General features: G+C 39.8%; 39 protein-coding genes and 1 pseudogene (1 of these 40 running past the window's edge). 6 read left to right on the top strand and 34 right to left on the bottom strand.

Annotated features, from left to right (window positions below; translation table 11 throughout):
* The 13 genes from BN1206_RS00520 to BN1206_RS00460 form a co-directional block, all read right to left on the bottom strand.
* Positions 1-565, bottom strand: a 565-nt coding sequence (locus tag BN1206_RS00520) for a helix-turn-helix domain-containing protein (RefSeq protein WP_156172722.1), incomplete at its 3' end; no start/stop codon positions are given.
* A 557-nt stretch (positions 566-1,122) separates the two neighbouring features.
* Positions 1,123-3,075 (bottom strand): M13 family metallopeptidase, encoded by a 1,953-nt coding sequence (locus BN1206_RS00515; protein ID WP_052542718.1) that lies wholly within the window; start codon positions 3,073-3,075, stop codon positions 1,123-1,125.
* Positions 3,076-3,159: 84 nt separating this feature from the next.
* The gene (locus BN1206_RS00510) at positions 3,160-4,377 is read right to left on the bottom strand and encodes an MDR family MFS transporter (protein ID WP_013641399.1); all 1,218 of its coding nucleotides are present in this window, start codon (positions 4,375-4,377) and stop codon (positions 3,160-3,162) included.
* Positions 4,378-4,475: 98 nt separating this feature from the next.
* On the bottom strand, positions 4,476-5,684 hold the full coding sequence (locus BN1206_RS00505) for a DUF438 domain-containing protein (RefSeq protein WP_022087594.1): 1,209 nt from the start codon (positions 5,682-5,684) through the stop codon (positions 4,476-4,478).
* On the bottom strand, positions 5,684-6,265 hold the full coding sequence (locus BN1206_RS00500; protein WP_052542716.1) for an iron-sulfur cluster assembly protein: 582 nt from the start codon (positions 6,263-6,265) through the stop codon (positions 5,684-5,686). Before BN1206_RS00500 ends, BN1206_RS00505 begins: the two co-directional genes overlap by 1 nt.
* Positions 6,266-6,335: 70 nt before the next feature.
* Positions 6,336-7,049 (bottom strand): anaerobic ribonucleoside-triphosphate reductase activating protein, encoded by a 714-nt coding sequence (nrdG, locus tag BN1206_RS00495; protein WP_013641398.1) that lies wholly within the window; start codon positions 7,047-7,049, stop codon positions 6,336-6,338.
* Positions 7,033-9,228 (bottom strand): anaerobic ribonucleoside-triphosphate reductase, encoded by a 2,196-nt coding sequence (gene nrdD / locus BN1206_RS00490; RefSeq protein WP_013641397.1) that lies wholly within the window; start codon positions 9,226-9,228, stop codon positions 7,033-7,035. Before nrdD ends, nrdG begins: the two co-directional genes overlap by 17 nt.
* A gap of 119 nt (positions 9,229-9,347) precedes the next feature.
* Complete coding sequence (locus BN1206_RS00485) at positions 9,348-9,671, bottom strand: hypothetical protein (protein ID WP_013641396.1); 324 nt, start codon at positions 9,669-9,671, stop codon at positions 9,348-9,350.
* Positions 9,619-10,176 carry a BspA family leucine-rich repeat surface protein gene (locus tag BN1206_RS00480; protein WP_081456844.1) on the bottom strand — a complete coding sequence of 186 codons (558 nt, stop codon included), beginning with the start codon at positions 10,174-10,176 and terminating at the stop codon, positions 9,619-9,621. Before BN1206_RS00480 ends, BN1206_RS00485 begins: the two co-directional genes overlap by 53 nt.
* A 351-nt stretch (positions 10,177-10,527) precedes the next feature.
* Positions 10,528-11,796, bottom strand: coding sequence for a carboxylate--amine ligase (locus tag BN1206_RS00475; RefSeq protein ID WP_013437001.1), 1,269 nt, complete (start codon positions 11,794-11,796; stop codon positions 10,528-10,530).
* 21 nt (positions 11,797-11,817) lie between these two features.
* Positions 11,818-13,767: an asparagine synthase (glutamine-hydrolyzing) gene (asnB, locus tag BN1206_RS00470; RefSeq protein ID WP_013437000.1), complete on the bottom strand. Its 1,950-nt coding sequence runs from the start codon at positions 13,765-13,767 to the stop codon at positions 11,818-11,820.
* A gap of 117 nt (positions 13,768-13,884) precedes the next feature.
* Positions 13,885-15,282 (bottom strand): metallophosphoesterase family protein, encoded by a 1,398-nt coding sequence (locus tag BN1206_RS00465; protein ID WP_013436999.1) that lies wholly within the window; start codon positions 15,280-15,282, stop codon positions 13,885-13,887.
* A 55-nt stretch (positions 15,283-15,337) separates the two neighbouring features.
* Entirely contained in the window at positions 15,338-15,823 is a 486-nt protein-coding gene (locus tag BN1206_RS00460; RefSeq protein WP_013436998.1) for a hypothetical protein, read from the bottom strand.
* 150 nt (positions 15,824-15,973) lie between these two features.
* Between BN1206_RS00460 and BN1206_RS00455 the strand changes: the two genes are divergently transcribed.
* Entirely contained in the window at positions 15,974-16,546 is a 573-nt protein-coding gene (locus BN1206_RS00455) for a DNA-3-methyladenine glycosylase I (protein ID WP_013436997.1), read from the top strand.
* A 47-nt stretch (positions 16,547-16,593) separates the two neighbouring features.
* Here the strand turns inward: BN1206_RS00455 and phnE (BN1206_RS00450) are convergent, their stop codons facing one another.
* The 5 genes from phnE (BN1206_RS00450) to BN1206_RS00430 form a co-directional block, all read right to left on the bottom strand.
* The gene (gene phnE, locus BN1206_RS00450) at positions 16,594-17,406 is read right to left on the bottom strand and encodes a phosphonate ABC transporter, permease protein PhnE (protein WP_013436996.1); all 813 of its coding nucleotides are present in this window, start codon (positions 17,404-17,406) and stop codon (positions 16,594-16,596) included.
* Positions 17,406-18,197 carry a phosphonate ABC transporter, permease protein PhnE gene (phnE, locus tag BN1206_RS00445; protein ID WP_013436995.1) on the bottom strand — a complete coding sequence of 264 codons (792 nt, stop codon included), beginning with the start codon at positions 18,195-18,197 and terminating at the stop codon, positions 17,406-17,408. The genes phnE (BN1206_RS00450) and phnE (BN1206_RS00445) overlap by 1 nt, the downstream gene beginning before the upstream one ends.
* Positions 18,197-18,970, bottom strand: coding sequence for a phosphonate ABC transporter ATP-binding protein (gene phnC / locus BN1206_RS00440; protein WP_013436994.1), 774 nt, complete (start codon positions 18,968-18,970; stop codon positions 18,197-18,199). The genes phnE (BN1206_RS00445) and phnC overlap by 1 nt, the downstream gene beginning before the upstream one ends.
* 29 nt (positions 18,971-18,999) lie before the next feature.
* Positions 19,000-19,929: a phosphate/phosphite/phosphonate ABC transporter substrate-binding protein gene (locus BN1206_RS00435; protein WP_013436993.1), complete on the bottom strand. Its 930-nt coding sequence runs from the start codon at positions 19,927-19,929 to the stop codon at positions 19,000-19,002.
* 353 nt (positions 19,930-20,282) lie between these two features.
* The gene (locus tag BN1206_RS00430; protein ID WP_013436992.1) at positions 20,283-20,768 is read right to left on the bottom strand and encodes a universal stress protein; all 486 of its coding nucleotides are present in this window, start codon (positions 20,766-20,768) and stop codon (positions 20,283-20,285) included.
* A 144-nt stretch (positions 20,769-20,912) separates the two neighbouring features.
* Between BN1206_RS00430 and BN1206_RS00425 the strand changes: the two genes are divergently transcribed.
* A complete protein-coding gene (locus tag BN1206_RS00425) occupies positions 20,913-21,716 on the top strand; it encodes a tyrosine-protein phosphatase (protein ID WP_013436991.1) in 804 nt (267 codons plus the stop codon).
* Between the two features lie 3 nt (positions 21,717-21,719).
* On the opposite strand, the gene BN1206_RS00420 is transcribed toward BN1206_RS00425, so the two are convergent.
* A complete protein-coding gene (locus tag BN1206_RS00420) occupies positions 21,720-22,223 on the bottom strand; it encodes a PTS sugar transporter subunit IIA (RefSeq protein ID WP_013436990.1) in 504 nt (167 codons plus the stop codon).
* Between the two features lie 119 nt (positions 22,224-22,342).
* Between BN1206_RS00420 and BN1206_RS00415 the strand changes: the two genes are divergently transcribed.
* Positions 22,343-22,819, top strand: a complete 477-nt coding sequence (locus BN1206_RS00415; RefSeq protein WP_013436989.1) for a nucleoside 2-deoxyribosyltransferase — start codon at positions 22,343-22,345, stop codon at positions 22,817-22,819.
* 387 nt (positions 22,820-23,206) lie between these two features.
* Here BN1206_RS00415 and nagA read toward each other — a convergent pair whose 3' ends face one another.
* A complete protein-coding gene (gene nagA / locus BN1206_RS00410; protein WP_013436988.1) occupies positions 23,207-24,361 on the bottom strand; it encodes an N-acetylglucosamine-6-phosphate deacetylase in 1,155 nt (384 codons plus the stop codon).
* Between the two features lie 156 nt (positions 24,362-24,517).
* On the opposite strand from nagA, the gene BN1206_RS00405 reads away from it, so the two are divergent.
* Positions 24,518-27,529 carry a TIM-barrel domain-containing protein gene (locus BN1206_RS00405; RefSeq protein ID WP_013436987.1) on the top strand — a complete coding sequence of 1,004 codons (3,012 nt, stop codon included), beginning with the start codon at positions 24,518-24,520 and terminating at the stop codon, positions 27,527-27,529.
* A gap of 51 nt (positions 27,530-27,580) precedes the next feature.
* On the opposite strand, the gene BN1206_RS00400 is transcribed toward BN1206_RS00405, so the two are convergent.
* The 5 genes from BN1206_RS00400 to BN1206_RS00380 form a co-directional block, all read right to left on the bottom strand.
* Positions 27,581-28,402, bottom strand: a complete 822-nt coding sequence (locus BN1206_RS00400) for an alpha/beta hydrolase (protein ID WP_013436986.1) — start codon at positions 28,400-28,402, stop codon at positions 27,581-27,583.
* Positions 28,374-29,159 (bottom strand): YibE/F family protein, encoded by a 786-nt coding sequence (locus BN1206_RS00395; protein WP_013436985.1) that lies wholly within the window; start codon positions 29,157-29,159, stop codon positions 28,374-28,376. The genes BN1206_RS00400 and BN1206_RS00395 overlap by 29 nt, the downstream gene beginning before the upstream one ends.
* Positions 29,156-30,289 (bottom strand): YibE/F family protein, encoded by a 1,134-nt coding sequence (locus BN1206_RS00390; protein ID WP_052542714.1) that lies wholly within the window; start codon positions 30,287-30,289, stop codon positions 29,156-29,158. The genes BN1206_RS00395 and BN1206_RS00390 overlap by 4 nt, the downstream gene beginning before the upstream one ends.
* Positions 30,290-30,398: 109 nt before the next feature.
* Positions 30,399-31,148: a MerR family transcriptional regulator gene (locus BN1206_RS00385; RefSeq protein ID WP_052542712.1), complete on the bottom strand. Its 750-nt coding sequence runs from the start codon at positions 31,146-31,148 to the stop codon at positions 30,399-30,401.
* A 27-nt stretch (positions 31,149-31,175) separates the two neighbouring features.
* Positions 31,176-32,258 carry a D-alanine--D-alanine ligase family protein gene (locus BN1206_RS00380; RefSeq protein ID WP_013436982.1) on the bottom strand — a complete coding sequence of 361 codons (1,083 nt, stop codon included), beginning with the start codon at positions 32,256-32,258 and terminating at the stop codon, positions 31,176-31,178.
* A 150-nt stretch (positions 32,259-32,408) separates the two neighbouring features.
* Here BN1206_RS00380 and BN1206_RS00375 point away from each other — a divergent pair, with 150 nt between their 5' ends.
* Complete coding sequence (locus BN1206_RS00375) at positions 32,409-33,650, top strand: CAP domain-containing protein (protein ID WP_013641390.1); 1,242 nt, start codon at positions 32,409-32,411, stop codon at positions 33,648-33,650.
* Positions 33,651-33,682: 32 nt separating this feature from the next.
* Here BN1206_RS00375 and BN1206_RS00370 read toward each other — a convergent pair whose 3' ends face one another.
* The 9 genes and pseudogenes from BN1206_RS00370 to BN1206_RS00325 all read right to left on the bottom strand — a co-directional run bounded on the left by BN1206_RS00370 (position 33,683) and on the right by BN1206_RS00325 (position 42,369).
* Positions 33,683-34,420, bottom strand: a complete 738-nt coding sequence (locus tag BN1206_RS00370) for an amino acid ABC transporter ATP-binding protein (RefSeq protein WP_052542711.1) — start codon at positions 34,418-34,420, stop codon at positions 33,683-33,685.
* Complete coding sequence (locus tag BN1206_RS00365; RefSeq protein ID WP_052542704.1) at positions 34,413-35,897, bottom strand: ABC transporter substrate-binding protein/permease; 1,485 nt, start codon at positions 35,895-35,897, stop codon at positions 34,413-34,415. The genes BN1206_RS00370 and BN1206_RS00365 overlap by 8 nt, the downstream gene beginning before the upstream one ends.
* 129 nt (positions 35,898-36,026) lie before the next feature.
* A complete protein-coding gene (locus BN1206_RS00360) occupies positions 36,027-36,851 on the bottom strand; it encodes a hypothetical protein (protein ID WP_013436978.1) in 825 nt (274 codons plus the stop codon).
* A 12-nt stretch (positions 36,852-36,863) separates the two neighbouring features.
* Positions 36,864-37,547 carry a TetR/AcrR family transcriptional regulator gene (locus BN1206_RS00355; RefSeq protein WP_052542702.1) on the bottom strand — a complete coding sequence of 228 codons (684 nt, stop codon included), beginning with the start codon at positions 37,545-37,547 and terminating at the stop codon, positions 36,864-36,866.
* A 159-nt stretch (positions 37,548-37,706) separates the two neighbouring features.
* On the bottom strand, positions 37,707-38,693 hold the full coding sequence (locus BN1206_RS00350; RefSeq protein ID WP_013436976.1) for a ribose-phosphate diphosphokinase: 987 nt from the start codon (positions 38,691-38,693) through the stop codon (positions 37,707-37,709).
* A gap of 86 nt (positions 38,694-38,779) precedes the next feature.
* Positions 38,780-40,012 (bottom strand): annotated as a pseudogene (locus BN1206_RS09950) (RNA-binding domain-containing protein).
* 148 nt (positions 40,013-40,160) lie between these two features.
* Positions 40,161-40,799 (bottom strand): NAD(P)H-binding protein, encoded by a 639-nt coding sequence (locus tag BN1206_RS00335; RefSeq protein ID WP_046432985.1) that lies wholly within the window; start codon positions 40,797-40,799, stop codon positions 40,161-40,163.
* 83 nt (positions 40,800-40,882) lie between these two features.
* Positions 40,883-41,539: an alpha/beta fold hydrolase gene (locus BN1206_RS00330; RefSeq protein ID WP_052542698.1), complete on the bottom strand. Its 657-nt coding sequence runs from the start codon at positions 41,537-41,539 to the stop codon at positions 40,883-40,885.
* A gap of 11 nt (positions 41,540-41,550) precedes the next feature.
* A complete protein-coding gene (locus BN1206_RS00325) occupies positions 41,551-42,369 on the bottom strand; it encodes a glycosyltransferase family 2 protein (protein ID WP_013436973.1) in 819 nt (272 codons plus the stop codon).
* 150 nt (positions 42,370-42,519) lie between these two features.
* Here BN1206_RS00325 and BN1206_RS00320 point away from each other — a divergent pair, with 150 nt between their 5' ends.
* Positions 42,520-43,369 carry the 5' portion of a DUF1002 domain-containing protein gene (locus BN1206_RS00320; protein ID WP_052542696.1) on the top strand. Its footprint extends 110 nt past the window's final position, so only the first 850 of its 960 coding nucleotides appear in the window; it begins with the start codon at positions 42,520-42,522; its stop codon lies off the right edge, out of view.

Here is a 43,369-nt window from a genome sequence, read left to right as displayed (position 1 = left end):
TAATCAGTTTTCTAAAACCAGCAATGCGGACAATTCCCAGCTTAGGCAATTTAATATGTTTAGCATCAATAAATCTAGCTGTCCCGTTATCAAGATAGGCTTCTGACTGCTTAGGATATTGACAGTTAGTCTGATATGACCAGTCGCTGCGTTTTTTGTGAAAAGTCGGAATTCCATAACCAATCTTGCGATAGTTGTTCCAAGCTTTCTGATAATTTTGAATGGCGTTGGCAATAGCGAGGCTATCAATTTCTTTAACACGCAAAAAGCTATAAGTATCACGAATATTCTTAGGCTTAGCCAATAATTCATTATTGATGACTACTGTTTCTGCCAGTTGGACTTCATAGCTATTAAGAGCAGAAAAAGCAAAGGGCATTGCTCGATTTTGCCTATTAGCTAAATAACTTTTAGCATGGTAGCTAGTCCGATTGCGTCCGACATAAGAGTTGTAGACAAAGCGCTGCGCATCATAGTTTAGTTTAATGATTTTCTTTTGCTTAGAACTAGGATAAAAGCGAAGCTTAACGCCAAAATGATAGGCTAAACTGCTCATTCTTTTCATGTATTTCACCTCCTCATAGATTAGATATTTATATTTTACAGGATAAGCGAACATATGTCTCTATTTTTAGAATAAAAAAAGCTGACTGCTAGGTCAGCTTGGCCCTATCCATCCCCGCATTAAAATACGGGGATTTTCGGGCGTTTTTCATTAAAAAAGAGCAAATATTATAGTTGTATCAATTTTCTGTCGATAGAAAATAAAGCATAAAAAAAGCGGTCTTTCGACCGCCCACAATTCTTTCGAGTCGATAGCTAGTCGACTCTCAACATACGTTATAGTGTATCATTTCTTCATACTAGTATTTATACCATCGGACGGTAAGATGATCAAGCGTCTTAAGAAGTGGATCAAAAAAAGTCTTAAGTCACTTTTCAATCACTACCTGCGTTAAATCGTAATCCGACTAAACCATACCAGGACAGTTGGCCTTGTTGCCAACTGTTTTTTGATATTATTTTATTACACTAATTTCTATCATCAAAAAAACGGCATTTTTTAACGATAGATAAAGAAATAACCCCATCCATTTGGATGAGGTTATTTCTTTATCTAAACTACCAAATTACCACACGTTTTTCAGGATCAAGCCACATACCGTCGCCTTCCTTAACGTCAAATGCCTTGTAGAATTCTTCTTGGCATTGTGATTGAACGTTGGCACGTTCTGGACCAGGTGCGTGAACGTCAACTGAAACTTGCGTCTTAATAGACTCAGTAAGTTGCTTGTTAGCCCAAATACGAGCAAAGTTTTCAAACAACTTCTTCATATCGCCGTTTTCACCCTTGTTAGCTTGAACAGCAGCAGTCAAACCACCTTGGTCAGCAATGTTTTCTGAAACAATTTGCTTACCGTTCAAAGTTACAGGACCATACTTGATGCCGTCGAACAAGTCGATTTCAGCTTGCGTACGCTTCTTGAATTCTGCGTAGTCAGCGTCAGTCCACCAGTTCTTCATGTTGCCGTATTCGTCGAATTGCGCACCGTTGTTGTCGAATGCGTGTGAAACTTCGTGGGCGATAACAGTACCGATACCACCGAAGTTTTCAGCACGATCTTGCTTCAAGTCGTAGAATGGTGCTTGCAAAATTGCGGCTGGGAAAGTTAAGTCGTTTCTTTGTGGGTCGTAACAAGCGTTAACCAAGTTACCTGGCATGAGCCATACAGTACGGTCAACTGGCTCGTGCAACTTCTCTACGTTGTACTTAACTTGTTCAATTTCAGCAGCTCTAGCGTTTGAGTAAAGGCTGCCACCTTCGCTAGCTGGGGTTACGTGCAAACGATCGTAGATTTCTTCAATCTTGTCTGGATAACCGATCTTCAAGATCAAGGCACGTAACTTAACGATTGCCTTGTGCTTAGTTTCTTCAGAAAGCCAGTCATTGTTCTTGATACGTTCTTCGTAAACATCAAGCATCTTGTGAATCATTGATAAAACGTCTTTTTTAGCGTCTTCGCCAAAGTAAGTCTTACCATAGTAAACACCAACAACTTCACTAAAGATGCCGTTAGCAAGGTGGTATGCTTGCTTTTCTTGGCTTTGAAGTTCTGGTTGACCTGACAAAGCTTGGCTAAATGGGAATGATGCTTCACGGAAGTCTTGTGACAAGTAGCTAGCAACACCATTGATGAACTTAACGATCATCCAACCCTTGATTTCATCGAAGTTGTCCTCGTTAATCAATTCATCGAAGTGATCCAAGTAGCGAGGTTCTGCGACGATTACGCGGTCTGGAACTTCACCCAAAGCTTCCTTCAAGAAGTAGTCCATCTTGAAGTTAGTAATTTTCTTTTCAAAGTCTGAGATTGGCATTGGGTTGTACATTGCTGGGTAGTCTGCCCATTCTTCAGATGACTTAACTACCTTAGATACCTTGTCATCGAACTTCATGGCATCGTCAACGTATTCTTCAGCTTGACCCACTGAAAGACCTGCCATCTTAAGAAGCTCAATTGATTGCTTCTTCAAAACGTCGAGCAATTTTTGTGCCGCATCAGTCTTATAAGTAGTTGTATCTGGCAAGAAAATTGATGAACCGAAGAATTGCAATACATTGATCTTAGTGTTCTTCATATCGGCATCAACGTCGAAGCTGAATGGCAATGCAAAAGCCGCCTTGAACAAGTCTGGAGCCTTCAAGTTGAAGTCAGCAAAGTCACGAATACCTTCAAGCAAGGCTAAATCAGCTTGGATAGGCTTAGCACCATCTTCATCACGACGCTTAAAGTCACGCGCTAACTTGTAAAGTTCAACTGCCTTCTTCAAGTTAGGCACATCAGCAACTTCTTTTTTACCATCGGCAAAATCTGCGAAGTCCTTCATCAACTTCTTTTCAACATCAAGGTCAATGTTGTCGAAGCTGGCAATTCTTGAACGATCTGATGGAATCTTGACGTTTTCAAGCCATTCAGAGTTAACTGCTAAGTATAAATTATCTTGTGGACGAGTACCTACTTTGGGTTCGAGGATGTCGCCGGCACCGCCGCGAACGGCCATTTTATTATTCATTCAGGAAAATCCTCCTTTTTTGGTGTCTAAAAAATTAAATCAAGCTAATTATATCATTTTAATTTAATTTTGTATGCTTTTTACTTACTTATAAATAGTTAATTCTTTGTGCACTCTCATGTAAGTTGGAATCATGACTACGATCATCAAGGCAATCACGATAGCGGCTACCCAGAAGAATGGAATATAACCAGCATGGTCGATGATTAAACCACCAAAGAGCGGTCCAAACGCACGCCCGATCCCGGAAGCCACCATGTTGGCACCTTGGTACTTGCCTTTACTGGTAAGTGGTGACAAGTCGTTGACGTAAGCAGGAATAGCTGGGAACGCGGTTGATTCACCCAAGGTCAAGATGAACATTGATAAAGCGAAGTGCGCGAAGTCTTTGGCAAAAACTAATGTGATAAACGATAGTGAGAACATGCAGATCCCAAAGATGATCTGATGGAAGAGATTTTTAAAAATATTAGGAAAACGAGCCAGGATCCCTTGCATGATGACGATAACGCCGGCATTAAGGGTCCAAAGCAAGCTGTACAAGTGGAATGGAATTCCAAGTGAAACCATGTAAACGGACAAGTTGGATTCCCAGTTCATGTACATCAGCCAAGTTACGCCCAGGGTGGTGAAGAAGACCATCGTCATAATGAAGTTGCGCTTTGGCATTGGTTCTGCCTTGTGCTTTTCACCCTTCTTATGCTTGGCCATTCTTTCCTTGTGGAAGGCGATAATTGGCTTGTAGTTGAAGACTGCATTGATGAAGGCAATTACAAAGAGTAGTGCCGCAATCACGAATAGAAGTGTAATTGAGAAGTCGTAGAGGTATCCTACGATCAAAGTACCGGTTACCACACCCAAGTTTTGTGAGAAGTACAAAACGTTGAAGACGTAGCGGCTCGGATATTTTTTCAAACTAGTGGCAACGGAGTTGATCAAGGTTCCGTTCCAGCCGCCCAAGAAGCCGGTCAAAGTCAGCCAGACCCAATATTCTGGCCAGCCATGAAATGCGGCCATCAAAAATAAGACTGCGGCATCTAGACCTAAGCCCCAGAGCATCAATGGGTACGGATTGTATTTATCATAAAGACGTCCTGAAATAATTGAGCCGAGGATGTTGCCGGCACAGTTACAGAACAGGACCACACCAATGATTGACAGACTGATGTGCAGCTGTTTGTTTAAGTAAACAGAAGTTAATGGCCAAATGAAACTAGCACCGATCCAAGTAGCTAATTCACCTACGATCAGCCAAATTAACTTAATTTCATCAGTTTTAATTTTTCCATGTGCATTTTTCATATTTGCCTCCCTAATGTTCTTTTTCTCCATTGTCTAGCTTATCAAGAAGTACAAAAAAAGAACAGTGCCAAGCTGACACTGTTCGTAAACTATTTAACTTATTCTGTTTTCTTTTGTCCCGTCAATTTTTCAATGTCGGTGATATCTTGCGCCACCTCGAGGCATCCCAGATACTGATCATTGTCATCATGGACGGCGTAGTAACGCAAATAGAGCTTTCTACCCATCTTTCTTGGCGTGAACCAATATGAGATCTCGTTCTTCTTACCTTCATGAAATTCCTTGAAGATCTTCTCGATGATTGGCTTGCTGGCCGGTGTGTGGCAGGAGAAGACGGAGTTGCCGATCGCGTTTTTAGAATGAGGGAAAATATTCGCACCGCCGCCGAAGTAAGCTACCTTGTCGTTAGCATCGACGAAAGTTAAAGCAAATGGCAACATGTCTAAAATTGCGGACAGTTGTTTTAGATTCAATGATCCTTCCTTGAAGTTAATGAACAAGCTGGAAAGATTATCAACCGAAATTGGGCCGGCAGCCTTTGGTTCTGCTTTTGGCTTCCAATTCATTGGTGGGTTGATCAAGGTGTAACCGATTTGCTTTTCTTCTTGCTTAACGTTTTCCCAATCTTCGGGGGATGCCACTTCATCGATCATTGGAATCATGATGTCTTCTTCTTTGAAGATCATCTCGAGTACTTCGTGGCTAGTTTCCTTGATTGCCTTATCTAATTTTTCTGCATCAATTGGATCAGTATTAGCAATCTCATTTGCTTGTTTAATTAAACGTCTAATCTTGTCATCCACGCCCCACATTACTTGTGGCGGAGCAGTGATGCCGTACTTGGTCATTAGTGGAAAAAGCGAGGTTTCTTTTCTCGCATAGTGCTTATCGATCGTGGCTAAATCAGACAATGCTTGTTTGATTTTATCTAAGGTTTCATCAGATTTGTTATCTTCCCACTTTTTCAAGTTAGGCAATAAAAAGTCATTGACCAGCGACTTGATAACCACGTTTTCCTGCTTGATTGTGTTCACCGGATGACCTGGCATGGAAAAATCAGGATTCTCCTTGTTTTCCTTGATATTGCCCCTAAACACATCAGCGTGAACGTTACACAAATATTGAATCTTGCGTGGATCCAAACCTTGTGCGATTAATTCCCGCTCTGCTGCCGTAATTTCAGATACGTCGACCTTATCGAACGCCTCCTGAAACATCTTCTTCGCTGTCGCAAAATCGCCGCCATCTTGGATATAATGCAAGATCTTGAGCAGCGCCTCTTGTCTTTCTTTACTTAAATTCGCCATTATTCAATCACCTTGTAGCCCTTTTCTTCAAAAGCCTGTTTAATCTTGTTTAAATCGATCTTCATTGCTTGTGCACCAAGCGGAATCGTCATTACTCTACCTACTGTGCTGAGCAAGCCTGGAATCTTAATTCTGGTAAAACCGCAGTCATACATAATCTGGATAAAATCAGGATATTCATCAGCCAGCTTTTTAATTGGCACAGAAAAGTCGATGACTTTTTGTTCTTTTTCAGTATCTTCGATCTCTTCTTTTTCACTTTGATCATCAAGCATCCCCAGCTGCTTCTTAGCGGCCTCAGTCATCCTCTCAGGCGACCAAACAGGATACCAGACTAATCGTACCTGACATGAATCAATGCCGTTAACGGTCAATACAGCCTGTTTAATGTGGTCTTGCAAATAAGTAGACAATGGACAACCACTGATCGTCAAAGTCATTTTTACCGTAGCCTTCGTGCCTTCAATATCAATGCCATAGATCAAACCCAAGTTAACAATATCAACCTGCAATTCAGGATCGATGACCTTTTGCAAGGCTGTCATAATTTGATCAACTAACTCTATTTTTTCTTTTTTCATCATTTTTCTCCACAAAATAAGGGTAACTGTAAATCTAATTTTACAATTACCCCTTGTTTTTATCTATTATCTATCTTTGCAATTTATCCCAAATAACGACTTTGCCAGCCTTGAGTGACTTAGGCACATCGATAATTCGTTGGTTGCTTGAACCTCTGAATTGCAAGGTCAAATCTTTCTTTGCTTCAAGGAATCGTCCATCAACCAAGATATCGATCTTCGACAGCATTTCTTTTTTATCAGGAGTTTCCTTTTGCAATTCATCCCAAGTGTAGCCTGACCAAGACCAGATGTCTTTGGTATGACCAAATTCTTTTCTCACCCGGTTGATAATTTTCAAGCAAACCCAAGTGTTCAAGAATGGTTCACCACCTAAAAGGGTCAAACCTTGCACATAAGGCTGAGACATATCTTTGATGATCTGGTCTTCAAGGTCTTGCGTATAAGGCTGACCATAGTTGAAGTTCTGCGCTGCCAAGTTGTAGCAACCCGGACAGTCAAACAAACATCCAGAAACGTAAAGGCTACATCTTACACCTTCACCATCAACGAAGTTGAACGGCTTATAGTCCGCAATCTTGTGCAAACTATGCTCTTCACTCTTCCATTCTTGTGGTTTAGGATTCTTAGGCATCGCCTTTTGCTTAAGCAACTTCTTTGCATGATCGACCTGAGGCTTATATTGATTTGAGTCAACAAATACCGTATCACCATCAATATTAACCTTGATCAAACTGCTGCGAATGTCAGGGCCTTCTTGATCGTTTTTATCTTTCTTTGGCATTTTCTTTAGTTTCCTCTTCAGCTTCTTCGCGTACCAAGCCCATGGTCATGTGCTTTACTCTGTGAGCAATTTCTTCATGACGACCGTGAACCATAGGTCTCTTCAAAGGATTACCAAGGTAGCCGCAGGTTCTCTTTACACAGTCACAAGTACGTGGATCGTGGTTGCCGCAGACTGGGCATTGGAAGCCTTTAGCAGTAGCCTTGAATTCACCGGCAAAACCACACTTGTAGCACTTGTCGATTGGGGTGTTGGTACCAAGGTAGCCTACCTTGTCGTAAGCCCAGTCCCAAACGGCTTCAAGAGCTGCTGGGTTTTGCTTCAAGTTAGGGTATTCGCAGTAGTGGATGAAACCACCAGCAGCGTATTTTGGATAATCCATTTCGAAACTCAACTTTTCAAATGGAGTTGGGTGCTTTCTAACATCGTAGTGGAATGAGTTAGTGTAGTATTCCTTGTCAGTGATGTCCTTAACCTTGCCGAACTTAGCAGTATCAAGTCTGCAGAAGCGGTCGGTCAAACTTTCACTTGGAGTTGAGTACAAGCTGTAGTGGTAGTGGTTAGGATCTTCCTCTTCCCACTTAGCACATAAGTCATGCATCTTCTTAACGATCTCAACAGTGAAGTCGTGAGCTTCCTTGTTGTGTTCCCAATCGGAACCGTAGAAGACAGTACCTACTTCGTAAAGGCCGATGTAGCCCAAGGAAATAGTGGCACGGCCGTTCTTGAAGAGGTCGTTAACGTTGCCATCTTCTGAAAGACGCTTGCCAAATGCACCGTATTGGTAAAGGATTGGTGCGTTGACTGGCTTAGCTTCGGTTACGCGGTGAGCCTTGAATTGTAAGGCTTCGTGGCAAGTTTGCATTCTAACGTCGAAGATCTTCCAGAACAAGTCCATATCGCCGTGACTTTCCATAGCGATTCTTGGCAAGTTAACAGTGACAACACCTAAGTTCATTCTGCCTGAGTTAACTTCCTTGCCGTTCTTGTCCTTCCAACCTTGTAAGAATGAACGACAACCCATTGGACACTTGAATGAGCCGGTGATTTCTTTAATCTTGTCGTAGCTCAAAACGTCTGGGTACATTCTCTTGGTTGAACATTCGATGGCAAGCTTCTTAACATCGTAGTTAGGATCGCCTGGGTGCAAGTTGAGACCCTTCTTAAGGGTGAAGAGTAGTTTAGGGAAGATCGCGGTTCTGTGTTCTTTACCCAAACCAGCAATTCTGATTCTTAAAATGTCTTTTTGGATTTCTTTTTCAATCCAAGAAGTACCAAGGCCGAAGCCCAAGCTAGTAAATGGTGTTTGACCTTGGCTTGAGAACATAGTGTTGATCTCGTATTCCAGGCTTTGCATAGCGTCGTAGATGTCTTTCTTAGTACGCTTCTTAGCAAAAGCATCTGCTTTTTCTTCATCGTCAATTAATTCTTTAGCATCCTTTAAGTGCTTTTCGTAGTTCTTTTGAGCAAAAGGAGCTAAAACTTCATCGGCACGGTCAAACGAACAACCACCGTATTGACTTGAAGCTACGTTAGTGATGATTTGGGCAACTTGGCTGGTAGCAACGCCGATTGAGTTAGGACTTTCCATGTAGGCATTACCAATCTTGAAGCCGTTGGTAAGCATTTCTTTGAAGTCGATCAAGCAGCAGTTAGACATTGGTGAAAGTGGAGTGTAGTCTAAGTCGTGCCAGTGAATGTCGCCGCGAAGGTGGGCTTTAGCGATGTGTTCAGGCATCATGGTCAAACCAACGGTCTTACCTACTGTACCAGCGGTCAAATCACGTTGGGTGCTGAAGACATCACTATCTTTATTTGCGTTTTCGTTAACGATGGTTGGGTCTTTATGAACTAAGCGTTCCAAACGGTCCTTAGTATCAATTTGTTTTTCCCATTCGGCAACGTCGTGCTTGCGGTAAGCAACATACTTTTTGGCAGCTTCAATATAGCCAAGTTCATTCAAGCTTTGTCTAAATGCGGCCGCAACATCTTGTGCCGTTACGGTGTCATCATCAAGCTTGTCCATAATCTTGCTTAAAATAATTGTCTTAACATCATCTAAGCCGAGAGCGTGAATAACCATTTCCAATTTGAATAATTCGAACGGATATTTAGAGCCGTCACGCTTAACGAACATTGTTGGTGTTTCTAGCTTTTGCTCCAATTCTTGCTTTAACATAAAGATCAACCTCTCTAAATTTATGAATCAATCTTACCATAAAACACAATATCTTGTATTCTATACATATAAAGGCGTCTACACCTTGTATTTAGCAAAAGACTGCTGTTAAGAGATTTTTAGCACGAAAAAAAGTTGGGAGAAATTTTTCCCAACTTTTTAGCACCTGTTTGTGGCAAAGGCTTTTGATTTTGTTTCTTGTTAGCTGACACTACACCTTGTGGTTTAGCTGTTGCTTGAGGATGTTGTTTGGTTTGTGTGTTATTCAATACAGTACCTTGTGGCTTAGTAGTGTTCTTTACTGCAACTGCTGGAGCGTACTTTCTACCATGTCTGTTGGTTGCATTTTCTGCGTGTGGCTTGACGGTCTTACCGTTGTCCTTAGTCTTGTTAGGCTTGTTTTCTGGTTTGACTGGAGCCGTGGTTGGTTGAGCCGGAGTCACAGGAGTTTCTGCTAGTAGCAATTTCGCCCAAATGCTTTTGAATTTCGTTTACAGCTTCTTCAGCAGAGTTAAATGCTTTAGCTGGAAGTGTTTCAACAACTTGGCCGTTGATTTCTACTTTGTATAAGTAGTGTTGGGCATTATCTTTACCAAAAACATCAGTACCTCTATTAATATTTTGAGCGCCACTCTTTACAATAACCATTAATGGTGTTGCTACCCGACTTGGGCTAAACATATTATCCGTATGAGCATTATCTTGAATTTCCCAGTTACTTAAGTTAACCAAACATTGAATCTTATAATCACTTAAGAAAGTAGAAGTAAAATTAGTTACTTTAGAAACATCCCAATTTTCCAAACCATCGATTTCAACCAAATTATGATCCATCGCAAAAGTTTGAGCTATCCTATCGACGCCAGTTGTATCCAAAGCACCAACATCAAGCTTCTGCAAGGTACCTGAACTAGCAAAGGCATAAGATAAATCAGCAGTGTTTGGAATGACTACATCGCCAACATAGGTAACGCCAGTCTTTGTCTTTACTTCAACATTGCCATCGCTTAAATTACCATAGTCTCAGTCATTAATATTTACTGCTCTTCCGGCTAAATAACCGTTAAAAGGACCCCAAAAAGGCATCTGAATATGGGCTAGCTTATACACTAGTAGCTGGAGCCGCAACAGAAATCCCCATAATAGCTGCTGCCGCAATAATACCTAACTTTTTAATTTTCATCCTTTTTTCCTCCTTGAAAAAATTCGTTGTCATTATATCATCAATTATTTATTCCAAGGATAGAAACAAAAATAAAAAAGCTTGGAAATAACTTCCAAGCTTTCTTAAATATTCAATTACTTATTTTTCTTGAAGTATTGACCCTTGTTTACTTCGTAGTACTTCTTGTAACGAGCGTAGTAGTTGTGGAACATGTACTTCATCAAAAGCCAACGCTTAAAGTTGCGGTCTTTGTCGTAAAAGACAGTAGTACCATAACGACCTTCGTGAATTAATTCTTCTGCAGTGTCCTTAGCTTCGTTTTCAAAGGCGTATTCTTTAAAGATCTTAACTGGTACACCCATCCATAAAACGTGCTTAGACTTCAACTTATTGCCGTATACGGTGTCCTTATCCTTCAAGCTGTCTTCAACGTAATCGTCGATGTACCACTTAGCCAAGTTGTAACCGTTCAAAGTTACGTAGAAGCTTGAACGACCTTGACGCAAGTTGATTTCGAAGAACTTGTATTTGCCGTCACGAGTATCGTACTTGATATCGAAGTTAGCCATACCAGTGTAGTTCAACTTTTCAAGGAAGGCTTGAACTTGTTCGTATAACTCTTCGTCGTATGCTGGCAAGATAGTCATGTAGTTACCGATTGATTGTGGGGTTGGGTCTTCCAATAATGGGTGACCTAAGCACATCATCTTAACTTGGTGGTTCTTGTCAACGTAAGCATTCAAGGTTCTCATGTTTGAGTCATCACCAGGGATGAAGTCTTGCAAAATAAGGTCTTCAGTATAACCATTGGTGTAGATCTTGCCTACGATATCCTTGAATTCATTTTCATCGTGGATGGTGAAAGTCTTCTTACGACCTTCGAATTGGCAGTTAAGCCATGAAACTGGGTCTTCTGGCTTAAGTTCTACTGGGAATTGGAATGGCACATCAGTGTACTTGCCTGACTTGTAATCATCCATAGTGATGATCTTAGTCTTTGGATACGGCAAACCATATTCTTCGGCAACTTCGTAGAAGCCTTCCTTAGAAATTAACTTTTCAAGCAAGTCGTAATCGATGTAAGGTACGATAAATACCTTGCTCAATTCTTCCTTGTGCTTTGAAAGAAGTTCCGCATAACCATCACCACAAGCAATCAAAATTACTGGTTCCTTGTGATCCTTGTAGATTTCCATCTTTTTACGCATAACATCCATAAAAGTTGGATCTGCGCTAAAACCATGGTGAAGTTCTACGTCAACAATCTTTGAATAACGGGTTGCGGCAAGTTGGGCATCAGCCATTGCCTTAACCTTGATGCCGTATGCTTCGTTGAATGAACGAGCCATACCATAAACGTTAATGTCACTACCAAGTAAAATTGGTGTAAATTTCTTACTCATTATCTTCAATAATCCCCTAAATTAAAGTAACTTACCTTGCTTAATCAAATTAGCAACTTCAGGTTGAACATGTTGGTACTTCTTAACAGTGTTTTCGTAATCTACGAAGAACAACTTGTACCAAACAAGGAAGGTGTAGATAGCCCAGATTTGTCTTCTGTGTGAGCCATCGCCTTCGTAGTTGTCATCAAGAAGCTTAATTATCTTCTTTTGATCGAAGATATCATTTACGAATTCTTCTTCGAACAAGCTGCGTACTTGCTTGTAGAAGCGTGGTTCCTTAAGCCATTGTTTGATTGGTGTTGGGAAACCAAGCTTTGGACGCTTAGCCCATTCGTCAGGCAATACCTTTTCTGAAGCCTTACGAAGTGCGTACTTGGTATCATGACGGTTTACCAAGTACTTAGTTGGGATTGAGTTAGCTAATTCTGCGATCTTCTTATCAAGATATGGCACACGAACTTCAAGTGAGTGAGCCATTGAGATCTTGTCGGCCTTTTGTTCAATATCGTTAAGCATGAAGTGGTGCAAATCGATGTATTGCATTTGCTTAACGTTGTCGATGCCCTTAACCTTCTTGAAGTCCTTTTGGTAAATGCCGTTAACAGTCAACTTGTTGCGGTAAGTTGGCTGCAAAATGCTGTTGGCATCCTTTGAGGTAAAGATAGTTGGGTAATCCATGTCGTAAATTACTGATTGACCAACGTAGAATTCACTTGGTTCAGCCAAATTGGTGTACATGTGAACTTTACCTGGGAAGTTAGGCATCTTCTTAATCTTGTGGGCCAACTTAACTTGCTTATTCTTAGGCAACTTCTTAAGTTCGCTAGTGAAGACCTTGATCAAATCATTATGGGTGTGCATCCCGTAGTTAACATAACCGGCAAACAATTCGTCGGCACCTTCACCAGAAAGCGCAACAGTAACGTGCTTACGAGCCAACTTACACAAGTACCAAAGTGGGATGATTGATGGGTTGGCATCAGGTTCATCCATGTGGTATTGCATTTCTGGGAAATCACGCATAGCTTCATCGGCGTCAACCTTGTCACTGAAGAACTTCCAGTGGTTGATGTCAGCTAAAGCCTTAGCCTTTGAAGCTTCATCGTAAGTTGAGTCGTCAAAACTTACTGAGAAAACGTCGTCTGGGTTAAGCAAAGTGGTCAAGTATGAAGAGTCGATACCTTCTGACAAGAAGGCACCAACCTTAACGTCGGCGTTTCTGTACAAGTCAACAGTTTCCTTCAAGTCATCGTTGATGCGCTTCAAAGTTTCTTCAAAGCTTAAGCTGTTTTCCTTGTATTCAGCATCCCAGTATTGGTGGGTCTTCATTTCGCCATCTTTGTATTCGAACCAGTGACCTGCTGGGAATCTGTAAACACCCTTAAAGAAAGTTTCTTCAAGGTCGTTGTATTGGTTCATGAGGTATGGCTTAACAGCTTCAACGTTCAATTCACGCTTGAACTTTGGATATTCCAAGAAACTCTTAAGTTCTGAACCAACAAGCAAGTGGCCATCTTGGTTGCTGTAGTACATTGGCTTGATACCAAAGAAGTCACGTGCACCATAAAGGGTCTTGTTGTTGTCATCCCAGATAAGGAAAGCAAACATACCACGTACCTTCTTAAGTAAACCATCCATGCCCCATTCTTCATAACCGTGAAGCAATACTTCAGTATCGGCCTTGGTAGTGAAAGTGTGGCCTGCTTTAATTAATTGTTCTCTTAATGGCTTAAAGTTGTAAATTTCACCATTAAAGATAATTGCTCTAGTTTTATCTTCATTATAAATAGGTTGCGTACCCCCACGAAGATCGATAATTGACAATCTTCTGAAACCAAGGGCAACCTCATCGTTAGTGTAGTAACCGTCGGAACTAGGTCCACGGTGCTTGATCGTAGCCATCATTTTGCCAATAACGGCCTGTTTTTCGTTTATTTTTGGATCATAAAATGCGACAATTCCGCACATATTTAAACTTCCCCTAAGCTAAATTCTCTCTACTTTATCTATACATATTTTTCTACGTTAACCTTTTTATTATAAGCTAAACACTTGTAATAGCCAAATAGCTTTACTCTTCTTTAACTAAATAAAATATACTCGCCGTCTTGCGGCAGCGCCATAGCCAAAGACTTGAATGCGGTGGCGTTTCAAATCAACGTTAACGATATAACCGGCCGCTTCATTGCTGTGGTCGATCTGCCGCTTCAAGTTCTTATTGAATTTGGTTGTTAAAGAATGTTTTGGCCCCATTAAGGCTGAGCAATTAAACAGAATATATTGGATACCATTGATGCGATATTGATCTTCGCGGTGACGGTGGCCGCAGAAGTAGGCAATGATGCGCGCATTCTTTACGTGCGTAAAGTCGAAGTCATTGGATAAACGGAATTCTGCTGGTTCACCATCGCTAGCATGCATGCGGCCCTTTTCTCTTTGATTAAAGGCAACGAGCAATTCATGCAAAGATCTACCGTTATATTTAAGGGCGTTACTGCCCTTGCGATTAATTGGGTTGGCATGGCTCATGAAGATAATCTTCTTGTTGGATGATCTAGTCAGAATTTCGATGATCTCTTCAATTTGGTCTTCACGCACGGCCAAAGTAATCTTGGCATCGTATTTCTTTTGTCCCTTATTATTCAAAACATAAGGCAAATCCGACGTATTAACGGAAATGACGCGGATATCATCGAAGTCAAAGTATGCTACACCATGTTGGCGTGAAATATAATGGATATTCTTTTGCCGGTACATGTCAGGCCACATGATATTTTCAAACTCATTTTCTGGGAATGAAGCCTTCAAATCATGTTGCTCGTCAAACTTATCATTTTCATCGTGGTTGCCCTTAATATTTAAGTAAGGAAGCGTAGCAGACTTAAACGAATTGTTTAACTTGATCAGTTCGCTTTCGCCAAGTAGACCAGCATCAGATCCATCGATCCAATCACCTAGGTGGGCCTTCATGTTAAGCAAACCTGATTTTTCAAGGTAAGAAAATTCTTGTACGTGCTGCAAACCATTCCAGCCGTAAAAATCGATACTATCCTTGTCTTTAAAGTGGGTATCGGTAATCACGCCGATATTCACTGAGTTTCTACCCTCACGAATATGCTTTTTTACTTCATTGGTAAAATCATCAAGATAATCTTCTACTAAATAGCGACGGCCCGTCTTTTTATTTCGGAAAGCACGAAAACGCCCCAGCTTTTCATTATATTTACGCACGTATTCTGGTGCGAGTTCTGCTGTATTCTCAGAGCTTAAGCCTTGACGCAAAACACCATCTTTGTCTTGATAAACGGTCAAGACAAACTTCTTGCCATCAGGCGTACCATCTTCTGGTCCCACATGGTATTCGCCAATGGTCGTGTATTTTTGCATCGGATCGAGCAAGCCCCCCTCTTTCTCGATTGCGGAACGCTTTTTTGCTCCGATGATCCTATCAACTATTCCTTTTGTTTGTTTAAAAAGATTCATTCTTTTCGCCTCAAAGACAAAAAAAGCCGGTCCAACACGAACCGACTCAAATAATTTATTCGTTGTGTGCTAAAGCGTAAGCAGCAAGTCCTATTGATAATACAGCGTCTTTAGATAATACTTCTTGTAAATCCTTGGCAGCGATTGCTTGGACTGCGCCAATAACCTTCAAGCTGTACACAATAACCCGGTAATCAGTTGCTGGGTCGTATAAATCATCTTCATATGGATTTTCATGGTTGTAAGTTAAATTGATTTCGTCCTTATCAACGTAGCCGTCAACGTGGTTCGTTAAAATACGATCATGCAAATCAGTTAACTTGTTTGCCATCTTAATCAAAGTTAATTTATGATCGCTTTCTGCTTCGTAGTATTGTTCTTCGGTCATATCGAAATAATCCTTGATCGGATTATTTAAAACGCCTAAGTTGTCGATCACCTTGTAAACAGCTTCGGCATCAAAGTCTTGTTCACCATTCAAAATCTTGTCTTGTGATAAGGCTAAATCGTCAGCCAACATCATGGTATCTAATTTTTCCATATGATCCTCCTTAAAATTCAACCCTAATTATAACAAAAAAAGCTATTTAGGCCCCTATTTCATGCATAAAAATAAAATTTCTTAGAAAAAAATTGGTATTTTTTGCGTAATAAATAGTGTAGGGTAAAAATATAGATTGAGGAGAAAAATATGAACGATCAAATTATTAGCCGCTGTCCATGGGGCGACGTTAAAGACAAGGCAATGCAAGAATACCATGACCACGAATGGGGCAAGCTTAATTTAGATGAGAAATATCTCTATGAGATGCTGGTGCTTGAACTTTTCCAATCAGGTTTGAGCTGGAGCACGATTTTGCATAAGCGCGAGAATTTTAGAAAAGCATTCAAAGACTTCAACGTGGAAAAAGTGGCGCAGATGACCGATTACGATGCGAGGATGCTCATGCAGGACAAGGGCATCATTCGCAACCATTTGAAAATAAACGCCGCAATTAAAAATGCGCGAGCAATTTTAGCAGCAAGAGAAGAACATGGCAGTTTTGCCAAATACCTGCAAAATTTCATCCCTAGCCAAATCATGCATCATCCCGAAATCGTTGATGATGTCCCTGCTTCAAACGATCTTTCCAAGAAGATTTCTAAGCAAATGAAAAAAGACGGCTTCTTCTTTGTGGGGCCAGTTATCGTTTATTCATACCTGCAAGCGATCGGCTTAATCAACGATCATTTAGAGCGCTGCAATTTCAAATACCGGGCATAGAAAAAAGAGCGAAGAATTATCTTCGCTCTTTTTGAGTTCATTAACAATTAAACTAACTTCTTACGGATCCAACCTGAAATCCAGTCAATAATGACAACCATAATGATGATACCAAGTAAGATGATACCTACACGGTCCCATTGACGATATTGAAGTGCAATGATCAATGGGTAACCGATACCACCGGCACCTACCAAACCAAGGATAGATGCAGAACGAATTGAAACATCAAAACGGTACAAGGTGTTAGAAATCAAAGCTGGCATCAAGTTAGGCATCGTTGAAAACATGATTACGTGGAACTTAGAACCACCGGCTGCGATCACAGCTTCGTTTGGTCCCTCTTCCAAGTTTTCAATGGCTTCTGAGAACAACTTGGCAAGCATACCAACTGAGTGGAAACCTAATGCCAAAACACCGGCTGCAGAACCAGGGCCTACGGCCTTGATGAACATCAAAGCAAGAACAATTTCAGGGAATGAACGGATAATTGCTAAAACAATTTTACCGATTCTCGAAGTGTACCAATGCTTGTGTCTAGTGTGAGCTGCCCAGAAGGCAAATGGCAATGAAATGATTGCGGAAATAAATGTACCTAAGAAAGCGATACAAATGGTTTGCCATAATTGTGAGATCAAGTCTTCACCTGAGCCATTGTAAACATAGCTCCAGTCCGGATGGAAAATGCCGGCGAAGATCGCACCAGCAATTTGACCAGCAGTAGCTTTAATACCACCGAAGTTAATGCCGGTACATGACCAAACAATAATTACAACAGTCGCTATCGCAATCAGCCAATGCGCTGCTTGTTTCTTACGGTCAACGGGTTTAGCGGGTAATTTTTTCATTGTAGTATCCATTATTTCATTAACGCCTCCCGTGACTTAGATGATACATAGTCGATCAAAACAACAACTACGATGATAACGATGATAATCGTACCAGTTTGAGCGTAATTGAAGACTTGCAAAGTTTGTTGCAAGTTAAGACCAATACCACCGGCACCGATATAACCAAGGACTGTTGATGCTCTGACGTTGATTTCAAATGCGTATAAAACATATGAAATGAAGTAAGTGATGATTTGTGGCATAACTGCGTAATGGATAATTTGCAGCTTGTTTGCACCTACAGCAGTCAAAGCTTCAATTGGACCTGGATCAATGGTTTCGATTGCTTCGTAGAACAACTTAACAACCACACCAAAGGTGAAGACTGCCAAAGCCAAGATACCGGCAACTGGGCCGATACCTACGATAGCTACGAAGATCGCACCAAGAAGCAAGTCAGGAATAGTTCTGACGATATTCATAATGACACGAAGTACGCCAGTTACAGCCTTATTCTTAACAATATTACGGGCAATCAATAATGAGTAGATAAATGCGACAACAGATCCAATTACGGTACCCAAAACGGCCATCTTGATGGTTTCAATCAACTTAGGCCAAACAACGTTCAAGTAGCTCCAGTCTGGGTGAGACATTTGCACGAAGATATCAGCAAATTGGTCCCAGTTTTCAAACAAGACGCTAATGTGCGTGTTAGTGACGTTGATTGAAATAAATAGTCCTGCAATCATGATGATTGTCCAAACCAAGTTCATGACTTTGAACTTGCGCTTAGGCAATTGATTTATTTGTTCAGGCATTATTCTTCCTCCTCGCTGCCGTTACCACCATTGTAAATATTAGTGAAGACAGACTTAGGAGTATCTTTCATCTTGCCATCGTAAACCACTTGACCGGCACGAATACCGATTACTCGTTCACCAAATTGTTGTGCAAGTTCGATACTGTGCAAGTTAGCAACTACGGTCATGCCATATTTTTCATTAAGCATCTTCAAGTCGTTCATGACTCTCACTGAAGTCTGTGGATCAAGTGATGCAGTTGGTTCATCGGCCAAGATGATCTTTGGATTTTGCATAAGTACACGCGCAATCGCTACACGTTGTTGTTGACCACCTGATAACTCGTCAGCACGTGCATAAACTTTATCGGCCAAATCAACTTGTTGCAAAGCTTCATAAGCCTTTTGTTTATCTTCTTTACTGAATAAGTTAAAAGTAGTCTTCCAAGTTGGGTAGTAAGCTACGCGGCCTACCAAAACATTGCGCAAAACGCTAGAACGTTTAACCAAGTTAAAGTTCTGGAAAATCATACCAATATCGCGACGTAATTCACGCAAATTCTTGCCCTTGGCACTTGTAATTGATTTGCCGTCAATCAAAATATCGCCTGAGGTAACATCGTGCAAACGGTTGATTGAACGCAGCAAAGTTGACTTACCAGCACCAGACAAACCAACAACTACTACGAATTCGCCTTTATTAATAGTTAGGTTGATGTCCTTTAAACCGACAGTACCGTTGTCGTAGATCTTGGAAACATCTTTTAATTGGATCATTGGCTTATCTGCCATTTAATCGTTAACTCCCTTAATTTGAATTATTATTTCTTAGTTGATTCAACAATCTTGTCGTATTTACGAATAACGTTGAAGTCGCTATCCTTTGCGTATGCGTAACCTTCGTGGCTATATACGCTTTCGATAACTTTCTTACCTTCCTTTGACTTACCTACAGCGATGAATGCCTTAGCAAGCTTCTTACGGAATGACTTAGACATACTTGGAATTACTGAGATAGTGTCGTTAGGAATTGGCTTAGTAAAGTAAATTGGAACAACTTGACTCATGATCTTTGGATTGTCCTTCTTAACGATGTTACGTGCATCTTCAAAGACGAAAGCTGCATCAGTATCGCCGTTTAAGACGTTCAAAACAGCTTGGTCGTGACCAGTTACAGTAACCAACTTACAATCCTTAGTTACGTCCAAACCCTTTTGCTTAAGTTCAGCAACTGGGAATACGTAGCCGGCAGTTGAAGTTGGGTTTTGAACTGAAATTGACTTACCCTTTAAGTCTTTCCAGTTCTTGATCTTTGAACCCTTCTTAACAAGGATTTCTGCACGGTAGCTCTTTACTAATTGGTTAGTTGCTTTACCACCTGGTTGCTTAACGCCGTAACGTTCAGCTTGCAAAAGCAAATCAGCTGCACCTTGCTTGTGAGCTAAAACATAACCATCTGGTGGAAGGAAACCTACATCAACTTTTTTTGATTTCATAGCTTCCACAACAGTGTTGTAGTCAGTTGACATAGAAACGTGAACAGGAATACCCAATCTCTTTGAAAGCATCTTTTCAAGAGGCTTTGCACGAGCTTGCAACTTAGTTGCGGCTTGACTTGGCACAAATTGAATAGTCAATGACTTTGGGGTATAGCCGCCCTTAGAACTATTGCTCTTGTTTGAGCAGGCAGTTGCGACTACTGCTACAAGAAGAGCAACTACCGCTACCAAGATTCTTCTAAATCTCTTCATCTTAATTTATGTCCTCCATAAACATAAAAAATAGTGATAAAACAAACTACCAACGTCACAAAAAAAGACTTAATTACGGGTCGCCAAAGACGATCAATAATTAAGTCTAATTGATAACGTTTCTAATAACTAAACGAACAGAAAAAACGTCTTTTCGAGCGAAAGACACATCATTCATTACGATAAATTGTTCTGATTGCATAAACACTGTCTTTCACTCCCCCTTATTACATTTCCACGTTCATTTTATAAAATAATACCAGAAACATTCGTGTTCTATCAAGGTATTTTGCAACTTTTTTCAAAAAAATAATCGCCAATGACTTTAGGATCATTTGACGATTATTCTTATATTAGTTCTTTTTCATAGTTGGCTTAACTGGATTGTTGGCCATATCGGTTTTAACAACCAAAACATCAGCCAAAGCGTGTTGGTTTACGTATTCAGTAACTGAACCCATCAACATTCTTTCAACGGCGTTCAAACCTGTAGCACCCATTACGATTAAAGTATCGTGGTGGTCCTTGATGAAGTCGTAAGAAATAATTCGTTTAGGACTACCATAACGAATGTGGTAATCAACATCATCAAAGTTGAAGTTGTCATGTGCCCATTTCTTCAAGCTCTTCAAGTATTCTTCAGAGTCTTGGGTCATTTGATAAATGGTGTCACCAGAAATCAAGGTATCTTGCATTTCACCCATAAATTGACGTGTATCGATTACGTTTAATACATCAACATGAGCGCCATCTCTTTGGCCGATTCTAACAGCCTTATCAAAAGCTCTTTCAGCTGATTCTGAACCATCTACTGGAACTAAAATGCTTTCTTTTGCCATAATTTTCATCTCCTAAAAATGCATTAATACTTAATTCTTATTTTAGCATAATTTTGTAAGCCGTTACTTTCTAAATAATTGTTTAGTGTGAGTTTTGTTGATAAAATATTGTTCATGAATAGATTAAGGAAAGGGGAGCAATTTTTGACTAAAAAATTAACTAATCAATTAATCGGCGTCACCAGTGGCCGTAACTTCCGCGAACTTGGAGGCTACGAAACCATGTCTGGCAAGAAAATCAAGATGCACAAATTACTAAGAACTGGTAACTTAGCCGATTTATCACCATTCGACAAGCAATTCTTAACTGATTACGGTGTTAAATACGATGTCGACTTCCGTAGTAAACAAGAAGTTGATAACCAACCAGACCGTGTGCCAGATGGCGTAGAATACATCTACGATCCCGTCTTTAGCGAAGACTTGACCAATTCATCCAAGAGTTTAAACGACCTAAACAAGCAAGCTCATGATGATGCAGACTTCGGTTTCAACCATATGCACTACGCATACGAAGACATGATTGAAAGTGAATCTGCCCAAAATGCTTACCGCAAGTTCTTCGACGTTTTGCTTAAAAATACTGTCGATGGTGAAAGTGTAATCTTCCACTGTACTGCTGGTAAAGACAGAACCGGTTTTGGTGCTTTACTTGCTCTTAGTGCACTTGGCGTACCATTTAGCACTATCAAGAAAGACTACCTTTTAACCAACATCACGACTAAGGACTTCATTGACAGCATGATCGAACATGCCCGTCAAAATGGTCGTAATGAAAATGTTTTGCAATCTATTCGTGATATCCAAAGCGTTCGTGCAGAATACCTTGACCACGCAGTCAAAGTTTTAAACGACGAATACGGCAGTATCAACGACTACTTGCGTGATGTCATGAAGCTTTCAAGTGCCGACATCATGGAATTACGTGATATTTACTTAGAAGACTAATTTTTAGTCTTCTTTTTCTTTGTCCTCAAATTTTTGCTTCAAAAAAGCATAGATTGCATGCGGATCGGTGAAGTTAAAAACTTCGCGCAATTCATTGGCTGGCGTGTCGGCCAAAAAGTCCATAACACTGGCCAACAATTCGGCTTGACCATCAGGATCATTGTCTAGCAGCATGAATAAAAATTTTACTTCAAGCGGTTGTTCTGGATTAATCATATTGTGAAAAACAACTGGGGTAGTCAATGAAATTGGAACAATCAATTTGGTATTGACGAACTCCCCTTCCGTGTGCGGAATTGCGATATTAGGAATATTTTTACCCAAGGTTGAAGTGTCTAAACCTGTAGGAAAATTGTGCTCCCGTTCAACAATGTGGGATAAAAAGTTACCCTTTACGTAGCCTTGTTCAAGCAAGTTGTCGTAGACTTCTTTTAACACTAAATCTTGCTTAGGCTGGTCTGACACGAAGACAGCGTTAGGTGCGAAAAGTTTTTTTGAATTAGTCATTGAAATTTCCTCTCTAAATGTGGAATTAACATTTTCACCATAAGTTAACAAGACGTTTTTTTCAACCAAAAAGATGATAAAGTTAACTTAATAGTTGTTTATTTTTTAGGGAGAATATCATGACAAAAACAAAGACTTTATATTTCGGTGCTGGTTGGTTCAACGAAAAGCAAAACAAGGCTTACAAAGAAGCCATGGAAGCTTTAAAGAAGAACCCTACTGTTGACTTAGAAAACAGTTACGTCCCACTTGATAACCAATACAAAGGCATCCGCGTTGATGAACACCCAGAATATTTACACGATATTGAATGGGCATCTGCTACCTACCACAATGACTTAGTTGGTATTAAGTCTTCAGACGTAATGCTCGGTGTTTATTTACCTGAAGAAGAAGATGTTGGCCTTGGGATGGAACTTGGCTACGCATTGTCTCAAGGTAAATACATCTTGCTTGTCATCCCTGACGAAGACTATGGTAAGCCAATCAACTTGATGAGTTGGGGCGTTTGCGACAACGTAATCAAGATCAGCGAATTGAAAGACTTCGACTTTAACAGACCTCGCTTCAACTTTTACGATGGTGCTGTCTATTAATTGAAAAAATAAAAAAGACAAAATAAATGACCCCTCGCAATTTCACTTATATTACGAGAGGTCATTTTTTATTAGAATTTGTCATGTATCTTTTGTCTTTCTACTACAGATTACATACATTCTTCAAGCGACTGCCAAATTATCATTACTCTATGTCCACCTTACAAGGTCCGGACCACTTATATTAATTATTCGTCACTTGGTGAGAAATTATTACTGTTCAATTTACAATGCCCATCGGTATCACAAACCTTTCAACTAGTAATTATTTTTCTCCTCACCAATACTATACCACCTTTTCTCAAAATTAAAAGCGCTTACATAAAAATAATTATAAAAAATGACGTTAGCTTTCTAACGCCATTTTTCTATATCTTTTATCACTAATTAAGCCTTGTATCTTGATTCACCATTCATGTAGGTTTCACTCAAAGTCATATCAGGGTTCAAGATCAAGAAGTCGGCATCTTTATCTGGAGCAATAGTACCGCACTTGTCTAAGATGTGAGCACTCTTAGCTGGAACGTAGCTGGCCATCATTACTGCTTCTTCTGGAGTTACAATGTTCCAATCAACGACATTCTTGATAGCTTGCTTCAATTGCAAAATTGAACCAGCCAAGTTGTCGCCGTCCTTAAGACGAGCCATACCGTCTTTTACGTAAACTGGAAGTTCACCCAACATGTAGTCACCATCTGGCATCATACCAGCTTCCATACAGTCGGTGATTAAAGCAATGTGTTCTGGACCTACTGCATTGATCAAGGTCTTAGCCATTGATGGTTGAACGTGGTGACCATCACAGATTAATTCGTCAGTTACGTTGTTCAAAGCCATTGCAGCGTTTGAAATTGATGGAATGTGGTGGCTTGGATCTGGCATCCCGTTAAAGGTGTGAGTAAACATAGTTGCACCAGCTTCAACGCCTTCAACTGCTTCTTCAAAGGTTGCGCTTGAGTGACCTAATGAAATAACTACGCCTTCCTTAACAGCTTCGCGGATAAATTCCTTTGAGCCCTTTCTTTCAGGAGCCATTGAGATCTTGCAAAGCATGCCGTCTGAAGCATCGCGCCACTTGTTAAATTCGTTGATGTCTGGATCCATCATGTACTTAGGGTTTTCAGCACCAGCGTGTTCTTCAGTAAAGAAAGGTCCTTCAAAGTGAATACCTTGAATCTTGGCACCAGTTTCTTGACCCTTGTGGTCTGCGAACATCTTGCAGATTCTAGTCAAAGTATCGCTACCGGCAGTGATTGTAGTTGGCAGCCATGAGGTTACACCTGCGCTAAGAAGACCATTAGAAATCTTGTTGATGCCTTCCCAGTCACTCTTCATAACATCTTCACGAAGTGAACCATGGATGTGAGTATCAACTAAACCTGGAGCAACCCACTTACCCTTGTAGTCAACGATCTTACCTTCTGGCTTTTTAGACTCAGGATAGAAAAAGCCAAACTTGCCGTTGTCTTGAACTTCAAGATAACCGCCATTTTCTGTTCTGTTTTCTAAGAAAAACTTGTCTGCATGAATGTAATAAGTCATATGTATCTTCTCTCATCAAAAAAATAATAATCGCTTTCAATATCTTTATTATATCCGATAAAATTGGTCAATACCAGTTTTAATATAATTGAACAAAAAGTTTTCTATTTTTTCGTTATAATATAGGGTAACAAGTAAAATTAGGAAGAAAGCAATATGACACAAAATACTCAAATAGAAAGACACCAATTAGGTCAGCTTATCGGTGCTAATAAACGTGATCATTATTATGAACTCCATTATTCCACTGGAGAAGTTGCTCGTCTTTATATTTTAGCTGAGGGAATATTCCGTTATTTCCTTGATCCTGCTAAAAATTTTGACGAGAATCACTCCTCTTTTGTTGACCTGGCTCAATTTGATAATAGTTACTTTGAAAAATCTAAGCCTAAGGCTACTAGCGATTCATTAATTATTCAATCTGGCAATTACCAGCTTATTTTTCAGCAAAAACCAGCCGTGATGAATATTTTTGATGAGACTTTGCACCGCAACCGCGTAATGCAGCTTAGTCCGCTTGAGCTCGATCAAAATCAAACAACTGAGATTTTGAAGCAACATAAGAATGAATTTTACTTTGGTGGCGGGATGCAAAATGGCTACTTCAGTCATAAAGGCAAGGTCATCGAAATTAAGCGTGACAAGATTACGGGTAAAGGCGGCGTGCTAAGCCAAATCCCATTTTTCTGGGCTAACTCAGGTTTTGGTGAATTGCGCAACACTGAATCAACTGGTAGCTATGACTTCGGTAAAACTGAAGCTGATGCCACGATCTTGAAGCACAACACTAACGTGTTTGATACCTTCTATCTTTTGGGCAATTCTCCTAAAGATATTTTGGCTAAATACTACACTTTGACTGGCAAGCCATTGATGCCACCTAAGTACGCATTAGGTTTGGGCCACATCGGCAACTTTTTGACCACGCTTTGGCAACCTGGCGAAGCCAAGGAAAGAAATGCCACCGTCTTTGAAGATGGCAACTACTACACTAGAACCGATAATCCAGAAGATTCTAACGGTAAGGCTTCTTTGAATGGCGAAGAAGAATATCAATTCTCTGCTCGTGCGATGGTTGATCGTTATGAGAAGCAACACTTCAAGTTAAGTTGGATTGTGCCTAACTACGAAATTCAAGACGTTAACCCAGAAGCAATGGCCAGCTTTAGCGATTATGCTTCTAGCCGCGACGTTAATGCCGGTGTTTGGAGTGGCGACGAAACGCCTAAGACAGCTCCAGATACTCCCTTTATTCAAACAACCAGCAGCAATCCTAAGACTTTAAAAGATGATGCGATTATTTTGCGTGATAACTTAAAGCGCAAGCGCCCGCTTATTTTCTCAAATACGGGAATTGCTGGTAGCCAAAGCAGAACTATTTTAGCCTTTGGCGATATTGGCGGCAATTGGGAAAATATCCCAACTCAGGTTGCCGGTTTCTTAGGTTCTAGTCTTTCAGGCCAACCTCTAATCGGTAGTGCAGTTGACGGTACCGCTGGTGGCGGCAATGCCCAAATCAGTATCCGTGACTTTGAATGGAAGGCATTCACTCCACTACTCTTTAATTTGGATGACCAAGGCAAATTCAGTAAGACGCCATTTACTTATAACAGCAAGATGACTCAAATTAATCGCGCTTACTTGAAATTGCGTGAACAACTTCGCACTTACATGTACACGTTGATTTACTGCGCACAAGTGGGTGAACCAATTATGAGACCACTCTTCTTGGAATTCCCACATGAACAAATCAACTACACGCCTCAAGTAGGTCATGAATTCATGCTTGGACCTAACTTACTGATTTCACCAATCGTTAATGGTCGTGAAGATGGCAACGGCAATTCTAGAAAAGATAACCTCTACTTGCCAAACCACCGCACAATGTGGGTTGACTTGTTCGACGGTAAGAAATACTTGGGTGGCCGAGTTTACAACAAGCAATCTTACCCATCTTGGCACTTACCTGTCTTTGTTCGTGGCGGTTCAATCTTTGACTTAGGTGAACGCAACTACGTCCTTTACCCACAAGGCCACAGCAAAATGGTTACTTACGATGATAATGGCTACAACGATTACTCAAGAAACCATGTTTCTACCCAAATCAGCAGTGATCTTGAAGCAAGCAAGTTAACTATTACGATTGATCCAACTCAAGGTGATTTCAGTACTTTCCAAACGGAAAATACAACTAACTTGAACATCATGTGTGACGGCTATCCTGATGGTTTAACCGTTAAGATCAATGATCAAGTCATCAACATGCAAGAATATGGCACAGTTGATACTTTTGCCCACGCAAAGGAAGGCTTCTTCTTCAACACCAACTACAGCTGGATGCCTGAATTTGATCAATACCAAGAAAAGAAGCAAACGGCTTTGCAAATTAAGTTGGCTAAGCGTGACATCACTGATTCTAAGATTGAAATTACCATCCGCAACTTTAGATATGGTAACGAAACTTTGGTGCACGCAATTACTGACTCTTTGCTTCGTTCACCAAAACAACCAACAGTTGATCCTGATAAGATCAGCTCACACTCATTGACGGTTGTTTGGCCACAATTGACTGATAAAGTTCAAATCGAAGTTAATGGTATTTTGCATGATGGCATTGATGGCAGTTCATTCACCTTCCATGAATTGGTACCAAATACTCGCTACACATTGCGTTTGCGTTACGTTGCAGGTAATAAGGTTTCTGAATGGTCAGATCCATTTGGCGCAATTACTAAGCCGGACCCAATGAATTATGCGATTAACAATATCAAGGTCACTAGCAATTTAACCAGTCAAAAAGACCACCCACTTGAATATTTGACCGATTTGAAATTAGCTAGCGAATGGAAAACAGTTAATGGCGTAAGTGAAGATGAACCACTTGAATTGAACTTCAAGTTTAACCAATTAGAGCATTTAAGCCGCATGGTTTGGGTACCTCGCAAGATTGATCATCAAGGTGACCCGGTTGAGGTTAGCGTTGAAACTTCAACGGATGGTGTCAACTTTAAGCCTTATGGCGAACGTCTCACTTGGAAGTCCGACAGCAAGAATAAAGTTGTGGGCTTACGTGATGTGGCTGTTAAGGCAATCAGATTGAAGGTCTACAAGTCATCTGGTCCATTTATCGCATCTAAGGAAATTATCTTCTTTAGAGAAAAGAAATAAAGCTAAATATAGTCAAACTAAAAAAGAGTTCTCTTCACGAGAACTCTTTTTTTATTCGCCCCATTCGCTCTTTAGCCATTCCATTGCTAAATTAAACCAATGAGCTGCGTGCGGATTTTCTTGCCATTCACGACCCTTAGTTTGTACATTATGACGTGCCAAAGAAAATCCATGATAGCCGTGATTAAACAAATGTACTTCAGTTGGGACTTTATTCTTATTCAATGCACCAATATATTCAATTGAGTTTCCAATCAAAACAACTGGATCATCCCATGCCTGGAAGATAAATGTATCTGGTGTTTCACGTGTAACACCTAATGCACTATCCAAAAGATCCTTCTCTTCTGGCATCTTATTCTTTTGATCTTCTGGAATAGGAAAACCAATCTTCTCAATATTGATTAGTGGATATCCCAAAATCGTCTTATTAGGTAATACATCATCTTTTTCAAAACCGTATTTTTTTTGATACAAAGGACTAGTTGCCATATTGTTGGCTACACTGACAACATGTCCACCAGCTGAAAAACCAATTGTCAAAATGCGTTCAGGATCTAAATTATATTCTTCCGCATGATCTCTAAAGAACTTTACAGTTGATAAAACATCAAGACCCGCATCAGGATAAATCTTGCCCTCATCGTGCACTAAGTTATATTCCATTACCACGCTATTAAAACCTTCATTGTTAAACGCTAAAGCAACTGGCTCACTTTCTCTTTGAGACAAGTGTTCAAAGCTGCCGCCCGGAACCACAATTGCCAAAGGACGTTTTTGTTCCACCAGCTCCGGATTTTGATCCAGCACGTAAGTATGAATTTTGAATTCACGCTGATTAAAATTAGTTAGCGTCAGATTTTCTATCTTCATGTTTCAGTCCTTTCTTACCCATTCCTCTAGATAACATAAATGATGAAAGAGGTACCGTTAATATAACACCAATTAAAGAATACATGATAATTAATGCTTCATTAACAAAAAGTTTTTCATTAACGACTTCACCTGGTGTATAACCTAAGCGGAAATACCATAAGAACAAGGATAAGAAACTACCAAACATTCCGAATAAAATAGTGTTCATGGCTGTACCTAAAACGTCGTTACCGATCGCCGTACCACTATTCATTAACTCTTCTTTGCCAATATCAGGATTGTGCTTCTTAATTTCAAGCAAACCTGAACTCATCGCTACGGCTGCTTCCGCAATCGCACCTAGAGTTGAGAAGATGGCTACAGTTACCGCGATCATTGGGTAGCTCAAGCCTGGCATCTGTGACAAACCTACCAGCAGTTCTCCTGCCTCTGGTCCAAGTCCTGCAGCTTGTGCCAAATATTGGCAGCCCCAGATAAACAAGCTCACGATCAAGCAGACCAAGAAGGCAGAATAGAATGAATTTTTCGCTACAGTATAATCGTGCGTTCCTAGGAAAATGATCGTCACTAGTTTTAGCGGAATGAAGATCAACGTCAAAATTGCAATATTGATTCCCCATGAAATTAGCATCGCTACCAAGATCAGCAGCAAGGTGTTAATCAAAACACTAAAGAAACTACGAATTCCAGTTTCACCGCCGACAATCGTCATCAAAATCGCTAAAACGATGATTAACGCCATTAGCGTACTCATTTATTCTCACCTTCTTTTTTAAACAAACTCTTCCAATCTCTATTCTTCAAGAAGAATAAACTACATCCCGTCGCAAAAATGACCGTCAAGACAATCCCAATCGCAGAAATTACACTCTGTGTGGCTCCTAGCGACAACGTAAAGCCGAAAGTAGATGCAAACGTATTATTGTCCCGCAAGTACAAAATCGTCTCAGGCAAGGCCCCAGCGATGAAAATCAAAACCAAAACATTGATCAATGGCCCCATGATTTCTTGTCCCATGGTACGACCACTCTGGATCAATTGCTTCGTTGTGATATCCTTCTTCGTTTGAATCAATTCGTACAAACTAGAAATGATATCCGTTGCTTCATCCATTACCGCACCCAAAATTCCGATCAAGGTTTGGGCTAAAAACAATCCACGTGGATCCTGCGTTGCGTAGTCCCCAGTTTCATACTTCATTTCAGATTCGCCGGTTAACTTCATAATGACATAGCACAAGGCAAAGGAGACGAATACTCCGAGCAGTGTGGCCAGCCACGTAGCCAGCATCTTTTTATTAAAGCCTTGCACAATTAATAGACTCACGAATGAGAAGATAATGTCGGCTAGGCCAAACAATAAAATGATGTGTGCACCATTTAAATGAACGTCCCAGACAATGATCAAGTAAAAGGTAATCCAACTGAGGATCATCGAAACCACCAGCGAGATCGAATGCTTACCTGATACAGCCACCATCAAGGTCAAAGTAATCGTAACTACTAACACCAATACCCAATCACGTTTAGGATTTACGATTGCCGGATCACCTTTTTTGATGTTCACGAAAATTCGTTGCCGCGGCCGGAACTTCTGAGTCGTCAGCTGTGAAGGATAGTACACGTTTTTCGTGGTGTACGTCTCCCCTTTATTCTTACCTGACAGAATCTTCAAGTGCAAAATTTGCTGTCTGGTTTGATCCTGATTCTTATAAACGTCTTCGTTCTTTTCGATCAGCGTATCTTTGATTTGGGCATCTGTAATAAGTGCTACTTCATCCTTATGATAGATGTCTGTTGCAAAGTAGGTCAAAACCGTAAAAATTGCTCCCACTACTGCAACGATAATCGCTGCAGTATAGCGTTTTTTCCATTTATGCTTCATTATTACAACTTCCTATTTCTTTGATACTTTTACTGTAAAACAAAAGGCGGCCTAATGTTAGGTCGCCTTTCAATTCTTTAGATTTTCAATAAAATCTTTAGACTTTCGTTTAAAATTTAAAAATTCTTTGCCACCAATGTTCCTTTCTTTCTGGAAGTTGCATATCTTCTAGAGTTCTGTGAACATTTGCAGTTGCACGCTTTTTAGCATTTTCTTTGGCCTTAGAAATAATTTCGTCATGCATCTCTTCTTGACTCTTATGCATGTCTTCTTTTACTTCTTCGCGCTTTTGCTCTGCATCCTTCTTAGGCTCAGCGTCATCGTCGCTAACGACGCCAGAAATATCCGGCAATGCGGCGATCTTATCAGAATTATCCTTAGGTGCAGCAAGCTGCTTTTGGGCCTCAATTAAATCTTGATTCTGCTTTTGAATCACGTTCAATTGCTTTTGCAAAGAACTAATAGCCTCATTTTGGTTAGAGATAGTTTGTTGAAGAGTGTTGAGTAATTTTACTACTTCTTTAGTATCCATTACATCACTATTGGTGTATGGAACTACCTTCTTTGGCTCTTCTTTTGGTCTTTCGTCTTTTTTATCACTAACTGCATAAATTTGACGAGCAGCTTCTTGCAAAGTCAAACCGCTATTCTTAGATAAACGGTGGAGGGCCTTCAAGTCATCAATATCTTTTTGATGGTATAAACGAGCCTTTTGCTTAGTACGAGCAAAGTAGTTAGTATTGCCCGTTACCTTTTCCACGATTAAAGAATATTTCCTTAATGTAGCTACACTAATACCTAATTCTTCTGCGGCTGTTTTAGGTGCAGCTAATTCCTCAAAATCACGCGTGTTAGTCATTACAATCTACCTCTGTACTTTTCGGCATTAATCGTGCTTGTGAAGCAAAGTCTTCTTGTGGTCGAATCTTTCCATACCTGCTTCGATCAATCGAGTAATCAATTCAGTGTAAGGGATGCCAGCTTCTTCGAACAACTTAGGATACATACTGATGTTGGTAAAGCCAGGAAGAGCATTAACTTCAGTTAAAACAACCTTGCCACCTGGGGTAAGCATTGAGTCGATTCTAGCCATACCGCTACATTCAGTAACTTCGTAAACCTTACGAGCGTTCTTTCTAACTGTATCGATAATTTCATCTGGCAAGTCTGCTGGAATTTGCAACTTAGAAGTTGAGTTGTCATCGTACTTGTTTTCGTAAGTGTAGAATGAGCCTTTTGCATTGGTGATTTGACCAACACCTGCTACAATTGGCTTGTCGTTACCCAAAACGGCTGTTTCAACTTCAGTACCTGGTACAGTTTCTTCGACTAAAACTTTATCATCGTACTTGAAGGCTTCTTCTAATGCTGCAGCGTATTCATCAGCGTTAGTAACGTGGTTTACACCAACTGATGAACCTTGGTTGGATGGCTTAACGAACATGTCACGGCCAAGCTTTTCAGCAACCTTTTCATAATCAAGTTTATCATTATTCTTGTCATCGTATTCAAAGCGCTTGATTGAAATCCAATCAGCAACTGGAACACCAACTTTTTGAGCCAAGATCTTGGTAAATTCCTTGTCCATAGTTACGGCAGCGGCTAAGACGTCGTCACCAACGAATGGCTTGTTCATTAAACGGAATAAACCTTGCAATACACCGTCTTCACCTAAGTTACCGTGAACAATTGGGAAGAAGACATCAATTTCTGGTAAGTTTTCTAATTCGATTAAGTTAGAAATGTTGTGAACCTTGTGTGGATTCTTAACTTGGTATGAAGGATCTTCCAATACTTTGAAGCTTTCTTCTTCGTTTGCAAAGTAGCCTTCATTAGTGATCCAGATTGGGTGCACATCAAACTTATCCTTGTCAATCGCTTTATAAATGTTGTGACCCGAAACAATTGATACTTCATATTCTGATGAGTTACCACCAAAAATTAATCCGACTTGTATTTTTTTAGTCATTGTTTTATACCTCTTTTAAATGTTCCAAACCTTTATTATACGCAAAGAATACCAGAAAAACTCAAAATAGTGGAATATTTTTCATTAAAGCCCTTTCACAATAGTTTATAATTAATAATATATTAAGAAAGCCCCAGAAGGGAGTTAAACATGCTTTTACGAAAATTCTCTATCACGGCTATCGTAGCATTGTTATTCGTGCCGCTTGTGAGTCAAGATGCGCAAGCCGCCACTTTTACTACTCAAGAAATTAACGAAATCCATAATTTTCAAAAAGAGTACGCTAGTTTAGATAAAACTAATTATAGCGCTTCAAACATTTATGCCGTTAAGCCTCATTTAAGCAAAAAATTTAAAGCTGGTCGCTTACGTTCTAAATACATCAATACGCAAATCGACTACATCAACTACTATCGCTCATTATTCGGCCTGTCGCCTGTTACTACTAGTGACTCTTCAAATAGTGATACGCAAAAAACAGCAGCCGTTATGGCCGCAATCAATGCCAATCCTTTTATCAATCAACACGGTTTGCCTAGTGAAAAAAGACCAAGCTTTATTTCTAAAGCAACTTGGAAATTAGCAAAAGAAACCTCTGAAAGTTCCAACTTAAACTTTAATGTATCACGTCAATCGGCCGGCGAAGTAATTACCGACTTGGTTACCGATCACTATAACTTAAGCGGAACAGACACCGGTCACCGGGCATGGCTGCTTTCTACTCGTTTGACTACGACCGGAATCGGTGCCGCCTATGGCAATAACGGTTATCGCTACTCCGTGCAGAAAGTGCTCAACGCTAACGATATGTTCCGCGCATCTAGTCAGCCAGTGGTTACCTACCCTAGCGTCCGGCTCTTTCCTTCAGAATTGGCCCAAGGCAAGAACATCGTTTGGTCAATTTATCTATCTAACAGAGTCGTCAGAACTACGCCAACGATCACCATCAGGGATTTAGATACAGATATCGTTACGAATGGTACGCACGTAAGAAATTATAGTTCTGGTGGCTATGGCAACTTCAAGACGATCATTACCTACTCACCTGGTAAGACGGTTATTAGATCAGGCCATGAATACGAGATTAACATCAACGGTGTCTACAAATACAGATTTAAACTCTTCAAACAAGATGCCACTAATGACACTACTATCTATGCCACTCAAGAAGAGCAGCAAGCTAACCAAACTAATCAGACTAACACTTCTTTAGATAGACAAACTGAAGTACAGTCACCGATTTTATTGCAAAATAAAATCTTGAATGCGGCAATTGATGCCAAAACCGTATCACTGCCAACTAATTCAAATAATTTATTTGATCAATTAACTAAAAAAGGCAAATGGAAACAAAACTTCTTTGTCAAAACCATTCGCCTTCAAAAGCATTAAAAAAAGCCAAACATTGTTTGGTCTTTTTTCGTTTATAAAACTTTGGATAAGAAGTCTTTTGCTCTTTCACTTGTAGGATGTTCAAATACTTCTTTAGGCGTACCCTTTCCCTGCAAGTAGCCGTCAGCCATAAACCAGACTTCGTCGGCCACTTCACGTGCAAAGCCCATTTCGTGGGTTACGATTACCATCGTCATCCCTGAGCTAGCCAGATCCTTCATGGTCTTCAAAACTTCGCCAACCATTTCAGGGTCAAGTGCACTAGTTGGTTCGTCAAACAGCATCACTTCTGGGTCCATTGCTAAAGCTCTAGCAATCGCCACACGTTGCTGTTGACCACCTGAAAGACTAGTTGGGAATTGCTTTGCTCGATCAGCCAAACCTACTTTTTCTAAAAGAGCTAGGCCAGTTTTTTCGGCTTGCGCTTCGCTAATTCCTTTAACCTTCATTGGTGCCAACTTAACATTTTCAATGACATTCATATTTGGAAACAGGTTAAAGTTTTGGAACACCATGCCCATTTTCTCACGCAATTGATCTAGTTCCTTGCCATCCTTTAAGCTAGCTAGGTCTGTGCCATCAAAAAGGATTTTTCCGGCTGTAGGATGTTCAAGCACGTTCAGACAGCGCAAAAAGGTACTTTTACCAGATCCTGAAGGACCAATGATACAAATTACTTGGCCCTTTTCAACAGAAGCTGAAATATCCTTTAACACTTCATTTTTGCCAAAAGTCTTTTTTAGATGTTGAATATCTAGCATTTTAGTCATTGTGTTTCATCCTCTTTTCGAAGTAGTTAAGTAATCTAGTTAGAGTAAAGGTCATGATGAAGTAGATGATCATCGCAATAAACAATGGCAATACACCACGGTAAGTTGAAGTTTGAATCAATTCAGTTTGGTACATCAATTCGGTTACACCGATGACTGAAACCAATGAACTATCCTTCAATAAAGTAATAAATTCGTTCCCTAAAGCTGGCCAAATATTCTTTAGCGCTTGAGGAATAATGACGTAGCGATATGCCTTGGCTTGGCTAAGTCCAAGTGATCTTGCAGCTTCAGTTTGACCTTTAGCAACAGAGGCAATACCAGATCTAATATCTTCGGCAACATAGGCACCTGAGTTAAGCCCGATAGCAATAATACCTGCAACTACGGCTGACAAATTAGAAATCAATGCCCCAACACCGAAGTAAACGAATAAGATTTGCACCATTTGCGGTGTACCACGAATAAATTCAATGTAGCAAACTGCAATCCAGTGGAGCAACTTGTTTCTAGACAAACGCATTAGTGCAAGCAGCATCCCCAGAACGATACCAATCAAAACTGAGAACACAGTAATTACAAGAGTGTAGCCAACCCCTTTAACAAAGTATGGTGCATATTTTGCCATAGTGCTGGTCTTTTGTGCTGTCTTCATGTACTTGGCAGCTGCTGGCAAGTATTCCTTGTTAATTAAGTTTTTCTTTTCTACACGGTTAATTGTCTTGTTAACTGCCTTAACCAGGTCACCTTGGCCCTTAGCTACAGCTACCGCGTTACCAGCTTGTTGTTCACGTAAGTCACTTCTTACAGCCATTAAACTGTTGTCATTTTGCGCATAAGCTTTAGCAGTCAATTCTTCCATGACTACTCCAGACATCTTGCCTGATTTCAATGCCAAGACTAAGTTGTTGATCTTGCCTAAGCCTTTAACCTTAGACTTCTTCATTTGAGATTGGATCAATTGGTATTGGATACTACCTGTTTGCGCACCAACAGTTTGATCAGCGAAGTCCTTGATCTTTCTATATTTAGATTGATCACGCTTATTAATTAAGAAGTATTCACCACTTGGCTTGTAGTAAATCTTGGAGAAGTCTACGCTCTTCTTTCTCTCAGAGTTTGGCGTCATAGCTGAAATAACCATATCAACCTTGCCTGTTTCAAGCGCAACAAGAAGTGAGTCAAAGCTCATGTTCTTGATGACCAATTTGGCATGCAAGTCTTTTGCAATATCCTTAGCTAATTCAATATCGACCCCAACATATTTAGTATTTCCATTCACACTAGTAGTAAATTCAAGTGGCGGATAATCGGCGGAGGTACCCACAACTAGTTCTTTTGATTGTTTAATCTTCTTCATGACTGTGCCGTTTTCGACCTTCTTAGTGGCCGCAAAAGTTGGCCGATTAAACAAAAAAAGAGTTGAAATTAGTGTAATGAAAGCAAGAAACAAATGGATTATCTTTGCTTTTTTCATATCAATTCGCCTAACTCTTTCGTTAAATACATATAAAGATTATTAATTATTTTTTAATTGTAAAGAAAGAATAAGCTTTGTGCAAGAGAAAAAACGTAACCACACTGCGTGATTACGTTTTTCACATTACTATTTAGCTGATGTTGCTTGCCAAGGAATGGCACAGATCACGTACATAACTACCCCCGTAATTACGTACTCTAAGAAGACGCTGCTGCCAATTTCTAGCAAGAAACCCAACTCAATATTATCAACGTCAAAAATAACTGGCACTACTGCTAACAACCCTGAAATCAAAATCACCCAGAAACCAGCCCACATGCCAGCTGCCGCGATGTCGTGAATCAACATGCGTGTTGCCGACTTAGTTCTCATATCATTGAGCAGTGAGAACAAAGTAATGATAGTGACAATGATGATAATGATATTAACAATCACTAGCAGACAAGCAATATTGGCACCTAACGTTACTACACTTAGATTAAATGCCTTAGCTACCGCATATGGTGCGTTAGTCCCTTGTTTTTTCAATTTACTGTCGATTGTTTGGGCTCCACTAGATGAACCCTTATCAATTCCCTTATGAATATCTGTCAGAATTTGATTAGCCAGATCTAGATTATTAACCTTAAATCCATGAATGCCTAGCGAGTAGTCAATAACATGGTCGGCAATGGGTTGAGTTTGCGCATTAGCAAGCAAATTTGCATCATCTTCGCTTCTTGCCCCTACCAAATCAGCAAGATTATCAAAATTTTTATTAATTTGTCTGACAACAACAGCTTGATTGGAGCTAGTTCTAATCTGACCTTTCATAAAAATTGGATTCAGAAAAGTAGCTGTGATTAGGGCTAATGCCGCAATCAAAAAGATTACGAAAGCAAGCGTTCGTTTATACTGATTGTTTTGCTCATGTCCCATTCGTCGCAAATCAGCTCTTTTGCCTTCAACCATGACGATTCCCCTTTAGCTGAAAATTTCTTTACCTTCGTCAAACATCGTATCAATCGCACGATGAACGACTTCCATATCAGCTGATTCAATAATTTCGTGTCCTTCTTTTAAGGCATGATCGATTTCATCAGAAGAACAATGCAAGAAACTGAACATCAATGCACTAGTTGCGTAGTCAGCCAATGCTTCAGCTGTTAATTGATGCTTCTTACGGTCATGGTACACGCGACCAATACCGCTGGTAACAAAAGCAATCCCAGTTTCAAGCTCTTTTTCATCAACATCGATGCCATCAAACAAATGATTAGATTGAATCCAGTCGTTGAGCATTACGCCCCAGTTATCCAAGGTAGCATTGCTTGCGAAAGCTTCTGAGATGATTCTGTCTAACCCTTCATCGTGCATCCCCAAAATAACAATTGTGTAAATAAAGGCCTTGGTTCTAGCGTATGGAGCGCTACTGTTTGCCATGTCGTAATTATTTACTTGTTGACCTAACGTATTAAAAAGATTGCGGATGATATCATTAGTCAACTTGGCTTTATGCGGATAATATGATTGCAACAGGGATTTGGAAATGCCTGATTTTTCTGCAATCATTTGCAAAGAAACATTATCCATTCCATTTTCTCTGATCAGATGGAAAGTATTGCCAAGAATAATTCTCCGTCTTTTCATGTTTTTCCGTCGTGCCATGTCTATTCCTCTAACTTTCTCTTTCTATACAACTTACATCAATTATATCAATCATTGCTATTTATGAATAGTTTTATGGTTTATCTACTCAACTTTTTAACACAAAAAATAATCCTCACTGTTGATGAGGATTATTATATATCAACTTTGGATTATATTTTACTTTAAGCGATTTTGCTCATCAAAAATTTGGTGAATTGAACGGTCATTGTAAACATAATCAATACCACGAGCCAAAAGTTGATCAACAGAGATACGAACCATTCTGTCTGGGTAACGAGTGTGCTTGATAGTATCAGTTACAACGATTTGTTCAATTGGCAATTCGTTAAGTACTTCGGTTGCATTCTTTGAAAGAAGTGCGTGAGTTGCTGCAACGTAAACCTTCTTAGCACCTGCAGCTAAAACTGACTTGGTTGAAGATGAAATGCGTGAACCAGTATCGACCAAATCATCAACAATGATACACTTCTTGTCCTTTACATCCCCAATAATATCGTGAACTTCAGTGTCGTAGCGTGCACCACGTTGGTCAACAATAGCAATTGGAGCATTGAAGTATTGACCAAAGTTACGAGCAAGCTTAGCACCTGAGTGGTCTGGTGAAACAACTACGATATCATCGTCTTCCTTGGTAGCAATACCGTTGTCTAAGAAGTATTGACCAAGAAGTGGAATAGCGTGTAAATGATCTACAGGAATGTTGTAGAAACCTTGAATTTGTGAAGCGTGCAAATCAACAGTGATCAGACGATCCATACCAGTTAATTGAAGCAAGTTAGCAACAAGCTTGGCAGTGATAGGTTCACGTGAACGTGTCTTGGTGTCTGAACGTGAATATGCTAAGTATGGGGCTACCACGTTAATAGCATGAGCTGATGCACGGTGAAGTGCATCCAACACAATTTCAAGTTCCATGAAGTTTTCGTTAACTGGATCTTGAACAGATTGAATAACGAAAACGTCACAACCTCTGACAGATTCACCGATGTTAACTTGGATTTCACCATCGCTAAAGTGATGAACTGCAGTTTCGATTAGTGGTTGATGCAAAATTGAAGCAATCTTTTCATTTAATGCGGGATTACCACCTAACCCGATCACCTTCATTGGGTGTAATAATTGATGGAGTTCTTCCTTGTTCATAACGACCTCTTCTGAATTCTAAAAATTATATACAGGTCTATTATATACAAAAAAACACCTCTTAGAAATAAAAGAGGTGTTTCTTTCTACTTTGATCTACGATACTTAGTGCCACGACCATTGCCAATCTTTACTACATAGCCCTTTTGGATTAATTCTTCTAAGAGATTCAGAACCTTATTTTTACTAAAAGAGGTCTCTTGACTAATGTGAGAACTTGATAACGGTGCACTTTGTAAAATTGAGTATACTTCATTGGCATCTTCTGAAATACCCTGAAGTTCCATTTTAACCACTGGCAAAACAATCTTAATTGAGTTTTCGAAAATCGAAAATTGTGGTTGAGTCTTGCTATCAGCATAAGCAGCAGGAATTCTCTGAATTCCTGTACTAAATTGTTCAATTAAACCTAGTCTAAAGAAAATATTCGCAATAATTGGATTACGTAAAATAGATAATTGACCAGCTAAATATTCTTCTTTACTTAGGCCCTTGGGCAAACCACTTCAATTCGATCATCAAACATTGCGACCTTGATTTGAGCATTAACATCCCAAGTTCGATGAACAATCGCATTAGCAATCGCTTCTCTAAAGGCATTTTCAGGAATTTGCTCATTTTTTCTGCGGTATGCCCCATCGATTACCTCATTTTGATAATATTGTCGATACTTTTGCAATGCATCTTGACAAAGTTTCAATACTGACACCTTTTCTATCTGAGCGCGATCAAGCATTACATTAATGTTGTCACCGAATTTAACTAAGTCAATGCCTCGATAATCATTTTCACCTGCAAATAATGCACCAGCGTTAGTATATTTTCCATTTTTCTCTCTCAAGCCAAGCGTAATCAATAAATCTGGCGTAAGTTTTTCAATACTGTAAAGCTTTTTCCAAAATAGAAAAGTGTAGATTTGATGCATGAGATGGCAAACTATCGTATGAACAATTTTGTCCTTCTAGAATAAGACGTGATAATTCTAAAGAATCTACTGGTACAGATGCACTATCATTTCTTTTGTAGGCTTTTTCTTTATAGAAATATGGAGGATATAATCCTTGAAAAATTTTCAATGTAATTACATTAGTTTGTTCATCAATATGTAAACGATAATCAACTTGTGGTCTAATTGAATCATTGATTTTATTCTCAATATTCAAACATGTTTGAACTGGATCTTTTACTCCAACTACAGTTCCATCATCTTTAACACCGAAATTAATTTCTCCATCGCTATAATTGGCAAAAGCACTAACTGTTTTTAAAAAGGTATTAGTTATACTTTCTTTAAATTCCAAATTTTTCGTTTCACGCATTTAAGTCACCTGCTTTTCTTTTTTCTAAATTATAGTATTTGCGTCCTTTTTAAAACGTAAATTTCAGATTTTACGTCCAAAAAAGGACGTAAAAAAGGACGCATTTTTTTGCGTCCCTTTTTACGTTTAAAATGAAACGTAAATTCATTTAATACCAGCTTGGTTTGTCGCCTTCAGTACCTGGTTTACCTAAACCGATTGACTTACCAATATCTTCCTTAGGATACTTGATCAAATGGTAAACGTAAGCTGCGACAGATTTACGTGAAACTTCGGTGTCCTTGATTGGCTCGCCTTTTTCACTCTTTTCGTAGTCAACTTCGTTTTTATCGGTCATCCAAGTTGGACGAATAATCGTGTAATCCAAACCCGATTCTTCAATTCTCTTAGCAGCCTTAGCATATTCAGTAATGTAATCGCCTAAAGTTTCCTTATTCCATTCACCGAACTTGCCAGGAACTTCATCATAAATACCTAAAGTTGAAATCCAGATCAGTCTCTTTACGTGGGCATTCTGCATTGCTTCAACCGTAGCTTCAGCTTCAAGATCAATATCATCCTTGCCGCCTAAGTTAGCATAAACAATATCTTGACCCTTCATTGCCTTTTCAAGTTGAGCAGCATCTGTTGCACTACCTTCAAAAATCGTAGCTTGATTCTTCTTGTCTGCCATACGAGAAGCGTTACGCAAAAACAATGATGTTTGAACGTCTTTATCCGCAAATAAAAACTTTTCTACAATTTGGGCTACTCGTCCGTGAGCACCAAGTACTACAACTTTAACCATAATTTTCTCCTTTTTAATCTAGTCAAAATTCATTATGCATTATTCTATCTACATACTAGACCAAAATGAAAAAATAAGCTAATTTACTTACAAAAATCCTTAATTAAATCAAGCAATTTTAGGCTTCTAACCGCATAACTATTATGTGTTTGGCGGGGCATAATTACTAAGCGCGCATTTGGCATTAATTGACTATACCAACGAACGTGTTCAACTTTTATCCAATCTTTTTCACCGACCACGCACAAAGTTGGTGTCTTGATTTTCTTCAAATCGTCTTCTGAAATAAATGATTCAGTCAATTCAACGCGGCTATCACGATCTAGCTTCAAGAAACGATGAAATCCTTCAGTGAGGTAGTGATATGGGCGAATTCCTGCACCATTTACAAAAACGCCGGCCACGATCATTTTCTTAAAGATATTAGGATGCTGCTTGGCAAGCATCATGGCTACTAAGCCGCCTGCATCAAAGCCAAAGCAGTAACATCCCTCAATGCCAACTTGCTTAATAAAAGCATAAACGTCTTCGACTTCGGTCTGATAGTGTTCCGCAATATCACCTTCACTCAGTCCATGACCACGCATATCTAAAACATAAACTGAGTAGTATAGCGATAATGGGGCCACGATCTTATCGAACATGCCGCCATCTAAATGATGTCCATGAAGAAGAAGCAAAGGTGCACCTTTGCCTAATTTATGGTAATAAAATTCAACACCGTTGACTTTTTCTTTCATAAAACCCTCTCTTATTGAGCGTCGCTGTCGCGCAAAGCTGGATTATCATCCATCTTCTTACGTAGCTTCTCATCTTCACGATCTTTAAGCATGGTCTTGATAATCTTATGCCATACTCGATAATTGCCACGGAAATTATCTGCTACCTTCTTGATGTTAGGTTGGTGAATAATACTGCCTTTTCTTTGCCAGTAGTGGTAGTAAGGCTTTTGCGTGTAATATACACCCTTGCAGACTGAGATGTACTTTACGTTAAAAATTTGATCTTCAAGCAGTGAAATATCACAATCAAATCTTAAGTGGTATTTCTTAATAATTGCCGTCTTATAAGCTTTGTTCCAGCTGTAGCCCTTCATTGGCGAGCCGAAAACATTGGTCAATTTAAGGTAAGTTTCACCGCGTGTTAAAAGACCACCTTCAGGATGACCAACAACATGAGATTTTTTGTCAGGATAATCCATCCAGTAGCCACAAGATACCAGACTGACATCTGGATGTTCTTCAAAAGCTCTGATAAAGAATGCTGTGTAACCTGGATCTACCCAATCATCACCATCATGAAAGGTGACATATGGCGTATCGATATATTTCATACCGACATTACGTGCGTCGGATGGGCCACCATTTTTCTTTTTGATTAATTTGAAGTATGGAAAACGTTTGGCATAGCTCTGTGCTACCTCAGCCGAATTATCTGTTGAGCCATCATCTACCACGATTAACTTAAAACTCTTGTCGACTTGCTTGAGCAGAGCTTCAAAAGCACGTGGCAGGTATTGTGCCGTATTATAGACCGGCATAATGATAGTTAACTTAGGCACTTGTAACATATTGTCCCCCTTTATTGCTCTTAATTATACCATCTTCAAGTTTTAGGTTGAAATTAAGAAAGTTTTAGGAGAAGATTTACATTCCGTTCAAAATTATCTAGTATAATATTTCGTATCAAACAGAATAAACATTCGATAAGAGGAAAAAACATGAAAAAAACTATTAAAATTTTAACAGCCATTTTGTTTAGTGCTGTCGCGATAATCGTAGTTGGTCAAAACAATCGTGTTTTAGCTGACGATGAAACTCCCGTGGTAACACTTGGTACCTCATTAACCGACTCACAAAAAGATGGTACATTAAAGATTTTGACTGCCCCATTAAATGGCGGCAACTACCAAACCATCACTGTTACCGGTTCTGACTTGGTTAGATATTTGAATCCATCTGGTGACAACTTCACTACTTCTTCTGGCGTTTGGTCCAGTGCCATGATTCAAAAGACCAGCAGCGGTAGCGGAATTAACGTTAAGATTTTGGACTATAACGGCAAAAACAACATTACAACCATCACTGCCAACCAATACAAAAACGCGGCTTTAACTGCCGGTATCACAGACGCTAACATTTACGTTACTAGTGCTATTCCAATCGACGGTTCAGGTGCCTTGGCTGGTGTTTATGCTGCATACGCTAAAAACGGCAATGCTTTGAACCAAAAGCAAGTTAATGCAGCTCAAGACGAAATGAATACTTTGAGTGGCATTACTCAAGACAACAAAGATAAAAAAGGCTACTCTGACGCTCAATTGAACAACGCGGTTGCCGGTGCCAAGAGTGAAATGGCTAAGCAAGGTCAAAACATTTCTGACAGCCAAATTCGTGATATTGTAAATAACCAAATCAATATCAATCACTTGGGCAACACCATTAACAACAATCAAAAAAACCAAATTGTTAACCTGTTGATTGAAATCCGTGATTCTGGTGCCCTTAAGAGCAGCAGTTTCAAGGGTCAAGCTTCTAAGCTTTCTAGTCAAATCGAAAATAGTGCTAAGA

Origin of the sequence: Lactobacillus sp. OTU4228 (genome assembly GCF_001006945.1) — a bacterium.
GTDB lineage: Bacteria > Bacillota > Bacilli > Lactobacillales > Lactobacillaceae > Lactobacillus > Lactobacillus amylovorus.
This window is presented reverse-complemented; position numbering and strand designations above follow the sequence as displayed.

Bases quoted from the DNA above. Each gene is read 5' to 3' on its own strand.
- BN1206_RS00515 (WP_052542718.1), bottom strand. From the start codon at position 3,075: ATGAATAATAAAATGGCCGTTCGCGGCGGTGCCGGCGACATCCTCGAA.
- BN1206_RS00510 (WP_013641399.1), bottom strand. From the start codon at position 4,377: ATGAAAAATGCACATGGAAAAATTAAAACTGATGAAATTAAGTTAATT.
- BN1206_RS00505 (WP_022087594.1), bottom strand. From the start codon at position 5,684: ATGGCGAATTTAAGTAAAGAAAGACAAGAGGCGCTGCTCAAGATCTTG.
- BN1206_RS00500 (WP_052542716.1), bottom strand. From the start codon at position 6,265: ATGAAAAAAGAAAAAATAGAGTTAGTTGATCAAATTATGACAGCCTTG.
- nrdG (WP_013641398.1), bottom strand. From the start codon at position 7,049: ATGCCAAAGAAAGATAAAAACGATCAAGAAGGCCCTGACATTCGCAGC.
- nrdD (WP_013641397.1), bottom strand. From the start codon at position 9,228: ATGTTAAAGCAAGAATTGGAGCAAAAGCTAGAAACACCAACAATGTTC.
- BN1206_RS00475 (WP_013437001.1), bottom strand. From the start codon at position 11,796: ATGAGTAAGAAATTTACACCAATTTTACTTGGTAGTGACATTAACGTT.
- asnB (WP_013437000.1), bottom strand. From the start codon at position 13,767: ATGTGCGGAATTGTCGCATTTTATGATCCAAAAATAAACGAAAAACAG.
- BN1206_RS00465 (WP_013436999.1), bottom strand. From the start codon at position 15,282: ATGAATCTTTTTAAACAAACAAAAGGAATAGTTGATAGGATCATCGGA.
- BN1206_RS00460 (WP_013436998.1), bottom strand. From the start codon at position 15,823: ATGGAAAAATTAGATACCATGATGTTGGCTGACGATTTAGCCTTATCA.
- BN1206_RS00455 (WP_013436997.1), top strand. From the start codon at position 15,974: ATGAACGATCAAATTATTAGCCGCTGTCCATGGGGCGACGTTAAAGAC.
- phnE (WP_013436996.1), bottom strand. From the start codon at position 17,406: ATGGATACTACAATGAAAAAATTACCCGCTAAACCCGTTGACCGTAAG.
- phnE (WP_013436995.1), bottom strand. From the start codon at position 18,197: ATGCCTGAACAAATAAATCAATTGCCTAAGCGCAAGTTCAAAGTCATG.
- phnC (WP_013436994.1), bottom strand. From the start codon at position 18,970: ATGGCAGATAAGCCAATGATCCAATTAAAAGATGTTTCCAAGATCTAC.
- BN1206_RS00435 (WP_013436993.1), bottom strand. From the start codon at position 19,929: ATGAAGAGATTTAGAAGAATCTTGGTAGCGGTAGTTGCTCTTCTTGTA.
- BN1206_RS00430 (WP_013436992.1), bottom strand. From the start codon at position 20,768: ATGGCAAAAGAAAGCATTTTAGTTCCAGTAGATGGTTCAGAATCAGCT.
- BN1206_RS00420 (WP_013436990.1), bottom strand. From the start codon at position 22,223: ATGACTAATTCAAAAAAACTTTTCGCACCTAACGCTGTCTTCGTGTCA.
- BN1206_RS00415 (WP_013436989.1), top strand. From the start codon at position 22,343: ATGACAAAAACAAAGACTTTATATTTCGGTGCTGGTTGGTTCAACGAA.
- nagA (WP_013436988.1), bottom strand. From the start codon at position 24,361: ATGACTTATTACATTCATGCAGACAAGTTTTTCTTAGAAAACAGAACA.
- BN1206_RS00405 (WP_013436987.1), top strand. From the start codon at position 24,518: ATGACACAAAATACTCAAATAGAAAGACACCAATTAGGTCAGCTTATC.
- BN1206_RS00400 (WP_013436986.1), bottom strand. From the start codon at position 28,402: ATGAAGATAGAAAATCTGACGCTAACTAATTTTAATCAGCGTGAATTC.
- BN1206_RS00395 (WP_013436985.1), bottom strand. From the start codon at position 29,159: ATGAGTACGCTAATGGCGTTAATCATCGTTTTAGCGATTTTGATGACG.
- BN1206_RS00390 (WP_052542714.1), bottom strand. From the start codon at position 30,289: ATGAAGCATAAATGGAAAAAACGCTATACTGCAGCGATTATCGTTGCA.
- BN1206_RS00385 (WP_052542712.1), bottom strand. From the start codon at position 31,148: ATGACTAACACGCGTGATTTTGAGGAATTAGCTGCACCTAAAACAGCC.
- BN1206_RS00380 (WP_013436982.1), bottom strand. From the start codon at position 32,258: ATGACTAAAAAAATACAAGTCGGATTAATTTTTGGTGGTAACTCATCA.
- BN1206_RS00375 (WP_013641390.1), top strand. From the start codon at position 32,409: ATGCTTTTACGAAAATTCTCTATCACGGCTATCGTAGCATTGTTATTC.
- BN1206_RS00370 (WP_052542711.1), bottom strand. From the start codon at position 34,420: ATGACTAAAATGCTAGATATTCAACATCTAAAAAAGACTTTTGGCAAA.
- BN1206_RS00365 (WP_052542704.1), bottom strand. From the start codon at position 35,897: ATGAAAAAAGCAAAGATAATCCATTTGTTTCTTGCTTTCATTACACTA.
- BN1206_RS00360 (WP_013436978.1), bottom strand. From the start codon at position 36,851: ATGGTTGAAGGCAAAAGAGCTGATTTGCGACGAATGGGACATGAGCAA.
- BN1206_RS00355 (WP_052542702.1), bottom strand. From the start codon at position 37,547: ATGGCACGACGGAAAAACATGAAAAGACGGAGAATTATTCTTGGCAAT.
- BN1206_RS00350 (WP_013436976.1), bottom strand. From the start codon at position 38,693: ATGAACAAGGAAGAACTCCATCAATTATTACACCCAATGAAGGTGATC.
- BN1206_RS00335 (WP_046432985.1), bottom strand. From the start codon at position 40,799: ATGGTTAAAGTTGTAGTACTTGGTGCTCACGGACGAGTAGCCCAAATT.
- BN1206_RS00330 (WP_052542698.1), bottom strand. From the start codon at position 41,539: ATGAAAGAAAAAGTCAACGGTGTTGAATTTTATTACCATAAATTAGGC.
- BN1206_RS00325 (WP_013436973.1), bottom strand. From the start codon at position 42,369: ATGTTACAAGTGCCTAAGTTAACTATCATTATGCCGGTCTATAATACG.